Below are 56,923 nucleotides of genomic sequence, written 5' to 3' on the forward strand. Positions count from 1 at the left end.
CGGCAACTACCTGACCTTCAAGGCGATCCATGAAGCCGAAATCCCGGTCGTGGTCGCGGTCCACAAGTTCGTGATCGGCGGCGGCATCGGCATTTGCGGCGCGTCCGACACGATCATCGCGGCGGACGACGCCTATTTCTCCCTGCCGGAGATCGACCGCGGCGCGATGGGCGGGGCCAGTCACATGTCGCGCATGTTGCCGCTGCACAAGGTCCGCGCGGCCTTCTTCACCGGCGGCAATATCCCGGCGCAGGAAGCCTGGCGTCTGGGCGCCATCGAGAAGGTCGTGCCCCGCGCCGACCTCGAAAGCGAGGCGCGTGCCTTCGCCGCCTTGATCGCATCGAAATCCCGCAAGGCGCTGGTCATTGCCAAGGAAGCCCTCAACGGCCTCGAAGCCCGCGACGTCGATCGCGGCTATCGCTGGGAACAGGGCTTCACGCTGGAAATGTACATGCATGAAGACAGCCAGAAGGCCCGCGACGCCTTCGTCGAAACCGGCAAGGCGGCGAAGTTCTGATGGACCTGACCTACACTCCCGAACAACAGGCTTTCCGCGCGGAAGTGCGCGCCTGGCTGGAAGCCCATGTGCCTGCGCACCCGCTCGAACATTATGACGCGACCCGCAAGGGGTTCGAGGCGCATCGCCGCTGGGAAGCGACGCTCAAGACCGGCGACTGGGGCATGGTGACATGGCCGAAGCAATATGGCGGCCGGGGCGTCGACCTCATCCAATGGCTGATCTTCGAGGAGGAATATGCCCGCGCCGGCGCGCCGGGGCGCGTGGGTCAGAACGGCATCTTCCTGCTCGGCCCGACGCTGATCGAATTCGGCACCCATGAACAGAAGCAGCGCTTCCTGCCGCCCATGGCGAGCGGCGAGGAAATCTGGGCGCAGGCATGGTCCGAACCGCAGGCGGGGAGCGACCTTGCGGGCGTGCGGGCGACCTGTTCGGCGGATGGCGACGATTATATCCTCAACGGCCACAAAATCTGGTCGAGCCGCGCCGTGTTCGCCGACTGGGCCTTCGGCCTGTTCCGCACGCCGGGGACCGAGCGGCACAAGGGGATGAGCCTCATCTTCTTCCCGCTGAACGCGCCCGGCGTGACCGTCAACGCGATCAAGAAGATCAACGGCCATGTCGGCTTTGCCGAAATCTTCCTCGAAAATGTCCGCGTTTCCGCCTTCAATCGCTTGGGCGACGAGGGGCAAGGTTGGCATATCTGCATGGCGACGGCGGGCTTCGAGCGCGGGCTGATGCTGCGCTCCCCCGCCCGCTATCAGGTCGCGGCGGCGAAGCTGGCTGAGCTGTGGCAGGCCCGCAAGGAAACCGCCGATCCGATGCTGGAGGCGGACGTCATCCGCGCCCATATGAACGCTGAAGCCTATGCGCTCAGCATCTACCAGACGGCCTCGCGGCTGATGGCGGGCGCGAAAATCGGGCCGGAAGCCAGCACCAACAAGATCTTCTGGTCCGAGATGGACATTCACCTCCACCAGACCGCGCTCTCGATCCTGGGGACCGAGGCGGAACTGATCCCGCCGCCGGGCGCGCATGACTGGCTGGACGATTATATCTTCTCGCTCGCCGGGCCGATCTATGCCGGGTCGAACGAAATCCAGCGCAACATCATCGCCGAGCGGATGCTCGGCCTGCCGCGCTGAGGGAGGGGCGGACATGGACTTCACCCTGAACGAAGAACAGATGATGTTCGCCGAGACGGCCCGCACGCTGTTTGCGGATAGCTGCACGCCCGATCACTGGCGCCGGATGATGGAAGCCGGCGTCGCGCATGACGATGCCCGCTGGGGCCAGATCGTCGAAACCGGCCTGACCCTCGTGCTGCTGCCGGAAAGCGCGGGCGGCATGGGCCTTTCCGAAACCGACTTCGCCCTGATTGCGCAGGAAGCGGGCTATGTCGCCCTGCCCGAACCGCTGGTGGAAAGCGCTGGCGTCGCCGCCCCCATGCTGGCGAGCCTCGCTCTCGATCATCCGGTGCTGGCCAATCCGCTGGCGACCATCGCCATCGCGCATCCGATCAACCCCTTCGTCGCCCATGCCGACAGCGCGGCGGCGATCCTGCTGGAGAAGGATGGCGAAGCCTATCTCGCTACGCCCGATCAGGTGACGCTGACCGCACAGCCTGTCATCGATCCCTTCCGCCGCCTGTTCCGCGTGGAGTGGAGCACGGACAATGCCACCCCTCTCGGAAAAGCGGACTGGACCCTCGCGCTGGACCGCGCAGCCCTCTTCGCCGCCGCGCAGGGCCTCGGCCTCGCCCAGCGCGCCGTGGACATGGCGGTCGACTATGCCAGGGAACGCCAGCAATTCGGCAAGCCCATCGGCAGCTATCAGGCGGTGAAACACCACCTTGCCTCCGCGCAGGTCGCGATCGAGTTCGCCCACCCCGTGGTCATGGCCGCCGCCGCCGAAATCGGCCATCGCGACCTCCACGCCCGCGCCCGCATCAGCCATGCCAAGATCGTCGCGCTCGAAGCCGCCGACAAGGCCGCCCGCGCCTCGATCCAGGTGCATGGCGCCATGGGCTATAGCTGGGAGGTCGACGTCCACCTGTTCCTGAAACGCGCGCTGGCGCTGACCCAGAGCTGGGGCACCCCCGCCTGCCACCGCGCCCGTATCGCGCAGCGGCTGTTCACCCAGCCGAACGGCCCCGACCAGACCTTCGCCAGAGAAACCTCAAACGCCGAGACAGAAAATGCCTGAAGCCTATATCATTGATGCCGTCCGTTCGCCCGTCGGCCGCAAAAAAGGCAGCCTCGCCGCCGTCCACCCCGCCGATCTCGGCGCCCATCCGATCCGCGAGCTGGTCAAGCGCACCGGCATCGATCCGGCACTGGTCGACGATGTGGTCTGGGGCTGCTGCGACACCATCGGGCCGCAGGCCGGCGACATTGGCCGCAGCGCATGGCTGGTCGCAGGCATGCCCGAGGAAGTGCCCGGCGTCACCATCGACCGCCAGTGCGGCTCCTCGCAACAGGCCGTGCATTTCGCCGCGCAGGGCGTGATGAGCGGCACGCAGGACTTCGTCGTCGCGGGCGGCAGTCAGGCGATGAACGCCATCCCCATCTCCGCCGCCATGTTCGCGGGGCAGGCCTATGGCTTCGACAGTCCCTTCCTTGGGTCGAAAGGCTGGGACGCCCGCTATGGCGACGAGGAAGTGAACCAGATCCGCTCGGCCGAGATGATCGCGGAAAAATGGAGCATCAGCCGCGAAGCGATGGAGCACTTCGCCCTCGCCTCCCACCAGCGCGCGCAGGCCGCCTGGGACAATGGCTGGTTCGACCGCGAAGTCGCCCCCCTCGAAGGTCTGGCCAAGGATGAAACCATCCGCCCGACCACCACGCTGGAGGGCCTTGCCAGCCTCAACCCGGTGCGCGAAGGCGGCGTCATCACCGCTGGCGTCGCCAGCCAGAATTGCGACGCGGCCGCCGCTTTGCTGATCGCCAGCGAACGGGCGGTGAAGGACCATGGCCTGAAACCCCGCGCCCGCATCCATCATCTCTCGGTGCGCGCCGCCAATCCGGTGTGGATGCTGACCGGCCCGATCCCGGCGACGCAATATGCGCTCAGGAAGGCGGGCATGTCGGTCGGCGACATCGACCTGTTCGAATGCAACGAAGCCTTTGCCAGCGTCACCATGGCGTGGATGAAGGAACTGGATATCCCGCATGAGAAGGTCAATGTGCAGGGCGGCGCGATTGCGCTTGGCCATCCCATCGGCGCGACCGGCGCGCGGCTGATGACGACGCTGCTAAACGCGCTGGAGCGCACCGGCGGCCGCTATGGCCTCCAGACCATGTGCGAAGGCGGCGGGCAGGCCAACGTCACCATCATCGAGCGGCTGTGACATGCCCTGCTACGCCTATCAGGGGATCATTCCCGTGGTCGACCCGACCAGCACCGTCCATCCGCTGGCGTCGCTGATCGGGGACGTGATTGTCGGGCCGGGCTGCTTCATCGCGCCCGGCGCGTCGCTGCGCGGCGATTTCGGGCGGATCGTGGTGGAGGGCGACAGCTCGATTCAGGACAGCGTGACGGTGCATGCGAACCAGTTGCGCGACACGGTCATCCGGCGGGGCGCGACCATCGCGCACGGCTCGATCATCCATGGCTGCGAGATTGGCGAGAACACGTTGGTCGGCATGAACGCCGTGGTGCTGGACAATGCGGTGATCGGCCCGGAAAATCTGGTCGCGGCCTTGAGCCTCGTGAAGTCCGACACGCAAACCCCCGCTCGCAGTCTGGTCGCGGGCAATCCGGCGAAAGTCGTCAAGAACTTCGAACCGCATCAGATCACATGGAAGAATGACGGCGAGGGCGAATATCAGAAGCTGGCACGGGCAGCCCTGACCGAACTGGTCGAAGCGCAGCCCCTGCCCGCACCCGAACCGAACCGCCAGCGCATCCAGTCCGACGCCATCGCCGTGCGGCTCACCGGCCCCACCGCCGCGCTCAAGGAGAAACGGGCATGAACGACGCCGCCATTGCCATTCCCAACCTGCTCTATCTTTACGCGGAGCTGATCGACGCCGCCGATTTCCTCGGCGCCGCGCGCCTGTTCCGTCATGGCGGCGTCGTCACCGGCGGCCAGCGGATCGAGGGCGAGGAAGCCATCGCCGCGATGTGGCAAAGCTGGATGCGCCTCTATGACGGCAAGCCGCGTACCCGGCATCTCATCACCAACCCGATCATCCTGCTGGGCGAGGACGGCCAAAGCGCCAACGTCCGCTCGCAATGGACGGTGTTGCAGGCGACGGAGGGCTATCCGCTCCAGCCGGTCGCCACCGGCCGCTATCACGACAAATTCCAGCGGATCGACGGACAATGGTGCTTTGTCGAACGCGATTATGCGCAGGTCGACCTCACAGGCGACCTCAGCGCGCATCTTCTCCAATCTCTGAAGGACGCTTGAAAATGGGTATCTGCGAAGGACGGGTTGCTATCGTCACCGGGGCGGGCAATGGCCTCGGCAAAGCCTATGCGCTGGGCCTCGCGGCGGAGGGCTGCAAGGTCGTGGTCAATGATCTGGGCGTCGGCACCCATGGCGAGGCGGGACTGACCAAAGGCGCCGCCGAACAGGTGGTGGACGAAATCCGCGCCTTGGGGGGTGAGGCGGTCGCCAACACCGATGACGTCGCCGACTGGGACGCGGGCAAGCGCATGGTCGAGCAGGCTCTCGACAGTTTCGGCGCGCTCCATGCGGTGGTCAACAATGCCGGTTTCGTGCGCGACCGCATGTTCTTCACCTGCTCGCCCGAGGAATGGGATGCGGTCATCCGCGTCCACCTGCGCGGCCATTTCTGCACCACCCGCCACGCCGCCGAATATTGGCGGGCGCAGGCCAAGGCAGGGAACCCCGTCGACGCCCGCATCATCAACACGACCAGCGGCGCAGGCCTTCAGGGGTCGGTCGGCCAGTCGGCCTATTCGGCGGCCAAGGGCGGGATCGCCGCGCTGACTCTGGTGCAAGCCGCCGAACTGGCGCGGCTCGGCATCACCGCCAACGCGCTCGCGCCCAATGCCCGCACCCGCATGACCGACACCGGCGCCTTCGATATGGAAGTGAAGGATGGCGGCTTCGACGTTTTCGCGCCGGAGAATATGGCGCCTTTGGTCGCCTATCTGGTGTCGGAACAGTCGAAAGGCGTCACGGGGCAAGTGTTCGAGTTGAAGGGCGGCACCATCTTCCTGTCGCAAGGCTGGACCGACAGCCCCGCCCATGACAAGGGCGCGCGCTTCACGGCGAGCGAACTCGATCCCATCGTCCGCCGGCTGATCGAAACCCGCGAGCCCGCCAAGTCGGTCTACGGAGCCGCCTGATGGACTTCGCGTTCAGCGACGACCAGCGCGCGATACAGGAGGCCGCCCGCAACTTCCTGAGCGACGCCGCCAATGCCGCAGCCGTGCGCGCTGCGGTGGAGGGCGCGACCGGCTTTGACGAAGCACTGTGGGTCGGCCTTCAGGAGATGGGCTTTACCGGTCTGATGGTGCCGGAGGCTTATGGCGGGCTGGGGCTGGGCGCGGTGGAAATGGCGCTGGTGTTGGAGGAGATGGGGCGCGTGCTGGCGCCAGTGCCCTTTTTCGAGACTGCGGTTCTGGCCGTGCAGGCCGTGCTGGCGGCGGGGAATGAGGGGCAGCTTACGACACTCCTTCCTCGCCTCGCTTCCGGCACGCGAGCCTGTTTTGCCGGAACGGCCGGCCGCCCCACCCTTTCGGGCGGTCGGCTGACAGGCACGGCGGATTTCGTGACCTTCGGCCATGTCGCGGAGTTGATCGTGGTCGCCACGGCGGATGACAGTCTGGTGGTGCTGGACGCGGGCACGCCGGGCCTTTCCGTGGAGGCATTGCCGAGTCTGGACCGAACGCGGCGCTTCGCGACGTTGCGTTTCGACTGCGCGGTGACGCCGGACATGATATTGGGCGAAGCGGGCGGGGCAAAGGCCGCGATCGAGCGCACGCTGTCCATCGGCGCCGGGCTGCTGGCCGCCGAGCAGACGGGCGGGATGCAATACAGCCTCGACGCGACCGTGGATTATGCCGGGCAGCGCGTCCAGTTCGGGCGGCTGATCGGGTCCTTCCAGGCCTATAAGCATATGCTGGCGGACATGATGATGCTGGTCGAGGCATCGCGTTCGGCCGCTTATTATGCCGCCGCCGCCATAGACGAAAATGGCGGGGAACTGGCTGAGGCCTGCCATGTCGCGCGTTGCTATGTATCCGACGCCTATCGCTCGGTCAGCGGCGACGCGATCCAGCTGCACGGTGGCATCGGCTTCACCTGGGAACATCACGCCCATCTCTATTTCAAGCGCGCGCGCGCCACGGCAAGCTGGCTCGGCACCGCCGACCAGCATCGCGAAGCGCTCGCCCGGATCATCATGAAGGATGCCGCATGACCCCGACCTCTCCCGTTCCTTCCTACCCCACCCCGCTCGGCATGCTGAAAGGCAAGACCGTGGTGGTGACCGCCGCCGCGGGCACCGGCATCGGCTTCTCCGCAGCCAAACGCGCGGCCGAGGAAGGGGCAAAGCTGCTGATCAGCGATTTCCACGAACGCCGCCTTGGCGAAGCCGCCGACCGGATCGCGGATGAAGCGGGCGTGGAACGGCCAGCGACCTTCGTGTGCGACGTCACCAGCGAACAGGCCGTGCAGGGCCTGCGCGATGCGTCGCTGGCCGCATTGGGCAAGGTCGATGTGCTCATCAACAATGCGGGCCTGGGTGGCGAGGCCGATATTGTCGACATGACCGACGACCAGTGGAACCGCGTGCTGGACGTCACCCTGACAAGCCTGTTCCGCATGACCCGCGCCTTCCTGCCGCACATGTATGCCAACAGGTCGGGCGTGATGGTCAACAATGCCTCCGTCCTTGGCTGGCGCGCGCAAAAGGGGCAGGCGCATTATGCCGCCGCCAAGGCGGGCGTCATGGCCTTCACCCGCTGCGCCGCGATCGAGGCGGCGGAGCATGGCGTGCGCATCAACGCCGTGTCGCCCAGCCTTGCCATGCACCCTTTCCTGGCCAAGGTGACGACGCAGGAAGCGCTCGACCTGCTGGTCGAGAAGGAAGCATTCAAACGCCCCGCCGAAGTGTGGGAAATCGCCAATGTCATGATGTTCCTGGCGAGTGACCTGTCTTCCTACATGACCGGGGAAATCGTCTCCGTGTCGAGCCAGAGGGCCTGATCCGATGACCGCCACCATTTTCGAATCCCCCCGTGAGTTGCTGGGCAGGGAAGGCACGATCCTGGGTCCCAGCGACTGGATGACCATCGATCAGGGCATGATCGACGCCTTTGCCGATTGCACCGGCGATCATCAGTGGATTCATGTCGACACGCAGCGGGCGAAGGATGGCCCCTTCGGCGCAACCATCGCGCACGGCTATCTGACGCTCAGCCTGACCAATATGATGATGCCGGGAATGATCGACGTACAGCGCTTCGCCAGCGGCCTCAATGTCGGCACGAACAAGCTGCGCTTCCTCAATCCCGTCCGCTGCGGATCGCGCATCCGCGGCGTGGGCGAAATCCTTTCGGTCGAGGAGGTCGCGGGCGGCGCGGCGATCCAGGCAGTGATCCGCGTCACCGTCGAAATCGACGGCGAAGAAAAGCCCGCCTGCGTCATCGAAGCCATCACCCGCTATTTTCCGGAGTAACAAGATGCCCGATCCCGCCAAGATGGAAGCCGCCATTCACGCCTATGTCGCCGCATTCGAGGCGGGCAGTCCCGATCAGGCCGCCGCTCTCTTCGCAGAGGATGCCACGGTCGAGGACCCGGTCGGCAGCCCGCCGCACAAGGGCCGCGAGGCCATCCGCGCCTTCTACGCCGCGTCCATGCAGACCGGCGCGAAGCTGAAGCTGGAAGGGCCGGTCCGCATCTGCGGCGACCATGCCGCCTTCCCTTTTTCCGCGAACCTCGATTTCGACGGCAGCCCCAAGCGCATCGATGTGATCGACACCTTCCGCTTCAACGAAGCGAATGAAGTGATCGAAATGCGCGCCTTTTTCGGTCCCTCCAACATGCACGGTTTTTGAGCGAGGATTTCCCATGCGTGAAGCAGCCATCATCTCCACCGCGCGCACCGGGGTCGGCAAGGCCTATCGCGGCGCTTTCAACGATACCGAGGCGCCCGTCCTCTCCGCCCATGTCGTCAACGCCGCGATCGCGCGGTCAGGCATCGACCCGGCGCGTGTGGACGACGTCTATCTGGGCGTCGCCAACCAGTGGAACACGCAAAGCTATAATCTGGGTCGCCTGACCGTCCATGGATCGGTGCTGCCCGACAGCACGGCGGGCTTTGCGATAGACCGCAAATGCTCCTCGGGCCTCAACGCACTCGCCTTTGCCGCGCGATCGATCATGTGCGACGAGATCGACGTGGCGGTCGCGGGCGGGGCGGAAAGCGTCTCGCTGACGATCAACAAGCAGGCGCCCGCCTGGCGCAACCGGTCGGAGTTCGTGAAGGCCCGCGATCCCCATGCCTATATGGTGATGATCGAAACGGCCGAGATCGTCGCGGAACGCTATGGCGTCAGCCGCGAAGTGCAGGACCGGTTCGCCGCATTGAGCCAGCAGCGTGCCGCCGCCGCGCAGGAAGCGGGCCGCTTCGATGCCGAGATCGTGCCGATCACCGTCACCAAGGCGCTGTTCGACAAGGAAGGCCAGGAAACCGGCAAGGAAGAGCTGACGCTTACCAGGGACGAAGGCGTCCGCGCGGGCACGAGCTATGAATCGCTCTCCGGCCTGAAGCCGGTGTTCAAAAATGGCCAGATCATCCAGGAAGGCAAATATGTGACGGCGGGCAATGCCAGCCAGCTGTCCGATGGCGCGTCGGCGCAGGTCGTCATGGACCTCAACACCGCGCAGAAGGAAGGACTGCCGATCCTGGGCGTCTATCGCGGTTTTCAGGTCGCCGGTTGCGGCGCGGACGAAATGGGCATCGGGCCGGTCTTCGCCGTCCCCAAGCTGCTCGACCGCGCGGGCCTCAGCATCGATGACATCGGCCTGTGGGAAATCAACGAAGCCTTCGCCAGTCAGGCGGTCTATTGCCAGCAGAAGCTGGGCATCGACCCGGAAAAGCTCAACGTCAACGGCGGCGGCATCGCCATCGGCCATCCCTTCGGCATGACCGGATCGCGGCTGGTCGGCCATGCGCTGATCGAGGGCAAGCGGCGCGGCGTCAAATATGTCGTCGTCTCGATGTGCGTCGCGGGCGGCATGGGCGCCGCCGGTCTGTTCGAGGTCGCCTGATCCATGCAGCTTGCCTTCGCGCCCGAACTCAAGGCCTTTCGCGAGGAAGCCGCCGACTGGTTGAACAGCCAGCTCGGCGGCCCCTTCAAGGGCGTTCGCGGTCAGACCAACCAGACCGACAATGTCGAGGAGCGCCGCGCCTGGGAAGCCGCGCTGGGCGAGGCGCGCTGGAGCGTCGTCGGCTGGCCGGAACAATGGGGCGGCCGGGGTGCCTCCATCGCAAGCCAAGTCATCTTCGCGGAGGAATATGCCCGCGCCAAGGCCCCGCCCCGCGTCGGCCATCTGGGCGTCGAACTGCTCGGTCCGACGCTGCTGGCGCTGGGTAGCGAGGAACAGAAGGCCCGCTTCCTGCCCGACATCGCCCATGGCCGCGCCATCTGGTGCCAGGGCTATTCGGAACCGGGCGCCGGGTCCGATCTTGCCAATGTGAAGACCAAGGCGAGGGCCGAAGGCGACAAATATATCATCGACGGGCAGAAGATCTGGACCTCAATGGGCACGATCGCCGACTGGTGCTTCGTCGTCGCCCGCACCGGGCCGGGCAGCGTCGGCAACAAGGGCCTGTCCTTCCTGATGGTGCCGATGGACCAGCCGGGCGTCGACCCGCGCCCCATCCGCCAGATGACCGGCGAGGCGGAATTTGCCGAGGTCTTCTTCGACGGCGCCGAGGCGCTGGCCATAGACCGCATCGGCGCGGAAGGCGACGGGTGGAAGGTCGCCATGGCGCTGCTGGGCTTTGAGCGCGGCGTGTCGACGCTGGCGCAACAGATGCATTTCCGCACCGAACTGGACGAGGTCATCGCCGCCGCCAAGGCCAATGGCAGGGCGCAGGACCCCGTCATCCGCCAGCGCATCGCCCAGGCCCATTCCGGCCTCAAGGTCATGCGCTATAATGGCCTGCGCATGCTGTCCGACGGCGACGGCACGACCCTGTCGGGCGCGGCCTGCACCTACAAGCTCTACTGGTCGCAATGGCACAAGGCGCTGGGCGAACTCGCCATGGACGTGTTGGGGCAGGAGGGCGAGATCGGCATCAGCGAGGAACGCTTTGGCGGCCTTGCCACCATGTATCTGATGAGCCGGTCGGACACGATCTACGCCGGCACCGACCAGATACAGCGCAACATCATCTCCGAGCGGGGGCTCGGCATGCCACGGGAGCCGCGCGGATAATGGTGCAGGTCATGGGGAACTGGCCGGAAACGATTCCGCACGCGGCAAAGGGAGCAGCGGAGCGCTGGCCCGATGCCATCGGCCTGATCGAAGGATCGCGCCAATGGAGTTTTGCGGAAATCTGGGCGGATGCCCGCGCCGCCGCCTCGGCCTTTCTGGCGGCAGGGATCGGCCATGGCGACCGCATCGCCATCTGGGCGCCCAATGGCCGCGAATGGATATTGGCGGCGCTGGGCGCGCAGAGCGTCGGGGCAACCATCGTGCCGATGAACACGCGCTTCAGGGGGCAGGAAGCAGGCGATATCCTTCGCCGGTCCGCCGCGAAAATCCTGTTCATCGCCAGGAACTTTCTCGACACCGACTATCGCGCGCTGATCGCGGATGAGGATTTGCCCGATCTCCAGCGGATGGTCCTGTTCGGCTGCGACAGGGCGGACGGCTGGGACGCTTTCGTCTCCAGCGGCAAAGGGGCGGACGATCCGGCGGTCGATGCAGCGCTGGAGCGCCTCACCGGCGACGATATTTCCGATATCATCTTCACCTCCGGCACCACCGGGCGTCCCAAGGGCGCGCTGACGGCGCACCGGCAGGTCGTCCAGATCTTCGGTGACTGGTCGGTCCGCGTCGACCTGCGCGAAGGGGATCGCTATCTGGTGGTCAACCCCTTCTTCCATACCTTCGGCTACAAGGCAGGCTGGGTGACCTGCTTCACCCGCGGCGCGACCATCGTGCCCATGGCGCTGTTCGACGGCGCGGAAATGGTGCGGCAGATCGAACAGAACCGGATCAGCTTCCTGCCCGGACCGCCGACCATCTATCTGACGCTGCTCCAGGAACTGGCCGGGGACAAGCCGCGCGACTTCTCCTCGCTGCGGGTCGCGGTGACGGGAGCGGCGCCGGTCGCGCCCGCTCTGGTCGAGCGGATGCGCCATGAGCTGGGCATGTCCAACATCGTCAACGGCTATGGCATGACCGAATGCGGCGTCATCGCCATGACGCAGCAGGGCGACGATGCGGAGACGGTGGCGCATACATGCGGCTATCCGCTGCCGGGGATCGAGGTCCGCTGCGTCGATGGCGAAGGGCGCGACCTGCCTTCCGGTCAGGCTGGTGAGCTTTGGGTGCGGGGCCATGCGGTGATGCGCGGCTATCTGGACGATCCGGCCGCCACGGCAGAGGCGGTCGATGCCGGGGGGTGGCTGCACACCGGCGACATCGGCACCATCGACGCGCGCGGCTATCTGGCGATCACCGACCGGAAGAAGGACATGTATATCTCCGGCGGATTCAACTGCTATCCGGCCGAGATCGAAAAGCTGCTCGCCGCCCATCCGGATATCGAGATGGCCGCCGTGATCGGCGTGCCCGACGAGCGCATGGGCGAAGTCGGCAAGGCCTATGTGGTGTTGCGCCCCGGTCATGAAACGGACAGCGCCGGGATCATCAGATGGGCACGCGCCAACATGGCCAATTACAAGGCGCCCCGGCACATCGCCTTCTTACCTGCCCTCCCCCGCAATGCCGGCGGCAAGGTGCTGCGCACGGCGCTACGCGAGCTGGATTGAATTTCAGGATAGCGAGCGGACGTTTGATCCTCCCCATCAAAGATGGGGAGGGGGACCGCCGCTGAAAGCGGTGGTGGAGGGGAGAATGCGCAGCTAGTGCCATTTCCCCTCCACCAGCCTACGGCTGGTCCCTCTCCCCACGCTTCGCGCAGGGAGGATTAACGGCCCCCGTCTGCCCTGCCATTTTCCTCTGTCCTACAGCGCCTAAGCCGCGCTATCCCCGCACCGATCTTTGAACAGTAAAAATCGCCCGTAGGAAAACCACGCAAAAGCTCCGCTTTTGCGTGGTTGCATAGTGTCACCTATGTCACCCAAATCCCATCAACCGATCTTGACGACCCGGCATGTCGGAAGGGGATGCTCCTCCGCCTCGATCCAGCGCCACAGCGCCGTGCCGACACGATGGCCGGACAGGTCGATCCAGTTGCCATAGCCCGGATCGCGGTCGGCGCAGACGATGACCACGCTGCCGTCATCCTCATATTTCGCCTGCGCGCCATTGACCCAGACCTTGCGGTTCACATGGTCCATCGATTCCATCCACCAATTGTCGATCTGGAAATTCCAGAAGCGGCATTCGGGCGGTGTCGCCGTGATCACCAGCGCCTCGTCAGGGGCAAGGTCATAATAGAGATGGCCATACCAGATTTTCGGATCGCCCCCGGCGCGCTGGTAGAATGTCTGTTCCTTACCGTCATAGATGCGGTTCGGCTGCTCCATGAACCATTGCGACCAGTCGGCGAAGGTGTTGGCGGTACCGCGCACCCATGCCGCCGCGCCATTCAGTTGCGCTTCTATGGTTTCCGGATTGAGTATGGCGGGCACCGCAGGCCCGTCGCTGATCCGCTCGACCCGGATGTCGGCGGGGATTTCGCTCTTCTTGTCATTGAAGGTCTGGCGCACGATCAACAGCGTGGTGTCGTCGTCCATCGACAGCCAGTTACCGGGCTTTTCCGTCCGGCTGACGATTATCTCGAAACTCCCGTCAGGCGCGACCTCCATATCGGCCAGCTCGATCTCCCCGGTCGAGGCCATGGTGCCGTCGATCGCATAGCGATTCGCCTTCGACCCGATGGAGAAATAGGGAACGCTGTTGCGCCGCCCGGAGATGCGATAGTCGCGGTCGCCCCGCACGACCACCTGTTGGTAGAGGTTGTCCGGATTGTCGGCGCCGATCTTAATGGCGTCGTCACAAAGCAGGAAAAGGCGCGGAAAATCCGGATCGCTCGAATCGACCAGCATGTTGAGCGCCGTGCGCGTCAACCGCGACAAATAGCGCAATCCCTCCGCCTGATCGATCGGCGTTCCCGGCGCGCCTGGCCGGTCCAGAACGTCCCCGGCCTGCGCCAGCTGATCGCAGAAACGTCGCCAGCTTGCCGACAGCCTGACGCCCTCCGCCCTTTTCTCTTCGCTCACGGCTCTCTCCTCATTCACCTGTTCGTCATTCCTGGGGCAGCGATCAACTTCAGCCCTGGCGCTCATGATCCACCAGGGCGCGCGTGACTTCGCCTGCCTTGAGGGCGGCAATCGCATCGCCGATGCGGTCCAGAGGCCAGACGCCGCTGACCTGATCGGCAAGGTTCAACCGCCCGTCCCGCGCCTGGGCAATCAGTTCGGGATAGTCGCGATCGGGCAAGGCACCGCCATTCATGGTGGCGATCACCTCGCCACCCGTGACGAAACTGTCGAGAGGAAGCGCCACCTGTGATCCGGGCCGGGACATGCCGATCAGCACCACGCGGCCACCGCGCTTGGTGCAACGGAAGGCGGTTTCGACCGCGCCAACCGCGCCGCTGCATTCGACAACCAGATCTATCGGGCCATGGGCCTTCGCCAGCATCGCCGCCGCGCCGGCACTGTCATGGGCAGGATCGGCAAGCATGAACCGGGCAGCGCCGAACTGGCGCGCGACCGCTTCCTTGGCGGGATTGCTGTCGACGGCGATCACATGAGCACCGCTCCGGGCGGCGCCCTGTATGGCATTGACGCCGATGCCGCCGACGCCGAACACCGCGACTGTGTCACCTGCCCGAACCCGTCCGAGCACACGCGATGCGCAAACCCCGGTGGACACGGCGCATCCGATAAGCGCACCCTGTTCGGGCGGCATGTCGCCAATGGCGAAAAGCTGCGACGCCTTCACCACGATCTCCCCCGCGAAGGAGGAGACATTGGCGAAGGAGGCGACAGGCTGGCCGTCCAGCGCGAAGGGAAAGCCGGGGACGAAACCCCAGTTGATGTCGCAATTATGCGGCTCTCCCCGGCGGCATTCACGGCATTTCCCACAGGGGGTCTGGGTGCCGACCGTCACGCGATCGCCCACGGCCCAGCCTTCCACGCCCGGGCCCAGTTCGGCAATCTCGCCCGCCGCTTCATGTCCCAGTACGATCGGCAGCGTGGGAAGAGCCGGCGTCATCATCGCGATGTCGCTATGGCAGATGCCCGACCGCAGCACCCGGACACGCACTTCGCCGGCGGCCACCGGCCGCAACGTTAGCCGGTCGGTCACCAACAGCGCCTCGCCGTCCCACACCGCGCCCCTCATGCGCGCGCTCCCTCATGGTTCAGGCCGGCCAGCAAAGGATAGGAAAAGGACGGATCGCCGCTATCGGCGCGGCCATTGGGGGCGTCCTTGCTCATGCGTTCCATGACTCCTTCATGGGCAGGGATGATTGATCCGTGATCGAAGACCAGGCTGCGATAGGTGAATTTCCAGATGCCTTCACGCCGTTCATAACGATCGAGATAGCGGCCCAGCACGACGAATTGCCGCGCGCCCGGCCCGCGCGTGCGGTGCCAGGCTTCGACATAATGTTCGCCTTCCGCGCGGTCGCCGTCGATCGCGAACAGACTGTTGCTGATGCTGTGGCGTGTCAGGTCCCAATGCCCCGTGGCTTCGGGCAGCCAAGCGACAAAGGCATCCGGCCCCCCGGTGAACATCGCGCCATGATCGTCCACCGCATCGTCATGGTAAAGCGAACGGACAAGCGCGAAATCACGCCGGTCGCATCCCCGGCAGTAACGCATCACCAGATCGTGCAGCGCGATCCGATCAAGCCATGGCTGCGGCATTTCCATCTCCAACATTCATCAATCTCTACGCGATAGCAGATTATTTGTGAAGACTATCCTCATTAGTCGTGATATGAAAAGATAAAAGTTACGCATATTGAGATGCAGGAGAGACAGAATGTCCGCAGCCCCCGCCCCCAGGACTTCCTCAGGGGCGCTGACCCTCTCCAGTCCCGGCCGCATCGGCGCCCTGACCGTCGCCAATCGCATATTCGTGACCGCCATGGGCGTCAGCCTGGCCCAGGAAGACGGCACGGTGGGCCAGCGTCTGATCGATTATCATGTCGCGCAGGCAAAGGGCGGCGCGGGCATGATCGTGACCGGCGTGATGGGCGTCGCCTGGCCGGTCGGCGCGGTGCAGCCCAAACAGACCGCCATTTCCCACGACCGCTTTCTGCCCGGCCTCAGGCGCCTGGTGGACGCGGTGCATGCCGCAGGCGGTCGAATCGCGACGCAACTGCATCATGGCGGACTGGTCGCGACCCATTCGGCGCAAGATGGCCATCCATTGTGGGGGCCGTCTTTGCCCCCGCCCTTCGCCGGCGACTTTCCCGATTATTTCCTGCCCGAAGAAATGGCGGCCTTTGCCGGCGGCGTCATGCCGCAGGTCAAGGTCCTGACCAAAGAGGACATCGCTCTTGTCGTCCGGCAATTCGCGGCCGCCGCGGTTCGCGCGAAGACAGCGGGCTTCGACGGGATCGAGGTGCATGGCGGCCACGGCTACCTCCTTTCCTCCTTCATCTCGCCCGCCACCAATATCCGCGCCGACGAATATGGCGGCGATCTAAAGGGACGCGCCCGGCTGCTGCTGGAAGTGGTGCGGGCAGTGCGCGAGGCGGTCGGCCCGGATTTCCCGATGTGGGTCAAGATGGACTCGCGCGAAATGGGCAAGAAGAACGGCATCACCATCGACCATGCGCTGGAACTGGCCCCGATGGTCGAAGCGGCGGGCGCGGACGGCATCACCGTCACCGCCTATCATGATGTCGGGCAGGGCAAGCTGCATTCGGCGTCCAATATTCCGCACGAGCCGGGAATCCATCTCGAATGCGCCGCCGCGATCCGCAAGGTGGTGAACATTCCCGTGATCGCGTCGGGCCGGGTGGAACTGGACCGCGGACAACAGGGGCTGGCCGACGGACAGTTCGACTTCCTGGCCATGGGGCGCAAAATCCTGGCCGACCCCGAATTGCCGGTCAAACTGGCAGAGGGCCGAACCGGCGATATCCGTCCCTGCATCTATTGCTATACCTGCGTGTCGACCGCCTATCTGCGCGAACAGGTGCGCTGCGCCGTGCGATCCGAAACCGGCTATGAGGATCTGGACTGGTCGCCCGCCGTTGTGCCAGACCATGTCGTGGTCATCGGCGGTGGCCCCGGCGGCATGGAGGCCGCGCGGCGATTGAACCAGGCGGGGGCGAAGGTGACGCTGATCGAAAAGTCGGATCGGCTGGGCGGAACGCTGCGCTTCGCGGCGCTGGCCTATGAGCCCAATGAGCGGCTGCTGAACTGGCTCCGCCGCGAGATCGGCAAATCCTCCGTCGACGTGCGGCTGAAAACCCGCGCGACGCCCGAACTGATCGCCAGCCTCAATCCCGACAAGGTAATCGTCGCCACCGGCGCCGTTCGCGACATGCCGCCCATTCCCGGCCACGAACAGGACTTCGTGCTGTCGGGCGATGATCTGCGCGGGCTGATGCTGGGTGAGGACAGCGCCGCGATCCGTCGCAAGACGAGTTGGGCGACCCGCATCGCCACCAGGGTCGGCGCGGCGACCGGCGCGTCGGCCAATCTGGATCTGGTGCGCAAGGCGACGCATGCGTGGATGCCCCTGGGCAAGCGGGTGGTCATCATCGGCGGGGAACTGGTGGGCTGCGAACTGGCCGAATTCCTGATGGAGCGTGGCCGCGAGGTCGCCATCGTCGGCGAGGCGCCCAAATTCGGCGGCGGGCTGCTGCTGGTGCGGCGGATGCGCCTTCTCGCCGAATTGCGGGAGCATGGCGTCGCCATGTTCCCCGCCGCTCGTGACATCCGCATCGGCAAGGGGTCGGTCGACTTCGTCAGCGCAAGCGGGGAGGCGCAGGATATCGCCGCCGACCATGTCGTCGTGGCCATGGGCGCGCATGGCGATTCGACACTCGCCAATGCATTGCGCGCCGCGGGTCATGATGTGATCGAGATCGGCGACGGCACCGGCGTCACCTATATAGAGGGCGCCATTCGTGGCGCGGCGGAAGCGGTCGCCGCAATGGGACGCTGAAGGAGAGCGGGATGCGGTTTCACTATGCCGAAAGCATGACGGCCATCACCAACTATATTCCGCTGGCCCAGGCGGCGGAAACACATGGCTATGCCGGCTTCACCATTCCCGACAGCCTGATCTATCCCAAGGCGTCGGATACCAGTTACAGCTATACCGAAGATGGCGGCCGCGAATTTCTGGAGAACAAGCCGTTCATCGAAAGCTTCGTCCTGGCCACGGCGATCGGAGCGGCGACGAAAACGCTCGAAATGACGACCAATGTGGTCAAGTTGCCGGTTCGGCCGCCGCTTTATTCGGCGAAACTTGCTTCCTCGATCGCGGCGCTGACCGGAAATCGCTTCAACCTGGGGGTGGGACTCAGCGTCTGGCCCGAAGATTATGCGGTCATGGGCATCCCCTATGCGAAGCGCGGAAAGCGGTTCGACGAATGCATCGAAATCGTGCAGGGGCTGTGCGCGGGTGGCTATTTCGAATTCCACGGCGAGTTTTACGACCTGCCACCGGTCAAGCTGAACCCCGTTCCAGACAAGCCGCTGCCGATCCTGATCGGTGGATTTTCAGACGCCGCGCACAAGCGGGCGGCACGTCATGACGGCTTCATGTATGCCGGCGGCGATGGCAGCACCGATGATTTGACCAATGCCGTCGCAAGGATCACGCATTATCGGGAGGAAGCAGGCACGCTCGACAGGCCGTTCCGTATCTTCGCGACTGCAATGGGGAATATCGACATCGATATGGTGAGACGCCACGAGGATGTTGGCGTCACTGATATGCCTGTAGCCTTCCGCAATCTTTATGCTGTGGAAGAGGATAGCCAGCCGCTCCAGCAGAAGATTGACGATCTGGCGCGCTTTGCCGACGAAGTGATTGCCGGGCTTTGATTCGATCTTCGGTATGGAACGGAAACATGCCGGCATCAGATGATGGTTGGGAAATGAAAATGGGCCGGCGTTCCTTGAGGAACGCCGGCCCATTTTCATGCATCACCTGCCTTCAGAACTGAATCCGTGCGTCAATCCCGTAGGTGATCGGCTTGTTGAAAGTCGCGCCGGCAAAACCCAGCGCGCCGAAATCGATTCCATAGCTCAACCGCTTCTGGTTGAGCAGATTATCGCCCCAAAGCCCCACATCCAGCTTGCCGCTGCCCAGCTTGATGTCTTCGACCGACACGCGCGCCTTGACGTTGCTTTGCGCGGGCGAGATCAGTTGCTGGTTGAACGGCGCGGTGTTATCGAGCGCATTGAAATAGATTTGCGTCCGATGCGAATAGTCACCACGCAGGCGAACAAGGGCATCACCGATCGGGTGCGAATATTCAGCTCCCAAATGGATGCTCCATTTTGGCGTATAGAGCGGCTTGGCCTGATCGGCCACATCCAGAATGGCATTGGTGGCGGGATCACGGAAAAGGAAGCTCTTGTAATCCGTCTTCACATAGCCGACCGAACCGTCGATCTGAAAACCGGTAAACGGCAATGCCGTCAGTTCGGCCTCAAAGCCGGACAGGCGCACCTTGCCTGCATTGACGATCAGCGAAGTGGCGCCGCCGCTACCCGCGGCGAACTGCTGGACTTGAAGATCGTCATAGTCGGTGATGTATCCGGCAAGGTTGAGGCGCAGACGATTGTCAAGGAACTGCGACTTGATGCCCGCTTCATAGGCGGTCGCCTTTTCCGGGTCGAAGCTGTTGATGACGCTCGCGCGCGGGTTGATGCCGCCCGAACGATAGCCGGTCGAAACGCGGCCATAGATCATCACGTCCTTGGCCACGTCAAAGGACACCGAAGCCAGCCAGGAGAAATTGTCGAAGCTCTTGCGGCCCCTCTGCACCGGGCTGACATCGCCTGCCAGATAGGCGGTCTTGTCATCGCCCGTATACCGTCCGCCCAACGTGATTTCGAGCCTGTCGTCGAGCGCCGACGGCTTCCAACTGGCCTGCCCAAAGATCGCCATCGACTGCGAAGTGCCGCCAAAGGCCTGGACCGGATTGGCATTGACGCCAACGGTGGTCAGGCCCGGATTGAGAGCGGCAATCCCGTCAGCCACCGATTGCGGGAAACCCAGGAAGAGCAGACCGGCGACCGGAGTGACTATCGTCAGCGCCTGACGATTATATTCGGACGCCTTTTCATAGAAATAAAACATGCCGAACAGATAGCTGATGTCGCCGACCTTCCCCAGCGCCTGTAGTTCCTGACTGAACTGCCATTGTTTCTGGGGCGCGTTGTTGCCGGTATAGGGCACGACCGGCTGAACGGAGACGAGCGTGGGCGATGTGAAGTCGACGACCGGGCCGCGCAATTCTCCATTGCCGGACAGATTCAGGATCGTATCCTGGAAGAACTTGCGATAACCGGTGATCGACTTGATGGTCAATTCCGGGATCGGTTCATAACTGATGGTCAGGCCATGGCCCTGAACGCGGGTCTTGCTGCCATAGCGGAAATCGCCGTTGCGATCGGTGAAGCCGGCCTGCTGCACCGTGCCCTGCCGTACCGGGCTGACCAGAAACGGTGCGCCGCCAAAGCTGGGCGACTGCGAATAATAATCCTGCGCGAGCGGCGTTGCAGCGACGATCTGGAAGAAGGCGGGCGTGCCGCGACGATTGTCATAGTCGAAATTATAATTGACCGTGACGTCGCCGAAATCGCCTTCAAGTCCAACAGCGACGGAATCCGCCTTCAGCGCGCCGGGGTCCTGGGAGGACGATGTCAGCATGTTGTTGACATAGCCGTCAGCCTGACGGTGCTGGGCCGAAATGGACGCCTTGATGACATCACCGACAATATAGCCCGTGTCCACGCGCGCGCGTACATACCAGTCGTTGAAACGGCCAAAGCCCGCCTTTGCGGTAACGCGCATGTCATTGGCCGGCTTTCTGGAAATCAGCTGCAACGCGCCGCCAATGGTGTTGCGGCCGAATAGCGTCCCCTGCGGACCGCGCAGCACCTCGATCCGCTCCAGATCGACGAGATCGAACACGGCGCCGGCCGAACGGGCGAGATAGACGCCGTCCAGATAGATGCCCACGCCCTGTTCGGAAACGGCGGAAGGCTCCTGATTGCCGATGCCGCGGATATAGACCGTCGCGGCAGACAGGCTGGACGGCTGCTGTTCGACCGTCAGATTGGGGGCGAACTGGGGTATGTCGGTAGGATCGGAAATATTCTGCCGTTCGATGAAATCACCGCCCAGCGCCGTCACCGCCACGGGGACGTCCTGAAGCGTTTCGGCCGAACGACGCGCGGTCACGACAATGTCACCCAGATTGGCGGTCTGCTCCTGGGGCGCGTTGCTGGAGTCCTCCTCCTGAGCGCTTGCCGCGGTGGAAAAAGGTATTGCCAGAATAGCGGCAACGCCAGCAAGAAACACGGATTTCATCACACCCTCCCAATTTGATCGCTGCTATTTCGCAGGAAAATTCCGGCTTTTCCTTACCCTGATCGACACATGCCTGTTCGTGCGCCCGGGACGGACGACGCAAATATGTCCGATCGGGTCCGTCTAGACGCGCGCCCTCCTCTTCGCAAGGCAGTGATAAGCTATTTGCGTATTATTTTTTAATATTATCTACGATATCACACATAACAAAATGATCCAATCATCAATATGCATGGAATATGCATCCTTCAGAGAAGTTCGCCCTTGCGCATAGCCTCGGCGCGCGCCTTGAGCGCCCTGGCGGTATCGTTGAACGCACGGGCCACCCATGGACCGCAAAAGCGCATGACATGAATGCCATTGGGACCGGTAAAGGCATCGGTCGACTGGTAGCGGCATTTTTCCGGCCCCAGTTCCTCGATCATCTGGTCGCGCCGGGCCGGATAAGGCCAGGCCTCATTGTCCGGCAATTCCCAGGACAGCAGCCGCCCCGGATCGAATGCGCAGACATATTCGCAATTGGGCGCCAACGATCCAGGATTGGCATAGTTGACCAGCCGCATATGAACCGCCGCGCCGATTTCCAATGTCGACTGCGCCCAGACGCAGAAGGGATTCCATTCGCCATAACGCTTCATGTCCGTCAATATACCCCAGACCAGCATGGCCGGCGCATCGATCTCCACCGGATCGGACGCCACGAGAATCGCAGGATCGTAGAGCGCGAACGGATCATATTGGACGGGCATCGGCTTCTCCTGAGTGATTTTTGTGCAGCACGGAAATAGAGAAAATCAGGCCAATATTCGCGCCTTATTCGCATAATCTTCGTTTCCTACTCTTGACCTGCGTAGACTATTATAGGAATTAATACGCATCAAGCCGATTATCATTGCGCACCCGCAAAGGACCCGACCGCGTGAAGCGGCGCGCAGGGAGTGGATATGGCCGCACAGCAAAGGAAACAGATCATCATGACCGGAAGGTTGCAGGACAAAGTCGCCATCATCACGGGCGGCGCGCGTGGCATGGGTGAGGCGACGGCACGTCTGTTCGCCCGCGAAGGCGCAAAGGTCGTCATCGCCGACATATTGGAGGCTGACGGCCAAGCATTGGCCGCCGAGTTGGGCGGCGAAGCCATGTTCCTGCGCCTCGACGTGTCCGATGAGGACAGTTGGACCGCGCTGATGGATGCCGTCACGGCGCGCCATGGCCGGGTCGACGCCCTGGTCAACAATGCGGCGGTCGTGGCCTTCGCGCCGATAACGGCGCTGACCGTGGAGCAGATCGACAGGGTGCTGGGCATCAATGTCAAAGGCACCATGCTGGGTCTTAAGTATGTCGGCGGGGCGATGTGCGCGGCGGGGCGCGGGGCCATCGTCAACATCTCCTCCGTCGACGGGATGCGCGGCGCCAATTCGCTGTCGCTCTACAGCAGTTCCAAATGGGCGGTGCGCGGCCTCACCAAGACGGCGGCGCTGGAATTCGGGCATCAGGGCGTGCGGGTCAATTCCGTGCACCCCGGCGGGGTCAATACCGTCATGGGCAATCCGCAGGCGCTGGAGGGCGCGGCCAAGAATATCGGCTATGAACGCGTACCGCTCCAACGCATTGGCGAGCCGGAGGAAATCGCCGCCGCCAGCCTGTTCCTCTGTTCCGATGAGGCCAGCTATATCTGCGGCGCGGAACTGTCCGTCGATGGCGGATGGGCGGCGGGCTATTACCACCATTATCTGCCCGGCGCGCCTGCCTCGATGACGTCGATATGATCGCCCACTACATCGCGGAGAAGGCCTGATGACTGAGGAAGAGAAGGTTTTTTCCGGTGGCGTCGCTGTCATCACCGGGGCGGGCGCGGGCATAGGCATGGGCATCGCCCGTCGCTGCGCCACGATCGGCATGATGGTCGTCGTCACCGATGTCGACAGGGCCAGGGCCGACAGGGTGGCTGCGGAAATCGTGGCCGCAGGCGGCAAGGCCAAAGCGATCCGGATCGACGTGTCGCAGCCCGAAGCGCTGGATGGGCTGGCACAGCATGTTTTCGACCGCCACGGCGCCGTCCGCCTGCTGGTCAACAATGCAGGCATCGAAACCCTGGGCAATGTCTGGGAAATCCCCACCGACCGCTGGGAAACGACGCTGAACGTCAACATCCACGGCGTGGTCCATGGCGTGCGCGCCTTCGTGCCGCACATGCTGCGGGTGGGTGAGGAAGCGTGGATCGCCAATCTCGCCTCGATCGGCTCCTTCGGCATGATGCCGACGCAGACTGCCTATATCATGAGCAAGCACGCCATCCAGTCGTTCAGCGAATGCCTCTATCTGGAGATGCAGGCCGCCGGGGCGCCGATCAATGTCTGTTCGATCATTCCCGGCATGTTGAAGACCAGCATTTTCGAGGCCGAAGCGGGCAAGGGTGAGCCGAAAGGCGCCGCCGCCCATCGCGCAACCATGGCGCATATGATGGCCAGTCACGGCATGGACCTGGATGTCGGCTGCCGCCTCTTCGTCCAGGGCATGGCGGCCCGCGAATTCTGGATTTCCAGCCAGCCGGAAATGACCGGTCAGGCGCTTGAGGGCCGCATCCGCTTTTTCCGGGAGCAGGCTGCTCCAGCGCTGAACGAACAAACCCGGGCTCTGCTGGGTCTTTGACGAAGGAACATGGCAGGGCGCGCCCGTGTGCCCCCTGCTACCAGCTGTGAAACGGTCAGGCCTTGGCGGCTTCTTCCTTGACGATTTCCAGGAACAGCGGCCGCTCACCGCCACCATGCACTTCCAGCCGGGCGCCGCTGATATAGGCGGCGGCGGACGAGGCGAGGAAAACGACCGCATCGGCAATGTCGCTGCCCCGGCCCATGCGCCCGAGCGGTAGCGAAGCGGCGATACGGTCCTGCGCCTCCATCGTGCCATAGGTCATTTCGGTGGTTTCGGTTTCGACAAGGCCGACAATGATGGCGTTGACCCGTACTTCCGGCCCCCATTCCTGCGCCAGACTGGTTGTCAGGCTGAGCAGCCCCGCCTTGGCCGCGCCGTAAATGGCGGTATCCGGCGAAGGACGCGCGCCCGATACGCTGGCGATGTTGACGATCGACCCGGCCGCCGCCTTGAGATGCGGATAGGCGGCCTGCGCCACATGCAGCGGCGCGAGCAGGTTGAGCTGCAATATGCGTTCGGAAAAGCGCGGGCTGGCCGTGGCGGCGTTGGCCTGCGGCGAACCGCCTGCATTGTTGACGACCAGGTCGATGCGGCCATGACGCGCGACCAGTGCCTCGACCCAGCCAGCCACGGCGGCCGGATCGCGAATGTCGCAGGAGTCGAACTGCGCGGACCGCCCATCGATGGCGATCGGCTGTTCCGGCGGCGTGCGGCCACAGGTGGCGACCGCATAGCCCTCGGCCAGCAGGCGCCGGACGATCGCCGCGCCAATGCCTCTCGTGCCGCCGGTCACCATGGCCAGCTTGCCCTGCCCAGTTCCGTTCACCTTGAATCCTTTCTTTTGCAGCATGCGCGATCCAGCGCATCGTCAGATATTCTTCATACCCAATTCCGCCCCTCATTCGCCAGCAATAAATGCGCTTAATCTCGTAGATTATTACGCATATATGGTATATATATAGAGAAAAATGATATATTGCGTTTCATCAGGAGAGAGACATGACCTATTCCGTGCAACAGTTGAGCGACATGGAGGATATCCGCACGCTCAAGCATCGCTATTTCCGGGGCATCGATACGGCGGACCTGGAACTGCTGACGCCCCTGTTCACGGCTGACATCGGCGTCGACTATCGCGGCGGCAATTATCGCGTCCGACTGGAAGGACGCGATAATATGATCGAATTCCTGGCCAACAGCTTTCATTCGGGCGCGGTCGCCATGCATCATGGCCATATGCCTGAAATCATCCTGACGGGCGAGGAGAGCGCCGAAGGCATCTGGTATCTGGAGGATATCTTCATCGATCTGGAACGGAAGCTCCACACCACCGGCAGCGCCATCTATCGCGACACGTATCGCCGCGAGGACGGCATGTGGAAAATCGCCCGCACCGAATATGACCGGGTGTTCGAAATGGTGCGTCCGCTCGGCCCGGAGGCGCAGATCACCTGGCATCACCTGGGCAGGACCGGCCGCAAGCCCGAAGAACGCAACGACATCAGCCATCTGATCGAGTGGTCGGCCGCCTGACCGGCTGCATGGCCGGCATGGGGCGTGCCGGCCGTTCGATCCAGTCCGATCAATATAAAAAGGGGGGAGGACTCATGTCCCGTTTGCCATTTGCCGTCACGGCGTTCGCCATATTGGCGTCGCCGGCCATAAGCTTTGCCCAGACCGCAGCGAGCCGCGTTCCGGCCTTGTCCGACGGCAGCGACATCGTCGTCACGGCCCGCCGCCGGGAGGAACGGTTGCAGGATGTCCCCATCGCGGTCAGTGCCGTGGATACCGCCGCGCTCGACAGCCGGGGCCTCGACAATGTGACGCAGGTGAGCCAGATCGCGCCGAACATCCAGTTCACGCCCGGCCAGGGCGGCAATAGCGGCGGCATTGCCCCGTTCATTCGCGGCGTGGGCGAAAACGACTTCATCATCACCTCCGACCCGGCGGTCGGCGTGTATATCGACGGCGTCTATGTCGCCCGCACCTTCGGCGCGACGACCGAATTGCTGGGCATCGACCGGATCGAGGTGCTGCGCGGCCCGCAGGGCACGTTGTTCGGCAAGAACACCGTGGGCGGGGCGATCAACATCGTATCCGCCGTTCCCGGCCGTGAGCAGAAAGTCGCCGCCGACCTGCGCTACGGTTCGTTCGACACCGTGCGTGGGCGGGTCTATGCCGAAACGCCGCTGTCGGACGCATGGTCGCTGGGCATCGCGGCGCGGGGTGAGTTCGGGGAGGGCTGGCAGAAGATTCCCTCCGGCGACAATCTGGGCAATCGCAACGTCGTCGCCGGCAAGATCGCGCTGCATTATGACGGCGATGGGCTGGATGCCGTGCTGCAAGTCGACGGGCTGCGCCGCCGCCAGCACAGCGCGCCGCATAGCATGATCGCGTTCACGCCAACCTTTTTCTCGATCCTGCAATCGACCTTCCTTGCGCCCTGCTGCACGGTGCCGGGCGATATCGACCGCACCGACAGCACATCCTCGCTCAACAGGGACCGGACGGACGCCATCAACGCATCGCTGACGCTGAGCAAGGATCTGGGCAGCGCAACCATCAAGGCGATCACCGCTTATCGCCATGTCGACGCGCTGTTCGGCCGGGACGGCGATGCGTCGGCCACGGTGAACTATGCGGGCGACATTCATGACGAAAAGGCGCGGCAGATCAGCCAGGAACTGCAATTGTCGCTCGATTTGGGCGGGCACGGCACCCTGCTGCTGGGCGCCTTCGCCTATCGGGAAAAGACCCGCGACAACACCAGCCTGATCGTGGCGGACGGCCTTTACCCGGCGCTGGTCGCGGCCGGACTCGACCCCTTCCCCATCGCGCCCGGCTTTGCCATCCCGGCCGCCTCGCTCGATTTCAACATCGATTTCCGCAACCGGCAGCGGACAGACAATCTGGCCTTGTTCGCCAACGGCAATTACGGGCTGACCGGCCGCCTGTCGCTGGAACTGGGCGCACGCTACACATGGGAGAAAAAGCGGTTCTTCCAGTCCGCCATGCGCATCTATTCGGGCGAGCCGCTGCTGGCGGGAACACCCGGCTATCACCTGGAAAAGAGCTGGGACGCCTTCACCCCGCGCGCCTCGCTGTCCTACAGGTTCCGGCCGAACCTGATGGGCTATGCCTCCTACTCCAGGGGTTTCCGGTCAGGCGGCTTCAACGGACGGCCGACATCGGTGGAGGAAATCGGCTCCTACGACCCGGAACATCTGACCGCCTATGAAGCAGGCATCAAGGCGGGTTTCGGGCGTATCGCGACGATCAACCTCGCCGTCTTCCGCAACGAATATCGCGACCAGCAGATATTGGTGTCGACCGTCAGCCCGGCCACCGGCCTCATCATCGTCCGCAATGAAAATGCGGGCCGCTCCCGCATCCAGGGCGTGGAGCTGGAGGGGAATTTCCGCGTCGCGCCGCGCTTCACCCTGATGGGCGCGCTCGGCCTGCTGGACGCCAGATATCTGGACTATGTCTCCGTCATCAACGGCGCGCCAACCGATGTCAGCAACCGCAAGCTCAAACAGGCGCCGGATATCACAGCCAATGCGAGCGCGGTCTATCAAATGCCGCTCAGCGATACGGTTGAGGGTGTTTTCCGCGTCGATGTCGCCTACAAGAGCGAAGTCTATGTCGATGCGGAAAATACACCGCTGCTGCGGCAGCCCGATCATGCCATGCTCAACGCCAGCGCGGAACTGCGCTTCGGGGACAGCGGCCTGTCCGTCCGGGCGGGCGTCGACAATATCACCGATCGCCGGATCGTCACGGCGGGCTATGACGCCTCCACCAGCTTCGGCTTCACGGAGGCTTATTATTCCCCGCCGCGGCGTTACAGCATCACGCTGGCCTGGCGACACTGAACCGGAACGCTATCGCAGGCGGCGTCACCCATGACCGATGACGCCGCCTTCGCCCAACTGCTGGAAACCCTCTATGGCGGGCTGACCCGTTCGCCGCCATGGGAGGATTTCCTGCGGGCGCTGGCGGCGGCGACCGACACCAGTTTCGCCACGCTGCTGATCGGGCGGGGCTGTGCCGGGATCGACGCGCATGTCACGCCCGGCGCCGACCCCGATCGGACCGAGGAATATCGGCGGATATCGGAAGCCGACCCCTTTGTCGGCCTGCCGGAAGGGCAGGTCGTGTCCTTCCGCGACTTTGTGAGCCATATCCCGGCGCGGTTCCAGCACTGGATGGACGTAGCGCGAACCGGCCAGATATTGGGCATCGACCTGCACCGCCCGCCCGACAGCGCCGTTCGCCTGCGCCTCACCCGCGACGACAGCCTCGACGATTTCGGCGATGCCGAAAAGGCGCTGCTCGCCCGCCTCGTGCCGCATCTGCGCATCGCGCTGGAACTGCATGCACAGCTGACCACCACCCAGGCCGAAAGCCAGCTGTTCAGCAGCGCCATGGCGGGCCTGGCCGTCGCGACCCTGATCCTGGATCGCGGCGGGCGGATCATGCGGCGCAATGCGGTCGCGGCCCGCATGCTGGAGGATGGCGCCATCATCGCGGATCGGCAGGGCAAGCTGGAACCGCGCGGCCGGACCGCCGCGACCATGATCAGCCGCATCCTGAATGCCCCGCCTCCCGCCGGGGAAGAAAGCCAGTTCGAAATCGCCACGCCTGACGGATCGCCGCTGCATGCGCGCGCGCGCGCGGTGCCCTCCTCGGCCTATGGCGACGGCTCCTGGGTGGCGCTGTTCCTGGCCGACCCGACACGCCCGGCCGGGCCATCGAGCGAAACGCTGCGCGACCGGTTCCAGCTTACCAGGGCAGAGGCCGCGCTGGCCGTGCATCTGGCGGAGGGCGCCTCTCTGGCCGAAGCGGCGAACAGACTGGATATCGCCTATAATACGGCGCGCACGCATTTGCGGGCAATCTTCGCCAAGACAGGAACGCACAGGCAGGTGCAACTCGTTACCCTGCTGCGTACCATAGGCAGCGATTTCGACATCTGATCCATTTGGATCATGCGGCGCCCGTCGCAACCGCTAACCTTTGTGGATCAAAATCCCCAAGGAGAGCGTGATGCGGTTTTCGATCATTTACGAAGCGCAGATGGCGGATACGTCCCGCGAAAATGAACAGCAGGTGTTCCGTGATATCATCGAACAGGCGGTTTATGCGGAAGAAATGGGCTTCGACGTGATCTGGGCGGTAGAACATACCGCACTGACCCAATATGCCCACATGTCAGCGCCGGAAACTTTCCTTGCCTATCTGGCTGGCCGTACCACGCGCATCGGCATCGGCCATGGCGTCGTCTGCCTGCCCCCCGCGATGAACCATCCGGTGAAGGTGGCCGAACGCATCGCCACGCTGGACATATTGTCGGACGGCCGCGTCCATTTCGGCATGGGCAAGGGCGGGACGCAGCAGGAAGCGGGCACGTTCGGCTATGAACTGGCCGACCTGCCGCCGATGATCGACGAGAGCATGTATCTGATCCCGAAGATCCTGAAACATGGCGAGATCGAGCATGAAGGGCAGTTCGTGAAGATCCCCCGCCGCCCGATCCATCCCAGCCCGATGCAGGACCCGCATCCTCCGCTCTACATGGCATGCACCCGCGCCGACACGCTGACCACGGCCGGCGCGCGCGGCATCGGCGCGCTGGTCCTGGGCTTTGCCGGTCCCGACGACATCGCCAAAAAGAACGCCATCTATCGCGAGGCCTTCGCCAACCGGAAGGCGGAGGATCAGGTGGGCTACCGCCCGACCGAGCATCTGGCCGCGCTGTGCCCGGCCGTGGTGCTGGAGGACCGGGAAAAGGCCCGCCGCGTCGGCCTGCGCGGCCAGCGCTTCTTCGTGGAATCGCTGGGTCACTGGTATTCCGGCGGCCCCAAGCCCGATGCCGAAGATCTGGACGCCAGCGAAAGCATCGCCGCGCTTCAGCGCCACAAGCAGGAAACCGTTGCCTGGCTTTCGGGGGAAAAGATCGCGGTCGGCGGCCATCACACCGAAAGTTTCGAAGTGGTGGAGGATGCCTATGGCACGCCGCAGGACTGCATCCGCCATGTCCAGCGCCTGTTCGACGCGGGCGCCGATGAAATCCTGTTCATGTTCCAGATGGGGGGCATTCCGCATGAGGTCATCATGGAAACGATCCGCAACATCGGCGAAAAGGTGATCCCGCACTTCCGCGAGCAGGCCGCGCTCGCCGCCGAATAGAGCCGGAACGGCGCGGAACGGAGGCATGGCCCTTCGCCCCAGAACAGGAAAGCGGCCCGGCATCGTCCGGGCCGCTGCTTCAGCTTTGCCGATAAAGATCGTGCATCGCCTGCATAAGGCGTGCCGCCCGCCGACGCGGATCGAGCCGGGCATATGCCCGCGAGGGCGCCTCCACCGCGATAATGGCATGGTCGGGCAGCAACGGCAGTAGCGCAGGCAGGTCGAATTCGCCTTCCCCCGGCAAAAGGCGATTGAATACGGCCTCTTCCACCCTGTCGGCCGGCGCCGACATCGGACCGTCATTCAGTTGGACATGGCGTATCCGGTCCGGCGGCAAGGCGGCGATATCACTCCAGTCGCCGCCGCAGCGGATAACATGCAGACTGTCGACGCAAAGGCCGACATCCGGACCCAGCGCCCGTGCCAGTTCCAGCGCCTGGGCAGGAGAATGGATGGCCGACAGCGGATAGGCCTCGATAATGGCCGAAGCACCCGCCCCGCGGCAGATGTCCACCATGCGGCAAAGCGATTCAACCAGCCGCGAATGATCCGGGTCCAGTCCCAGCATGTTGACCGTCCCGCCCAGCTCGGCCGCCAGTGTCGCGCTCCGTTCAAGCAGCGCCCAGTCCGGCTCCGGCCCCAGCATGAACGGCTCGACGATGCCGATGCCCAGTCCCGTATCGCGCAAAGCGGAGACGACCGCCGTCCGTGCGGCGCGGTCCATCACGAGATCCGGCGTCGGACTGATCGGAACCGGCGTGACGAAAAGGCTGACCGACGCGAACCCGGCGCTGGCGGCGGCATCGATCACGGTCAGGGCGTCAAGATCGACGAGGGAAAGATGATCCAGGCAAAAGGCGGGCACAGCGCGGGTCATGTCATCACCCCGGCACGCCACGCGGCCGTTCAGGCGTAAATGCCGCCGTCAACGCGCGCCATGACATCATTCATGGGCCCTCCATTCTCGCATGCCGGCAGGACGGTCACGGCAGCGATCCTGTCGGGGATCATCATATACTTTCCTGTCGACATCTTCCACCGTGCCGGCTGCATGCCTTTTCCCATGCCAGGCCCTGTTCAGGTTACGATGGCCGGATGGGGAATGCGCGGTTCGCCCAGCATGGCGCGATAGGATGGCGGGGTCCGCCCGCCAGCTTCGGTGATCCCGTAGCGCTGCGCGATTTCGGCGGTGATCAGCGTCTGGCCGTTGAGTTCGTCGCGCCGGGGATCGCCATGGATCGCAGCGATGACCCGCCCGTTGAATTCGGGCGTTTCGGCGTCGGCCATGAATTTTTCATATTGTTCAGGATGTTCCGCCAGCGTCTGGGCGCTGCGTTCCGTCATCAACGGCCCCATCCAGAGCGCGATCGAGATGACGCCCGTGCCCCGGAAATCAACACCCATGTCAGCGGCGAATTTGTCCACGCCCGCCTTTTGCGCGCCATAGGCAGCGCCGTGCATGTAACAGACCGATCCGAAGGAAGAGGTGAAGGCGACAAGACCGCGCCCCGCCGGAACCATCATCCGGGCAGCATGCCAGCTCGCCAGATAGTGCGAACGCAGGCCGACATCGAGAATGTCGGCCAATCCAGTCGATTTTTCCCAAAAGGGGCCGGGCTTTACCAGATCGTCATGCAGCGCCGCGACATTATTGACCAATATGTCGAGCCGCCCGCTTTCCTCGCGCACCCGGTCGAACAGGGCGGCCACCGCGGCGTCATCGGCATGATCGACCTGCACCGCCCGCCCCTCGCCGCCAGCCGCATCGACCTGCGCCGCCGTCGAACCGATCGTGCCGGGCAAGGTAGCATCCCCTTCGCGGATCGAACGGCCAGTGACATAGACTCGATAGCCCTGCTCGCCCAACGCCACCGCGATGCCACGGCCCGCCCCACGGCTGGCGCCGGTGACGATCGCCACCGGACGTTCATTCCTCTCCATCTCTTGTCCCCTTCAGGCCGCGGCGGTGCTGTTCCGCTTATCGAGCGTCACATGCATGCCATTGGTCCGCTTGTGCGATTCCGGCGCCTTGGCGCGCGGATTGTAAAATTGCCTGTACCAGATCCGGACCTTGCCATAGGGTCCGTCATTGGGAACCACCATCGGGTTCAGGCAAGCGCGCTTGTTCTGCCAGATCTCGACATCCTGCGCGAAGGCCAGGCGGCTGCCCTCCTGATATTCCAGCGCTCCGGCGCGCAGTTCATCGGTGATCGGCGCCGATCCGTCATTCACCTGCACCATCAGGCCGTGCCACACCCGAATCTTGCCATCCTCTATCGGCGTATGCGTGATCATGATGAAGGAGTTGAAGGTGCCCTCCATCTCGGACTGAAGGATCGACGGACCGGTGTACCAGGTGTCGAGCGTCAACACATCCTCGGGATTCAGCGTCAGCGTGCGATGGCCCGCCGCATAATATTGGTGGACGACATGCTCCTTGAACTCATTGGCGAAGTAGACGAAGTCCTTGGCGCCGTGGATCGGCACGAAATGGCCGTAATCAGCCATATTGTCGACCACCTCGATGGGATGGATGTCCAGATCGCCCATATAGTCGATCTTCCAGTTGACCCAGCCTGGCGCATCATAATGACCGCCAAAATCGGGCAAGTCGAAATTGGGTTCCAGACCTTCCGGATCATACCACATCCAGATGGTTCCCGCCCGCTCGACGACAGGAAAGGTCTTCAGGTTCGCCGCCTTGGGAACGAAGTCAGAATAGGGGATGTTCTTGCACTTGCCGTCGGGACCGAACTGCCACCCATGAAACGGACACCGGATCGAATCACCCTGAATCTGCTGACCGTCGCGGACGATATAGGATGTCGTGTTCTTCGCCAGATGCGCGCCCATGTGCGGACAATAGGCTTCCACCACATAAGGCGCGCCGCTTTCGCCGCGATACATCACCAGATCCTGGCCGAAATAGCGCATCGCCCGGGGCGTCGCCGTCGCCTCAACGCTTTCGCCCACCATGAACCATCCACGGGGGAATTCGAACTCACCCAAACGATAGTCCGATGACTTTGCCATGATATAATCCTCTCGCTTGCAGCGGCAAACTAGCATGAAGGACAGCGGTACGCCAGCACGAGCCGATCATATATGTCAAAAATATATGATATTTCTACGCATATTGATATATTTTTCATATAATATAGCTTTTTGGCGCATTGATTTTATCAATTTGTTACCTTATCAGCGCGGATCGGGGGACACAGGCGGGTCGTCGACTTTCGCGCGCGCCTGCATCGCAGAAAACAGGAGAGACGCCATGCTGCTGAAGGACAAGGTCGTGATCATCAGCGGAGTCGGCCCCGGCATGGGACAGGCGCTGGCCCGGATCGCCGCGGCAGAGGGGGCGTCCGTCGTCCTGGCGGCCCGCAACCAGGCTTTCCTCGAAGAAGTCCGCAATGACATTCTCGCCAAAGGCGGACGGGCCATCGCGATCCCTTGCGACGTGTCCGATGAAACCCAGTGCGTTGCCCTGGCAAAGGACGCGGCGGCCGAATTTGGCGGCCGCATCCATGGCCTGGTCAACAGCGCTTATTATCACGGTGACTGGAGCTTCATCGAAAACAGCGATCTTGCTGATCTCACCAGAGCGTTCGACGTCAATTGCCTGGGCGCGTTGCGACTGACCCGCGCCTGCGTTCCTTATCTACGCGATGGCGGCGCCGTGGTGAACGTGTCCACCATGGCCACGGTGCGGCCCTATGGGGGCGAACATGGCATGGAGATGGGTTATGCCGTGGCCAAAGGCGCGCTCAATACACTCGGCAAATATATGTCGACTGATCTTGGCCGTTTCGGCATCCGCGTCAATACTTGCCGCATGGGCTGGATTCATGGCGAGCCGGTGGAAGGACATATCCAGTCGCAGGTCAATGCCGGCTTCAAACGCGATGACGTCATCGCCGGCATCACCAGGGACATTCCGATCGGCATCATCCCGCCCGAGGAGGACTGCGCTCGCGCGGTGCTGATGATGATTTCCGATTATTCCCGCGTGGTCAGCGGCGCGTCGCTCGACGTCAACGGCGGACATTGGATGGCGCCCTGATTGTCCCTGCCTGGATACGCTCTAAAAGCGGAAGCTGATCCAGCTGCCCAGAAACGCCGAATTGGCATAGCCGGCGCGCCGCAGCACCGTTCCTGCCCGCAGATATTCCGTGCGCATCGTCAGCGTCAGCCGGGGCGCAAGGCTGTAGACCAGTTGCGCGCGCAACAATCGGGCGACCGCCTTGCCCGCGACCTTTTCGGTCCCGACATAAGGGGTGTAGTTGGCGCGATAGACGGCATCCTTTTCATCGTCCCGCCATGTGAACTGATATTCGACGGATGCCCGCAGCCTGTCTGTCGGACTGAAGCTGATATTCGGCGCGATCGCCATCATGTTCGTGGCCGTCAGGAACAGGCCGTAGCTGAAATAGACATTGTTGCCATAGGGCGCATAGGCATTGCGGAGCGTGCCCTTGTCATAGCCGCCCCCGCCGCTGCCATAATCGGCATGCAGGCCGATCCTGGGCGCCGCCTTACCCTCCCCCAGACGCCAGTTCTGCGCGAAGAAGGCCTGCCATGCATTGATCGGCCGGTCCTGGAATTCGCCATATTGGTGCACCAGGGTCCAGTCGAGATTGAGCCGCCCGATATCGCCCCAGAACCGCGCTCCGGCATAATAGCGCACCGCCGGCGCCACCACGCCGCCCCAGGTGCCGACCCGGTTGCGCCGCCGCCAGAAAAAGGGATCGAAGAACAGCTTCGATCCGCCCAGCCAGTGCTGCGGAAGGACGAAACCGGCGGAAATGCCGCTGAAACGCCGGTTCCTGTCCGGCACGTCATCGCCCAGGCCGCCATTGCCCAGATCGGTGGTTTCGAAATCGAATAGCGTCGCGCGCATGGTGGGCGTTCGCGCCCAGGCGCGGGTGCCGTTCAGCACGAAGCGGATGGTGTTGTTGTCCCGCTGGGAAATCAGCAGGTTGGGCCCGTCCGTGAATTCCTGCCGCCCATATCGTATGCCCAGGTCGACATTGTCGATCCGTCCCTTCGCCTCGGCAAAATATTGCTGGTAGACGAAGCTGTTGCTGAACGTGCCCGACGGCGTGCCGATATTCTTGCCGCCGATCTGGCCATGGGCGACCTCTCCATAAAATCGCAGATGATCGCCCACATGCAGGTCCGCACCGGCAACCAGACGGACGATGTCCTGCCGCTGCTCCGGTCCTTCGATCAGTTGCGGGTTACTGGTCAGGTTCATGCGCAGCCGCGCCTCGCCGCTCAGCGTCAGATAGATGTCGCCATCCGGATCGAGCGGCAGATATTTGAGCCGGTCAAGCAGGTCGTCGCGCTTGGCGGGATCGCGATAGACACGCCAGTCTTCGGCCCAGCGCGAGAGATTATAGCCGTTGACGACCGCGCCATCCCCCTGCGCCGCGACGGGATAGTCGGCGGACCGGGGCGTTTCCGCCAAAGCGGGGCTGGCGCAGGCAAGCGCCGCAAGGCCCCAGAACGGGCGAATAATCATCTTATCCTCTCCATTTTTGGAGGCGCTACCTTTGCAGGGGCGCGCCTTCCTTCATGTTTCAGTTGGTATCAGGCGGCCGCCAGCTGAGGCGCCGCCTCGGCGGTGGCCGTGGACAGACGCCCCGACAGGGCATCGTCCAGCTTCTTCCGGTCGAGCGCGCCTTCCCAACGAGCGACGACGATGGTCGCCACCGCATTGCCGATGAAGTTGGTCAGGCTGCGGCATTCGCTCATGAAGCGGTCGACGCCCAGGATCAGCGCCATGCCCGCCACCGGTACGGTCGGCACGATGGAGAGCGTCGCGGCCAGCGTGATGAAACCCGCGCCGGTGACGCCTGCCGCGCCCTTGGACGACAGCATCGCCACGCCCAGCAGCAGGATTTCCTGCCACAGCGTCAATTCCACGCCGGTTGCCTGCGCAATGAACAGGGCAGCCAGCGTCATGTAGATATTGGTGCCGTCCAGGTTGAAACTATAGCCGGTCGGCACGACCAGCCCGACCACCGATTTATCGCAGCCCGCCCGTTCCATTTTTTCAATGAGGTTGGGCAACGCCGCTTCGGAGGAGGAGGTGCCCAGCACCAGCAGCAGTTCCGCCTTCAGATAACGCAGCAACTTGAAGATCGAGAAGCCCGTGAGCCGCGCCACCGTGCCCAGCACCACGATGATGAAGAGGGCAGACGTCAGATAGAAGGTTGCAACCAGCGCGCCCAGGCTGGCCAGACTGCCGATGCCATATTTGCCGATGGTGAAGGCGATGGCACCGAATGCGCCGATGGGGGCCGCCCGCATCAGGATCGACACCAGTTTGAAGACGACCAGACTGACCCGTTCCATGAAGCGCAGGACCGGCTGGGCCGGTTCGCCCACCAGGCTGATGGAAATGCCGAACAAAATGGCGATCAGCAGGATCTGAAGGATGTTGCCGCCGGTAAAGGCGCCCACCATTGTCGAAGGGATGACGTCCAGCAGGAAGCCCGTCAGCGTGCTGTCATGCGCCTTGGCGGCGTAGTCCGCGATAACCGCCCTGTCGAGCGTCGCCGGATCGATGTTCATGCCCGCGCCGGGACGGACGAGATTGGCGACGATCAGGCCGACCACCAGCGCAAGGGTGGAGAAGGTCAGGAAATAGGCAAAGGCCTTCGCCGCCACGCGACCGACCGATCCCAGTTCCTTCATGCCCGCAATGCCGGTGACGATGGTCAGGAAGATGACCGGCGCGATGATCATCTTCACCAGCTTGATGAAAGCGTCGCCCAGCGGCTTCAGCGCTTCGCCATAGGCCGGCCAGAAATGGCCGAGCAACGCGCCCGCCATGATCGCAACCAGCACCTGCACGTAAAGTTGCGAGGCGAAACCGCGCTTTTTCCTCGACGGCGTATCGGCTGCCGGAAAATTCTGTGTGATCATTGCAGGCGCTCCATCTCCGCGATTACAGGCTATGCTGCCCGCGATCCCCTATAGCCTCGCGCCGTCAGCGACGGCCGGCAAGAATCCCTTGGAATTTCCTGCAAATAGTTGTTAAACATAGATAAATTACCATTCCAACTGCTCTCGCGCCGCTCCGTTCGTGCCATTTTCCACATCGTTCTTTTCCCATTTGTGTGATAATCCGCACAAATGACCGCCTCCCGAGTCTTCCGGCTGTGGCCGATGCTTCTCATCGCTTGCGCGGTTTTGGCGGCCTGCTGGCTGTTCGTCGACCGCTATGGACAGGCAGTGCGCAGCCAATATCTGACGGATCAACGCGCCGACGCCGCAGCGCAGTCCCGCTCGATGCTGCGCCTGCTGGAATCGGAGCTACAGAAATTCCGCCTTATCCCGGTCGTGCTCGGCGAATATTCCGACGTGCGCGACGCGCTCCTGTCGGGTCGTGCCGATGTCGCGCTCAACGACAAGCTGGCCCTGCTCGCCGACAAGACAGGCGCCGCGGCGATCTATGTCCTGAATGCATCGGGCCTGTCGATCGCCGCCTCCAATGCCCGCCAGCCGAACAGCTTCATCGGGCAGGACTACAGCTTCCGCCCTTATTATCAGCTCGGCTGGCATAAGGGCGGCGGAGAATATTTCGCGCTGGGCACGGTCAGCCACCGCCCCGGCCTCTATCTGTCGCGCCGGGTCGAAGGGCCAAAAGGGCCGATCGGGGTCATCGTCGTCAAGGTGGAGTTCGATGCGATCGAACGCGCCTGGGCGGATCGCCGCGCCTGGACCTTCGTCGCCGACCAGAATGGCATATTGCTTCTGAGCAGCGATCCTTCCCGCCGCTTCCACGCGCTCCACGCCGTGCCCCTGGCATCACGCGCCAGCATCCAGCGCGCGCTGCAATTTGGCGGCGCGCCGCTGACGCCTCTTGGCATGGTGATGGCACGGGATGGTGCGACCCGGCTGCGCGACGGCAGCCAGGCGATGACGGCCAGCCTGGCCGTGCCGGTGGCGGGCTGGCGCCTCTATCATGTCGTGCCGATCGAAGCCGGGCTGACCGCTGCGGCGCGTCAGGTCCGGATCGCGACCCTGTTGTTCGCGACATTGCTGCTGCTGCTGATCGCCACAGGCTTCCGGATCGCCGCGCGCCGCCGCCGGACCACGCGCGATCGTGCCCGGCTGGAGCAGGAGGTCGCGATACGGACCGAAGCACTCGCCCATGAAATGGAGGCACGCACGCTGGCCGACCGCCGCTATCGCCAGGCGCGCGAGGAACTGGCCCATGCCAACCGGCTGGGAACGCTGGGCACCATCTCCGCCGGGGTTGCTCATGAGATCAACCAGCCGGTGGCGACGATCCGCACCTTTGCCGAAAATGCCGCGCTGTTCCTGGGGCGCGGCCAGCCTGACAAGGCGAACGCGAACCTGCGCGAGATCGTTGCCATGACGGACCGGATCGGCAGCATCACCGCGCAGCTGCGCCGCTATGCCCGACGCGGCGTCGGGGAGATCGGGCCCGTGCCGCTGGTCGATGCGATCGATGGCGTCCGGCTGTTGGTGACGGACCGGTTCCGCAGCGCCGGGGTGCGGCTGACTTTGCCCCGGCCTGATCCGGCGCTGCTCGTTCGCGCCGGGCGCATCCGCCTGGAGCAGGTGCTGGTGAACCTGCTCCATAACGCGCTGGAGGCAGTCGCAGGCCAGCCCGATGGCTGGGTGGAGGTCATGCTGACGGATCGGGGCGACCGGTTGTTCCTGGATGTCCGCGACAGCGGGCCGGGCATAGTCGAAACATTGCGCGACGATCTTTTCATGCCCTTCGCCACGTCCAAGCCGGGCGGCCTGGGCCTGGGCCTCCATATCGCGCGCGACATCATGGTGGAATTTGGCGGCGCGCTCGATCTTGTCACCGACGATCCACACACATTGTTCCGCATGACATTGGCGAAGGCATGACCGACACACCCTCCCTCCTGCTGATCGACGATGACGATGCGCTGCGCACGGCGCTGGCACAATCCTTCGAACTGGCGGACCTGCCGGTCCAATGCTTCGCCGATGCGGCAGAAGCACTGGCCCGCCTCGACGCCGGCTTCGATGGCGCCGTGATTTCCGACATCCGGATGCCGCGCATCGATGGGCTGGAGCTGTTCCGCCGCATCGCCGCGATCGACCATCAGATTCCCGTCATCCTGATGACCGGCCATGGCGACGTGTCCATGGCGGTATCGGCGCTCAAACAGGGCGCCTTCGACTTCATCGCCAAGCCCTTTGCGACCGATCATCTGATCGCGTCCGCGCGACGGGCACTGGAAATGCGGCAGCTGGTGCTCGACAACCGCCGCCTGCGCGCAGCGGCGGACGAGAGCGCCGCGGGGGAACCGCTGATCGGCGAGAGCCCGGCCATGGTCCGCCTGCGCGAAAATATGCGCCAGATCGCCGATGCCGAGGTCGACGTGCTGATCGAAGGCGAGACGGGGACCGGCAAGGAACTGGTGGCGACGCTGCTCCATCGCTGGAGCCGAAGACGGGGCCGCCCCTTCGTCGCGATCAATTGCGCGGCACTGCCCGACACCATCGCGGAGGCTGATCTGTTCGGCCAGGAAGGGCGGGCGCAACTCACCCAGTCAGGCCGTATCGCCCGCGCCCATCGCGGCACCCTGTTCCTTGACGAGATCGAAAGCAGCCCCGCCCGGCTCCAGGGGTCCTTGCTGCGGGTTCTGGAGGAACGGGAAATCCATCCCGTCGGCGCGGACCAACCCCAGCCGCTCGACATCCGCGTGATCGCGGCGACCAAGCCCGGCATCGAAACGAGCGTGGCGGAAGGGCGCTTTCGCGCCGACCTCCGTTACCGGTTGGACATGGTGCGCCTGCGCATCCCGCCGCTGCGCGACCGGCGTGAAGATGTGCCGTTGCTGTTCGGCTATCTGCTGCATCAGGCGGCGGAGCAGATGGGACGCGAGGCGCCCCAACTGGGCGCGGAGGTTCGGGCAAGGCTGACCGAGCACGACTGGCCGGGCAATGTGCGCGAGCTTGCCAATTACGCCAAGCGCATCCTGCTGGGCATGCACGGGGACGGGAGCGAAGGCGAGGAGCATCTCTCGCTCGGCCAGCGCGTCGAAAATTATGAAGCAGCAGTCATCCGCAAGGTTCTGGAACGGGTGCGGGGAGATGCGCGATCTGCCATGGCGGCGCTGCATCTGCCCAGGAAAACCTTCTACGACAAGCTGCATCGCCACGGAATAGATATCAGCTCATATCGTTAGCCAGACGGACCCGGACCGCCGTGGCCGAGATTGGGCACGGTCCGGCCGGCCTTCCTTAAGCCATCACTTCCCCCCTTATTCCATGGCTTCGGCGAAGGGCAGGCAAACGCTGTCGAACCCCAGGACATGAGCCACCCGACCCAGGCCGCTACGCAGTGCGCCAGGTTTCGACGGCGGCGTAAAAACCCTCGTCAGGCGCGGGCCCATTGTCGCAGATCAGATGACCGGGCCGGACTCCGGTGGCGGCAAACATCGATGGCGCGTCCTTCGCCGCGCGAAACTGCTGACATATGATGCAACCGTTGATCTGCGCGATGCGCGAACGGGCGCCCTCGAATTCGCGCAGGGACAGATGCTGTGTTGATACACTGCCTTTGAAAAGACATCCGCCGCGGCCATGGGTACGGGCGGCATAGCCATGGGGATTCGCAGCATCCTCGCCGGGAATATCAATGCGGATCATGGCATGTCCTCCTTTTTGGAACGGCGGATCAGGAAACGCCCTCATGATATTGCCTGGTCATCATGCCGTGCGGGCGTCGGTGATGATGGCGCGCGGCGCCCCGCGCCCCATCATGAGAAAGACCAGCGCGACGGCAGCCGATCCGCCGATGATGATCAGGACAACCGGGCCATAGCTGCCCGCCGCATCGCGCAACACGCCCGCCAACGGCGGCAGGCAGAAGGTCAGCGGCAGGGTGAAGAGGCCGAAAAGACCGATCACGCGCGGCAGGGAATCCTGACCGAACACACGCCCTGACAGCATGTTGACCGCGGGGAACACCCCCGCGCCGCCCGCGCCCATCAGCAAGGCCGCTGCCGCCATCGGCGCGAACGCCAGCGTCGCGGATAGCACGAACCAGCTGAGGCAGAGCGCCGCGGCAATCAGCGCCAGAGCACGCGCCGCACCCAGCCGGCCGCAGAGCAGGCCAACGACCAGCGATCCGATGATGGCGGCGCCCCCCATGATCGACAGCAACAGCGCGGCATCGTCGCCCGCCACGCCCCTCTCGGCGGCGAAAGCGGCCAGATGCGATACACCCGCAATGCCCGCCGCGTTCAGATAACCCGCGCCGACGCACATCGCCCAGAAAACGGGCCGGCAGAGCACCGCGCGCGCGGGCAGCATGTCATGCGCCACATGCCCATGACCAACGGCGTGCGGACGGTCCCTGCTCACAGGTCCATCCGACACGCCAAGCATGAACGGCACGATCAGCAGGTGCAACCCGGCAAGCGCCAGATAGAAGACGGCAAGTCCATGATCGCGGATCAGGATCAGGCCAAGGACGGGCAGCAGCGCGATGAACAGCGGCATGTTCACGATGCCCAGCGCCGGTCCCGGATTTTCCGGAAACCAGTTGCTGGCCAGCACGCTGGCGGGGAAAGGACCGAACATGGCAAGGCCAACCCCAATGGGCAGGGCATAAAGCAGCAGCACCGCCGTCATGTTGGGCGCCACCGCGAGCAACGCATAGCCGGCAGCCGACACCAATGTGCCGATAGTCATCATCCGCCGCAAACCGATCCGCCCGATCAGCGCGCCGATCAATGGACTGACCAGACCCATGACGAGAACGCAAAGCGCGAGCGCCAGCGTCGCGCCGCCACGGCTTGCGCCGAACCGTTCCTGCAGGGGCAGAACCGAAACGCCGAACGCACCGAAGGCGCATCCGACCGCGACATTCTGCGCCAGAAAGGCGCGAACCACCATGAAACGCCCCTGTCCGGAATGCGCCGTCGCGGCCGGTGCTGCGGTACGCCCATAAGAGCCTGCGTCCATTTTCCTCTGCCTCCTGATTTTACGCCCGTGATCACGCTTCACATTCTGGACGGATGGGATGGGAGGCATTTCAGGCATCCCCTTCTCATCGAATCATTTCATCTCAATTATATTCGCGATTATCACGTTTTTTCCAATTATATTATCGAAATGCGTAGTAATAAGACAAAATTACTGATTCTTATCGGATAAGGCCAAGGAGAGTATCGATGCGTTTGAAAGGCAGGATCGCCATCGTAACCGGCGCCGCTTCGGGCATTGGACAAGCCGTCGCGAAACGGCTCGCGGCGGAAGGCGCGAAGGTCGTCATCGGCGATCGCAACGCCGCCGGCGTCAAGGATGTCGCCGGAACGATCGGACAGGACGCCACGGGCATGACGCTCGACGTCGCCGACGAAGCTTCCTGCCGGGCGATCATCGACCATGCGGTCGGCCTGCATGGCGGTCTGGACATTCTCTGCAACATCGCAGGCGTACTCGATTTCGGCCGCTTCGCCGATGTCGATCGAAGCCGCTGGGATCGGGTGATCTCGATCAACCTGACCGGTGTTTATCAAATGTGCCATGCGGCGATGCCGCATCTGATCCAGCGGCGCGGCAATATCGTCAACATGGCGTCCGCCGCCGGGCTGGTGGGCGTACCCTATAACTCAGCCTATACCGCCTCCAAACATGGCGTGGTGGGCCTGACCCGCGCGCTGGCCCTGGAATTTTCCAAGGAAGGCGTCCGCATCAATGCCGTCTGCCCCGGCGGCGTCGCCACGCCGATGGTGCAACAGGCTCCGCCCGAAAATATCGACTGGCAGATGGTGATGCGTTCGGCCTCATGGCTTGACGGCGGCGAAATGGCGGTGCCGGAGGACATCGCCGACACCGTGGCTTTCCTGGCATCGGCGGAGGCCCGCCGCATCACCGGCGCCGCCTTCGCGGTCGATGGAGGGCAGACCGCGGGCTGAACCGAGCGGCATTGGACAAAGCAAAAGGGCCGGAAGCTGGATTCAGCCGCCGGCCTTTTCGATTACGGCATATGGGAACGGACCCGCCGGCCCGTTCCCGATCCGCTCAGCCCCCGCCGAAGCTGTATTTCACGCGCAGGCCATACATGCGCGGCTCGCCATAAAGCGTCGCCTGGTAGAGCAGGCTGCCCGACTGATAAACGTCGGAGTTGGAGATGCGATAGAGCTTGTTGGTGAGGTTCGTCGCGAACAGGCCGACGTCGAATCCCGATCCACCGACTTTGCGCCAGTCGAGCGAGACATTGAGAAGGCCGAAAGCCTCCAGATAGGCGCCGGGCTGGTTCTGCGGCAGATTGACTGCCTCCGTAAACTGGCGCGAGGTGTGCGAATAATTGGCATAGAAGGCCAGCGTGCCCATGTTATCTGCCAGCGGCTGCTCGGCCGACACATGGAAACTCCAGATATAAGGCGAAACATATTGGAACGGCAGGCATGATGCATCGGCCGTGCCGCCCGGCGCGACGACGCCGTTGCAGGCCACCGTGCCTGTTCCGGACACATATCGGTAATCCTTGTACTTGGCATCGGTGTAGCTGAAATTGCCGCCGATCTCGATCCCCCGGAAAGGCCGCATCGACGCCTCTATTTCCACGCCCTTGATCCGCGCGTCGGCGTTCAACGTCCTTGCGCCGCTTGCCCCCGTCGCCGGATTGAAGTCGCCCGCCGCGCGCTGAATGCCCTTGTAATCGGTCGTATAACCAGCAATGTTGAAACGGAAAGGCACCGATCCCACGCGGAAGTCGGTCTTGATGCCCGCTTCCCAGACGGTGACTTCTTCCGGCCCGAAGGAACGGGTGTCGGGAGCGCCATTTTGCCCAAAGAACACGGCATAGGGATTGAATCCGCCTGCCTTGTAACTGTGGCTGACCTTGCCATAAAGCAATAGGTCGCGCGTGACCTTATAGTCGAGGCCGACCAGCCAGGATGGCGATCTTGACCGCTGCGACCCTTCGAAGCGGCAATCGGACAGCGCCGTGGCAACCGGCACGATCAGACTGCTGTCCTTGCCGCAGACCACGAAACCCGCAGGCAGCAGGCTGCTGCTGTTATACTGGGTCGCAAAGCCGTACACATGGTCCCAGGTCTGGCGATAACCGCCAGTCAGACGGACCCCTTCCAGCGACGGTGAAACCGCGCCCAGATTCAGCGTTGCCTGCCCATAAAGAGCCTTGGACACTGTGCTGGTGCCATATTGCTGAACATTGGGTTCGCACTGCCCGGTCTGAAGCGCAATGCAATAGACATTCGATCGCGTGCCCTGAAGACCATCGGGCCGTTGATCGAAATAGAAGCCACCGATCGTCCAGTCCAGATGTCCATCGAGCATCTTCCCCTGAAGTTGCAACTCCTCCGACCAGACACGGAAATCATCGCGCGGCAGCTCGCTCGACAGGGTAGGGAAGCTGTAGGTCACCGGGAACGGCGTACCGGGCAGGGTCACGACGCCGGGCGCCGGCAGGACGCCCGGATCATTGTCATGCTGCTGAAGCACGGTGGCATCGCCGTCATAACGATAACCGACCTTCATCTTCTGATAACTGACGATGTTGCGCAGCGTGATTTCATCCGAAAATTCGATATCAGTGGTGTTGCTGATGCCCCAGGTCTGAATCTTCGAAAAAGTATCGGTCGAAAAGCCGGTCTTGCGCGGTCCCCATGCGTCGGCCTGCGCCGTCGTCGCGCGATAGACATCGCACGAATATCCGCCAACGACCCCCACCGGCAGGTTCGCGCACAGGCCGATGCCCGCCATGGCCGGAATATTGAAGCCTTTGTGGATCAGGCCTGCGCCGTTGTTCCTGGAATAGGCGCCATAGGCCATGGTATAGTTGCTGATCGTTTCGGTCGGCTTGAACATTATGCCGATGCGGCCCGAATACCAATGTTCGTTGTCGCGATCCTTGTTCCAGACGACGTCGCGCGTATAGCCGTCGCGATCATGATAGGCGCCAACGACGCGGATCGCCAGCTTGTCATTGACGGGCAGGTTGAGCGCGCCCTCGACATATTTCCGATCGTAATTGCCATATTCGCCCTTGATCCAGCCGCCCAACTCATCGCCCGGCTTCCTGGGCACCAGCAGCACCGCACCGCCGGTCGTATTGCGACCGAACAGCGTGCCCTGCGGACCGGAAAGCACCTGCATATTTTCAAGATCGATGAAATTGCCCGGCCCGCCCTGCTGGCTGAGCGTCAGGCCAGCGGGCAGCGGCACTTCGTTCATGTAAACGACCACGCCCGGCGACGCCTGAAAGGTGGCGCCCTGGCCGCGGATCGTGAAGGAGTTGGAATCGCGCGATCCCTGACCGTTCGGGCCGACCACCAGAGACGGCACGCTGGCCTGCAGATCCTGCTCCTTGTTGACGCCCTGCTGTTCCAGCCGCTGGGGCGAAAGGGCGGTGATCGCAATCGGGACATCCTGCCCGCGCTCCTCGCGCCGATTCGCGGTCACGATGATTTCAGTCATGGCGGCCGGGCCGCCCTGGCTCGCTGCCTGATCGGCCACCTGAGCGCTTGTCAGGCAGGGGAACAACAATGTCGCGGGCGCGACGCTGGCCAGAAGCCAGCCATTATGTCTCAAGGAAATCCGGGGAACGCCAGAATTCATGTCTCTCTCCCAATGCATCCGGTCTGAAGAGCCGGAATTTATGCGGTCCATGGTTCATGCGGGGGAAAGGAGCCTGCTCGGGCGGGAATGCACGGGACACGCCTGCCATCCGCCCTCAGCATCGCGAGATGCCACCACCTTCTCCACCATTATATTTATGGGCAACCGGACCATCGAAGCCCGGCCACCCAAGAAACCAAGGGTGATCGAGCATTAATGGACAATGGCCGATATGCGTATTTTTGTCAAAACAAATTACATGTTTATCGCCATAAAATGGGCAAAAATTAAATATCTCATTGCTTTTTACAGAGCAAAGTTTGAAAGTTGTTACGCATTATCCCATGGAGCGATTGACCCTGAGTCCGCTACCGGAACCTGAAGAAGAGCGACAGATATGGCGACACAGCCGCACCAGACCGAAACCCTTCTCGACCGCGAAAACCTGCTGGCGCAGGCACGCGAAAGGGCGGGCCTGACCGATTTCGGCGATCCGTGGTTTCTGGAGCCGATGGACCATTATCTCGATGCGTCGAATCGCGAAGGCCGCCTGACGCCTGCCGGCCGCGCATCCACCATCGAAGTCATCGTCAAGGGGCTGGTCAGCCGCCTGCGGATGATCGACGACATCAAGCGCCACCCGGAAATATTGGACGAGAAGGTGGAAGTCGCGGGCATCATCCTGGGCCTGCCACGCACCGGCAGCACGATCTTCCAGCGGCTGCTGGCCAGCGCGCCGGGCATGACCGGCCTGCGCTGGTACGAGGCGCAGAATTTCGCACCCTTCCCCGGGGAAGAACGGGGCAATCCGGTCGAACGCCGCGCCTATGCGCAGGCGATGATCGACGGCTGGCTGCAACTGGCGCCCGAACTCGCCTCCATTCATCCGCTCGAACCCGATGCGCCGGACGAGGAAATCCTGGTGCTGGGCCAGATGTTCGTCAGCACGATGGTGGAGGGCATGAACTTCGTGCCCGGCTTCACCCGCTGGCTGAACGGCTATGACCAGTCCAGGGGACATGAGGATCTCAAGACCATCCTCCAATATCTCCAGTGGCAGGACCCGTCGCGCCACGGCGCCAAATGGATACTCAAAAGCCCGTCCAACCTGCCTTATGCGGAGGTCGCCGCAAAGGCCTTCCCCGAAGCGCTGCTGATCATGACGCATCGCGATCCGCTACAGACCGTGCCCTCCTATGTTTCCATGCAGGCGGCCCTCTACAAGCTGAGCGCGACGCTGACCGACCGGGAAGTGGGCGAATTCTGGTTCCCGCGCCTCACCGAATGGATGCGGATGTTCGAAGCCGCCCGCACCCGGATCGGAGAGCACCGCTTCATCGACATCGACTATCGCGAAGTCGGCAAGGACCCGATGGCGCAGGCGCAACGCGTGCTGTCCCGCTTCGGCATCACCCTCGACAATCGGCTGGAAGAGGCGCTGACCGAATTTCTCGCGGGCAACAAGCGTGAACAACGGCCGATGCACGATTATACGCTGGAACGCTTCGGGCTGGACGAAGAGGCGATCAAGAACGCCTTCGCCACCTATCGCCAACGCTATATCCTCTGACGGAGAAGGACATCGGCGCGGACAAGCCCGTCAGTGAAAGCCCTGCCGAAACTGGCGCGGCGTCAGGCCTGTCGCCCTGCGGAAGGCCGCGCTGAAGGCGCTGGCGGTCGCAAATCCCAAAATCCGCGAAATCCGGTTCATCGGCAATGCGCCCGCGCGGATCATGTCCTGCGCCCGTTCGAGGCGGATGGTCGCCGCGTGATCCGACAAGGCCATCCCCGTCCAGCCGCTCCGCCAGGGCGACGACGGGCTGCGCCGTGATCGCGGCGCAGCGACTGAGGCACGCGCAGCCGGGCTGTCCGCCGCCGCCAGCACCGTCCAGGTACAAGACCCGCGCTGTTGCGCCGGACGCGGGGAGGTTGAGAAAATTTGCGTCACAGTTGAACGATAATCTCACATTAGTGATAGAATAATATCTGTATTTGCGTAGCAAATGATGTAATTTATAACGCATCAATGCAAATGGATGGAGAGCGATGAACGTCAGCATGAGCGCGCCACGGGACATCATCATCGACGATCTGGCACAGCCGCGCCTGACCCCCGCGATCGTCGCCGCGCGATGGGGACCAGCCGATTTCGACGCGGACATGGACGTGGGCGGGATATTGTCCCGCGCCAGTGCCCTGACCGGCGGCCTTTCCGACTTTGGCGAGGATAGCGGCGTTCGCGAGCGGCTGGCGGTCGTGCTGCAATCTCTGGCGGAGGATGAAGGGCTCACACGCGGCGGCCGCATCACCATCATCAGCCATGCGATCCGGGTAATGGCCAATCGCCTGCGGATCGAGGATCTGGTGAAACGGCATCCGGAAATTCTCGACATCCCCATCGAAAAACCGCTGATCATCGCGGGACTGCCACGGTCGGGCACCACCCATCTTGTGAACTGGCTGGCGCGCGACGAACGGCTGCGCTCGCTCTCCCTCTGGGAATCGGAAGAACCGGTGCCCGGCGCGCGCCCTTCCCCACCCGGCACGCCGGACCCCCGGCAGGTGCGAAGCGCCGAGTTCTGGCGGCATTTCGAATCCATGCTGCCGCATATGGCGGCAATGCACGGCATGGAGGCCGGTTCGATCCATGAGGATAATGAACTGCTCTACATGGACGTGAACTGCTACAGCTGGGAATTCCAGACGCGCATCCCGCGCTGGATCGACCATTATTTCGCGCATGATCGCACCCCGAGCTATCGTTACGAAAAAAAGGTGCTTCAGGTGCTCAGCTGGTTCCGGGGGCCGAACCGGTGGCTCCTGAAATCGCCGCAGCATATGGAAAATCTGGGTGCGCTGAAGGCCGTCTTCCCCGACGCCACGCTGGTCGTTACCCATCGCGATCCGGTGGCGGTGCTGCGGTCGCTGACGACCATGCTCGGCTATGGCGACCGCATCCGCCGCGATCCGGTCGACCCGCCGGGCCTTGCCCGACACTGGGCGGAGCGGATCGAGCGGCTGCTGCGCGCCTGCATCGATCAGCGCGACCTGTGGGGTCCGGACCAGTCGCTCGACGTGCTGTTCCACGACTATATGGCCGATCAGGAAGGCATGATGCGCCGCGTCTATGATCTGGCCGGCCTCCCGCTGACACTGCAGGCGGAGCGCGCTCTGCTCGACTATCTGGCCGACAATCCGCGCCATGCCCAGGGCCGTGTTGCCTATGATCTGGAGGGCGTGTTCGGCGTCGACATGGCCATGCTGCGCGACCGTTTCGCCTTTTATTACGACCGCTTCCCGGTCAGGCAGGAGAATTGAGATGAACGCCGAAGACAAGGCGACCCAACGCCTGCTTTCCGGCGCGGCATGGGAGGATTTCTGCGAAACCCTCAAGGTCGCGGGCCGTCTGATCGACCGGTTCGGCGACCGGCCCTCCCGTCTCGATCGCGCCGAATGGTATCGTTTCCTCACGCGCCTGACCCGCTCCGGCCTCGAACGGCTGGTGGAGAATGCCGAACCGACCCGCCCCCGCCTGCGCGACATGGTCTGGCGACAGTCGATCAATTTCCAGACGGTCGATCAGGACCATATGATGTGCCAGTTCGACGAGGCGCGCGATTACCGCATCACCGGCACGCGCGGCACCATCCCCTATTTCGTGATGGCGGTGCTGACGGCGCCCGCCCCGACCGATCCGGGCGCGCAGGATTGGGCGCCACAAGGGCTGGAGGGCCTCAAAAGCTTCGATCCGTCCAACCTCAAGACCACCGGCTTCCTTGCCAGCCAGCACCTCTTCAGTGCCGAAGACGGCTCGTTCGAGATCATCCTGTCGCAAGACGATCCCGGACCGGGAAAGAACTGGCTGAAGCTCAACCGCGACACCAATTGCATGTTGATCCGGCTGGTCTGGAGCGATCGCGCCACCCAGATCGCGCCCGCCATGACCATAGAACGGATGGACGGCGCCGCGCCTGAACCCCTCACCCCTGCGCTGATGGCCAACAACCTCGCCTGGGCGGGCCAGAATGTGCTGGGCTATGCCGAACTGGTCCACAACTGGTGGCAGGGCGATCAGGGCCATTTCTCGGCCAGACTCAACCGGCTGGACTTCAGCCGCGCGCAATATCTGTCCAACGGTGGCGTGCCCGACCGCCACGTCGCCTTCGGCGGCTGGGAAAAGCGGCCCGATGAGGCGCTGGTGCTGGAATTCACCCCGCCGCCCTGCGAATATTGGAACTTCCAGATCTGCAACATCTGGCAGGAAAATCTCGACACGTTCGAGGATGGCAATGGCTGGGTGAACAACAACCGCTTCATCGCGGTGTCCGATGGAAGGGTGCGGATCGTCATCGCCGAACGCGATCCGGGCGCGGGCGGCAATTGGGTGAACAGCTTCGGCCACGACAAGGGCCAATGGGCCCTGCGCTTCGTCCAGACGCAGGTGACCCCGCCGGTCAGGCTGTGGCGGCTGCCGCTCGATCAACTGGATCGTGACGGCGTCGCCGCACTCGATCCGGCTGAAGCCGTCGATACCGGCCAGTTCGTGGACTGAAACCATGCTCTCCACCGATCTGGTCCTCTCCAGTCCACCCTTCATCCATGTGCCGTTGCTCGATCGGCTCGCGCCGGCGCGCGAGGCAGGCCTTCAAGGCATTTCGCTGATGCCCCGCGATATCTGGTCGCTGGAACAACAGGGGATGAACGCCGCCGAAATCCGCGCCCGGATCGAAGATCATGGCCTGCGCATCGGGGAAATGGACTGCACTGCCTGCTGGCTGCCATCGCACCGACGCATGGGCGAGGATAGTCCAATGGCCGCGCTGCTGCGCTCCCTGACTCCGGAGCGCGTGATCGCAACGGCCGCACGGATCGGCGCATCATCAGTAACGGCGGTCGAGATGACAGGCGTTGCGCACGCGCTCGACGAAGCGGCGGAAGCCTTCGCCCATGTCTGCGACCGGGCGGCGGACCACGGCCTGAAGGCGCATATCGAATTCCTGCCCTTTGGCGGGATTCCCGATCTGGCGAGTGCCTGGGCGATCGTGCAGATGGCGGGCAGGCCCAATGGCGGCCTGACCCTCGACAGCTGGCATTTCTTTCGCAGCAGGTCCTCGCTCGACCTGCTCGCCGCCATTCCGGGCTCGCGCATCCACACGGTGCAGATCAACGATGCGCCCGCCAAGGCGAGCGACGACCTGATGCAGGAGACGATGAACGGCCGCCTGACACCGGGCGAAGGCAGTCTCGACCTCCTTGGTTTTGTCCGCACATTGGACGAAATCGGCTGCGTCGCACCGGTTTCGGTAGAAATCTTCACGCGCGAAATGGCGTCGCTTCCCATTGCGGAGGTGATCCGCGACTGGGCGCCCGCCACGCGCGCCATCATCAAACGGGCAAGGAACGAAGCATGAGCGAGCAAGGCCAACCCATGGGCGCCGTCGTGGTCGGAACCGGCTTCGGCCTCTTCACCCACGTCCGCGCGCTGCGCAACGCCGGGATAGAGGTGCGCGCCATTGTCGGCCGCGATCGCGAACGCACGGCCGAGCGCGCCGCGCCGCTCGCCATTCCGGTCGCATCCGACGATCTGGAACGCGTGCTCGCGGATGACCCCGCGATCCGGCTGGTGACGGTCGCCACCCCGCCCCACGCCCATTACCATCCGGTTATGCAAGCCATCGCCGCCGGCCGCGCGGTGATGTGCGAAAAGCCCTTCGCCAGGGATCTGGATCAGGCCCGCGACATGCTGGCGGCGGCGGAAAAAGCGGGGGTCGTCCATGCACTGGGCGCGGAATTTCGCTTCGACAGCGCGCAGGCATTGCTCCGCCGGTTGGTGAAGGATGGAATGATCGGCGAGCCGTTGATGTTCAGCCGCATCTATCAGCAGCCGGGCGGCGGTGACCGGGAACCACTTGCCGACTGGTGGACCGATGCAGCGCAAGGCGGCGGCTTTCTGGGTGCATTCGGTACGCACATGATAGACCAGGTACGCACGACGCTGGGCGAGATCGTGGCGGTGAGCGCCATTCTTCGCACGCTTTCCACCGGCCGCCCCGCCATGACGTCGGACGATTATTACAATGTCCAGTTCGTCACCGAAAATGGCTGCCGGGGCGTGATGGAGGCAGCAATGTGCTTTCCGGGGCCCTTCGTCATGGCGACCAAAGTGGCCGGCACGAAGGGCGCGGCATGGATTCAATCCGGCGCGGCCTTTGGCGATCCGGAGGAAGTGTGGGTCAGAAATGCGGACGGCGAGCGTCGGATCGCCATGCCGGCCGAACTCGTCAACCCCGTCCCCGAACCGTTCGCCATCAGGGAACTGATCCAGACCGAAATGGACCGCTGGCACACGCAGGGCTTCGATGTCGCCCCCTATGCCAAGCTTTTCGGGCAAATTAAGGCGCGGATCGAAGGGCGCACGCCACCGCTTCCCGATCCGGCAGGTGATTTCCATGATGCGGCGGCAGGCCAGGCCGTGCTCGACGCCGCCCGCCGCTCGGCGGCCGAAGGACGCTGGGTGGCGGTGGAAAAGCCATGAGCCGCGTCCATCATGACTATGCTGGCGCGCATGTGCTGGTGACGGGCGGCACCAGCGGCATCGGCGCCGCGACGGCAGCAGCCTATCGGCAGGCGGGCGCGGATGTCACCATCACCGGTACGCGCGGCAGCGCGACCGACTATGACGCGGACCTCGGCGGCTATCGCTATCTGCACATGGACGTGGAGGATGGAGCGAGCATCGACGCGGCAGCGGCAGCCCTCCCCCGGCTCGATATATTGATCAACAATGCGGGCATGGCGCTGCCCAGCATCGGCCTTGACGAATATGATCCGGATGTCTTCGCCCGCGCCGTCAACATGTTGCTGGTCGGCGCCTTCCGCATGACCCGGCGCACGATCGGCCTGTTGGCTGAAAGCCGGATCGATGGCGGCGCTTCGGTCATCGGCATCGCATCGATGAGCAGCTTTTTCGGCATTCCGATCGTGCCCGGCTATGGCGCGGCCAAGACCGGCCTTCTGGGCCTGACCCGTGCGCTGGCGGTGGAATGGGGACCGCGCAACATCCGGGTCAATGCGGTGGCAGCAGGCATAACCCGCAGCCGGATGACCGCGGGCACCTTCGCGCAGAAGGAATGGACCGCGCCGGCCCTGGCCCGCACCCCGCTGGGACGACTGGGCGAGCCGGAGGATATTGCTGGCGCCATCCTGTTCCTGACCAGCCCCGCCGCCGCATGGATCACTGGCCAGACGCTGGCCGTGGATGGCGGCTATACGGTGTCGGGATAGATCATGGACGGCGCACCGCCTGCCAAAGGGATGAAACAGGGATGAACGCGATCATGACCGCCCAGGCCATGCTGGCCCATTATGAAATCGGCCGTGAGTTGACGCTTTTCGCCCGTGCCATGGACGATCGCGACTGGCCCTCGATCGGGGCCATTCTTGCCGATGATGCGACCGCCGATTACGGCACCGGCACGCTGACCGGCAGCGACGCGATCATCGCCACGATACGCCGATATCTGGACGCATGCGGCACGACCCAGCATCTGCTCGGCAATCTGATCGTGGACGCGGAAGGGGATCGGGCACGGAGCCGCTGTTACGTCAGCGACATGCATCTGGGCCGGAACGACGCCCCGGAGCCCAATTTCCGGTCGCTCGGCGATTATCACGACCTTTGGGTGCGGATCGACGGACGCTGGAGGCTGTCTGAGCGGCTCAAGCTCAATCGCGCGCTGATCGGATCGATGGACGTATTCGGTTGAATGGATTTATTCAGGAGAGAATGAAATGAACAGAACTATTGTCATAACGGGCGCTGCGTCGGGGATCGGCGCCGCCACGGCGAAGCGGCTGAAAGACGCGGGTCAGCACGTCATCGGCGTCGATCTGCGGCAAGCGGATATCGAGGCGGATCTGGGCACGGAGGCTGGCCGCGCGCATATGGTGGCCGAAGTCGCCCGCCTCGCCCCCGGCGGCATCGACGCGGTGCTGGCCGGGGCCGGCATTTCGCGCGGGGACATGCCGCGCGAAACAGTGGCGATCAACTATTTCGGCGCGCTGGCCACGCTGGAAGGATTGCGCCCGCTCATGGCCGGATCACCGCGCCCGCGCGCCGTCGCCATCTGCTCCACCGCGGCCTTCCTTCCTGCGAACCGTCAGGTGGTGGAATTGTGTCTGGCCGGGGATGAAGCGGGCGCGCTCGACGCCATGGCGGCCGAACCGCAAAGCTCCTATGCGACCTCCAAAAACGCCCTGTCGCTCTGGCTGCGGCGAGCGGCGGTGCGCCCCGAATGGGCGGGCGCCGGCATATTGCTGAACGGCGTCGGGCCAGGCGTCGTCACCACGCCGATGACCACGCCGCTGCTGGACCAGCCCGAAATGGTGAAGCTGATCGGTCAGAGCAATCCGATCGCGGTGGAGGGCTATGCCCAGGCGGAGGAGATTGCCGAGCTGATCGATTTCCTGCTGGGCATGGAAAACCATTATCTGCTGGGCCAGATCATCTTCATCGACGGCGGCAGCGACGCAATCCTCCGGGCCGATCAGGTCTGATCTTCCGGATTGAAGGGAGGGGCAACGCCCCTCCCCCTGCAATCAGGCATTCCCGCCTGTCATGTGCCGCGCCGCGACATAGCCGAAGGTCATCGCCGGCCCGATGGTGACGCCCGCGCCCGGATAACTTTCCCCCATTGCCGACGCCGCATTATTGCCCACCGCATAGAGGCCGGGAATAGGCTTGCCCGCCTCATCGACGACCTGCGCATGGGCGTTGGTCCTGAGGCCACCATTGGTCCCGATATCCCCCGGATAGATCGGCATGGCGTAATAGGGGCCCTTGTCCAGCGGACGCAGGCAGGGATTGGGACCATGGCGGGGATCGCCATACATCTTGTCATAGGCGGCCTCGCCCCGGTGGAATTCCGGGTCCTCGCCCTTCGCCGCATGCATGTTGAAACGGGCGACGGTCGCCGACAACGCCGCCGGGTCCATGCCGATCTTTCCGGCCAGTTGCTCGATCGACCGCCCCTGCTTCAATATCCGGCGCACGGCCCTGCTGTGCAGGAAGGTCGGCATCAGCGGATATAGCGGACCCATAGGAAATTTATGCCGATATTCATGGTCGAAGATCATCCAGCTGGGGGATGCATCGCCATGGTCGGCCTGGCGCCGCGCCATCTGCTGGCCAACGATATGATAGGATGCCGCCTCATTCAGATAACGCTCGCCCCGCTGGTTCACCATGATGCAACCCGGCAGCGCGCGCTCTACGGTGCATAACCGTCCGCGATCCTCGCCCGGTACATGGAAAACCGGTGCGGCCCAGGCCGACTGCATGTTCAGCGTCCCCGCTCCCACCGCCTCGCCCGCGCGGATGCTGTCGCCGGTATTGCTCGTGACGCCGCCGGAATATCGCGCGGCGGGATAAAGCGGCGAATGGCCGTCGCGCATCGCCTGATTCTTGTCATAGCCGCCCGCCGCCAGCACCACGCCCTTGCGCACGCCGATGCGATAGGGCTTGCCGTCCCTTTCCACGACCGCGCCCGTCAACTTGCCGCCTTCGCGCACCAGATCCCTGAGCGGCGTTTCCAGCCAGAGCGGCACGCCCTGCCGGTTGAGCGCCATGCGCAACCCGCCCGTCAGCGCGTTGCCCAGCGTCAGCCGCCGATCCTTGCGGGATGTCAGGCGGAAGGGCAGGTCCAGCCAATATTTGCTCATGTTCACAACCAGATGCCTGATCCATCCCTTGGCCCGGTAGAGCAGTTCATAAGTCTCGCTGAAATGCCAGTTCAGATAACCGAACAGGCTGGCCGCCGGAGATGCGAAACGCAGCTTGCGGATATCCGCGCCCAGCGGCCTGCCGTCGATCGGCATGGGCAGGTGCGTCCGAAATCCCTGCGCCGATCCGCCCGGATTTTCGGCATGATAATCGGGATAGGGAAAGGCCATGTACTGGACCGGCGTGTTGGCCATGACCCAGCGCAGCATCGGGGCGGCATTGTCGACATAGGCACGGATATTGGCATCCGGCACGTTGTCGGCCGACAGCGCCCGCAAATAGGTGAAGGCATCGTCCGGATCATCCTCGAAGCCCGCCGCTTTCGCCGGATCGCTGCCTGGAATCCAGATGCCGCCGCCCGATGTCGCCGAGGTGCCGCCCCAAAGCGCCGCCTTCTCGACAATCAGGACATCCGCGCGGTTGTCGGCGCCGACCAGCGCCGACAGCAAGCCGCCCGCGCCCGATCCCACCACCAATATATCGACTTCCTTGTCCCAGTTGCTCATGCTTGTCGTTTTCCGAATCCTGCCTCGCCCCGCAGAGTGAAAGTCGGTCGCGCCATTCCGGCCACCCCCTTACTCCTGCACTACAATCTAAACGCATAATGCGGCTTCTATTGCCATAAAGTCAACTTTATGCGTAGTATGATGAAATATATTCTACGATCAGGCGAGGGGAGTGCGATGGCGGCTCTAAAAGGCAAGGTAGCGCTGATCACTGGGGCGGGACAAGGCATTGGTCAGGGAATCGCGCTTGCCCTGGCTAGCGAGGGCGTCAACCTGCTGCTTGCGGGGCGTACGTCAGGCAAGCTGGAACAGACGGCAGGGCTGGTCGCGGAACGCGGAGTCCGCGCCATTCCCGTCGCCTGCAATGTCAAGGATGCAGAAGATCTTGCCCGCGCGGTCGAAACCGCCGCGCGCGATCTGGGCGGCGTCGATATCCTCGTCAACAATGCTCAGGAAGTCCCGCTTGGCCTGATCGATGACGTGTCGGACGATGCCTTTGCCGCAGGGTTCGAATCCGGTCCGCTCGCATCCTTCCGGCTGATGAAGCTGGTCCATCCACACATGGCGAAGCGCGGCGGCGGAACGATCTTCAACTTCTCCTCCTCCGCGGGCATCCGATGGGACATGGCGACTTACGGCTGCTATGGCGCGATCAAACAGGCGACCCGGGCGCTGACCCGCGCCGCCGCGTCCGAATGGGGGCGGGACAATATCCGCGTCCTCACAATCGCCCCCCATGCCGAATCACCCGGCCTCAGATGGTGGATCGAAAATAATCCGGAAGAAGCGGAGGCATTTTTCCGCACCATCCCGCTCGGCCGCGTCGGCCGGCTGGAGGAAGATATCGGCCGCGCCATCGTGGCTCTGTGCGGATCGGACCTCGGCTATCTGACCGGCGCGACCATTCCGCTCGACGGCGGCCAGGCCAATTTCGATTAGAGGGATTT

53 protein-coding genes (1 of these 53 only partly in view) are annotated in these 56,923 nt (G+C 63.5%); 36 read left to right on the forward strand and 17 right to left on the reverse strand.

The window, feature by feature from the left end; translation table 11 throughout:
- The 14 genes in view from RUH75_RS01475 to RUH75_RS01540 are tightly spaced (at most 13 nt apart) and all read left to right on the forward strand, a layout consistent with a single transcriptional unit that may run on beyond the window.
- On the forward strand, nucleotides 1-517 hold the 3' portion of the coding sequence (locus RUH75_RS01475; protein ID WP_313801452.1) for an enoyl-CoA hydratase family protein. Its footprint begins 233 nt before the window's first position; 517 of the gene's 750 nt are visible here — the last part of the coding sequence; its start codon lies off the left edge, out of view; the stop codon is at nucleotides 515-517.
- On the forward strand, nucleotides 517-1,662 hold the full coding sequence (locus RUH75_RS01480; RefSeq protein WP_313801454.1) for an acyl-CoA dehydrogenase: 1,146 nt from the start codon (nucleotides 517-519) through the stop codon (nucleotides 1,660-1,662). Before RUH75_RS01475 ends, RUH75_RS01480 begins: the two co-directional genes overlap by 1 nt.
- 13 nt (nucleotides 1,663-1,675) lie before the next feature.
- Complete coding sequence (locus tag RUH75_RS01485) at nucleotides 1,676-2,722, forward strand: acyl-CoA dehydrogenase (protein WP_313801456.1); 1,047 nt, start codon at nucleotides 1,676-1,678, stop codon at nucleotides 2,720-2,722.
- Nucleotides 2,715-3,866, forward strand: a complete 1,152-nt coding sequence (locus RUH75_RS01490; protein WP_313801458.1) for an acetyl-CoA C-acetyltransferase — start codon at nucleotides 2,715-2,717, stop codon at nucleotides 3,864-3,866. Before RUH75_RS01485 ends, RUH75_RS01490 begins: the two co-directional genes overlap by 8 nt.
- 1 nt (nucleotide 3,867) lies before the next feature.
- The gene (locus tag RUH75_RS01495) at nucleotides 3,868-4,491 is read left to right on the forward strand and encodes a phenylacetic acid degradation protein PaaY (protein WP_313801460.1); all 624 of its coding nucleotides are present in this window, start codon (nucleotides 3,868-3,870) and stop codon (nucleotides 4,489-4,491) included.
- Nucleotides 4,488-4,931 carry a nuclear transport factor 2 family protein gene (locus RUH75_RS01500; RefSeq protein WP_313801462.1) on the forward strand — a complete coding sequence of 148 codons (444 nt, stop codon included), beginning with the start codon at nucleotides 4,488-4,490 and terminating at the stop codon, nucleotides 4,929-4,931. The genes RUH75_RS01495 and RUH75_RS01500 overlap by 4 nt, the downstream gene beginning before the upstream one ends.
- 2 nt (nucleotides 4,932-4,933) lie before the next feature.
- Entirely contained in the window at nucleotides 4,934-5,839 is a 906-nt protein-coding gene (locus tag RUH75_RS01505) for an SDR family oxidoreductase (protein ID WP_313801464.1), read from the forward strand.
- A complete protein-coding gene (locus RUH75_RS01510; protein ID WP_313801466.1) occupies nucleotides 5,839-6,915 on the forward strand; it encodes an acyl-CoA dehydrogenase family protein in 1,077 nt (358 codons plus the stop codon). Before RUH75_RS01505 ends, RUH75_RS01510 begins: the two co-directional genes overlap by 1 nt.
- Nucleotides 6,912-7,703: an SDR family oxidoreductase gene (locus RUH75_RS01515; RefSeq protein WP_313801468.1), complete on the forward strand. Its 792-nt coding sequence runs from the start codon at nucleotides 6,912-6,914 to the stop codon at nucleotides 7,701-7,703. The genes RUH75_RS01510 and RUH75_RS01515 overlap by 4 nt, the downstream gene beginning before the upstream one ends.
- 4 nt (nucleotides 7,704-7,707) lie before the next feature.
- Nucleotides 7,708-8,175: a MaoC family dehydratase gene (locus RUH75_RS01520; protein ID WP_313801469.1), complete on the forward strand. Its 468-nt coding sequence runs from the start codon at nucleotides 7,708-7,710 to the stop codon at nucleotides 8,173-8,175.
- A gap of 4 nt (nucleotides 8,176-8,179) precedes the next feature.
- Entirely contained in the window at nucleotides 8,180-8,554 is a 375-nt protein-coding gene (locus RUH75_RS01525; protein WP_313801470.1) for a steroid Delta-isomerase, read from the forward strand.
- 13 nt (nucleotides 8,555-8,567) lie between these two features.
- Nucleotides 8,568-9,770 carry an acetyl-CoA C-acyltransferase gene (locus RUH75_RS01530; RefSeq protein WP_313801472.1) on the forward strand — a complete coding sequence of 401 codons (1,203 nt, stop codon included), beginning with the start codon at nucleotides 8,568-8,570 and terminating at the stop codon, nucleotides 9,768-9,770.
- 3 nt (nucleotides 9,771-9,773) lie between these two features.
- A complete protein-coding gene (locus RUH75_RS01535; protein WP_313801474.1) occupies nucleotides 9,774-10,943 on the forward strand; it encodes an acyl-CoA dehydrogenase family protein in 1,170 nt (389 codons plus the stop codon).
- Between the two features lie 11 nt (nucleotides 10,944-10,954).
- Complete coding sequence (locus RUH75_RS01540) at nucleotides 10,955-12,508, forward strand: FadD3 family acyl-CoA ligase (RefSeq protein ID WP_313801476.1); 1,554 nt, start codon at nucleotides 10,955-10,957, stop codon at nucleotides 12,506-12,508.
- A gap of 321 nt (nucleotides 12,509-12,829) precedes the next feature.
- On the opposite strand, the gene RUH75_RS01545 is transcribed toward RUH75_RS01540, so the two are convergent.
- From RUH75_RS01545 to RUH75_RS01555, 3 genes are read right to left on the reverse strand one after another with little or no spacing between them, the layout of a single operon-like run.
- A complete protein-coding gene (locus tag RUH75_RS01545; RefSeq protein ID WP_313801478.1) occupies nucleotides 12,830-13,924 on the reverse strand; it encodes a DUF1214 domain-containing protein in 1,095 nt (364 codons plus the stop codon).
- Nucleotides 13,925-13,973: 49 nt separating this feature from the next.
- A complete protein-coding gene (locus tag RUH75_RS01550) occupies nucleotides 13,974-15,053 on the reverse strand; it encodes an alcohol dehydrogenase catalytic domain-containing protein (protein ID WP_313801481.1) in 1,080 nt (359 codons plus the stop codon).
- Entirely contained in the window at nucleotides 15,050-15,595 is a 546-nt protein-coding gene (locus RUH75_RS01555; protein ID WP_313801483.1) for a nuclear transport factor 2 family protein, read from the reverse strand. The genes RUH75_RS01550 and RUH75_RS01555 overlap by 4 nt, the downstream gene beginning before the upstream one ends.
- 103 nt (nucleotides 15,596-15,698) lie before the next feature.
- Between RUH75_RS01555 and RUH75_RS01560 the strand changes: the two genes are divergently transcribed.
- Nucleotides 15,699-17,840 (forward strand): FAD-dependent oxidoreductase, encoded by a 2,142-nt coding sequence (locus tag RUH75_RS01560; RefSeq protein ID WP_313801485.1) that lies wholly within the window; start codon nucleotides 15,699-15,701, stop codon nucleotides 17,838-17,840.
- Between the two features lie 11 nt (nucleotides 17,841-17,851).
- Nucleotides 17,852-18,727 carry an LLM class flavin-dependent oxidoreductase gene (locus RUH75_RS01565; protein WP_313801487.1) on the forward strand — a complete coding sequence of 292 codons (876 nt, stop codon included), beginning with the start codon at nucleotides 17,852-17,854 and terminating at the stop codon, nucleotides 18,725-18,727.
- Nucleotides 18,728-18,839: 112 nt separating this feature from the next.
- Here the strand turns inward: RUH75_RS01565 and RUH75_RS01570 are convergent, their stop codons facing one another.
- Complete coding sequence (locus RUH75_RS01570; RefSeq protein ID WP_313801489.1) at nucleotides 18,840-21,227, reverse strand: TonB-dependent receptor domain-containing protein; 2,388 nt, start codon at nucleotides 21,225-21,227, stop codon at nucleotides 18,840-18,842.
- A gap of 248 nt (nucleotides 21,228-21,475) precedes the next feature.
- On the reverse strand, nucleotides 21,476-21,976 hold the full coding sequence (locus RUH75_RS01575) for an SRPBCC domain-containing protein (RefSeq protein ID WP_313801491.1): 501 nt from the start codon (nucleotides 21,974-21,976) through the stop codon (nucleotides 21,476-21,478).
- Nucleotides 21,977-22,171: 195 nt separating this feature from the next.
- Here RUH75_RS01575 and RUH75_RS01580 point away from each other — a divergent pair, with 195 nt between their 5' ends.
- The gene (locus RUH75_RS01580; protein WP_313801493.1) at nucleotides 22,172-22,996 is read left to right on the forward strand and encodes a glucose 1-dehydrogenase; all 825 of its coding nucleotides are present in this window, start codon (nucleotides 22,172-22,174) and stop codon (nucleotides 22,994-22,996) included.
- 28 nt (nucleotides 22,997-23,024) lie between these two features.
- Nucleotides 23,025-23,879: an SDR family NAD(P)-dependent oxidoreductase gene (locus RUH75_RS01585; RefSeq protein WP_313801495.1), complete on the forward strand. Its 855-nt coding sequence runs from the start codon at nucleotides 23,025-23,027 to the stop codon at nucleotides 23,877-23,879.
- A gap of 55 nt (nucleotides 23,880-23,934) precedes the next feature.
- Here the strand turns inward: RUH75_RS01585 and RUH75_RS01590 are convergent, their stop codons facing one another.
- Nucleotides 23,935-24,708 (reverse strand): SDR family oxidoreductase, encoded by a 774-nt coding sequence (locus RUH75_RS01590; protein ID WP_313801497.1) that lies wholly within the window; start codon nucleotides 24,706-24,708, stop codon nucleotides 23,935-23,937.
- A gap of 173 nt (nucleotides 24,709-24,881) precedes the next feature.
- Between RUH75_RS01590 and RUH75_RS01595 the strand changes: the two genes are divergently transcribed.
- The 4 genes from RUH75_RS01595 (at nucleotide 24,882) to RUH75_RS01610 (ending at nucleotide 30,074) form a co-directional block, all read left to right on the forward strand.
- Nucleotides 24,882-25,415, forward strand: a complete 534-nt coding sequence (locus tag RUH75_RS01595; protein ID WP_313801499.1) for a nuclear transport factor 2 family protein — start codon at nucleotides 24,882-24,884, stop codon at nucleotides 25,413-25,415.
- Nucleotides 25,416-25,489: 74 nt separating this feature from the next.
- A complete protein-coding gene (locus tag RUH75_RS01600) occupies nucleotides 25,490-27,757 on the forward strand; it encodes a TonB-dependent receptor (protein WP_313801500.1) in 2,268 nt (755 codons plus the stop codon).
- A 30-nt stretch (nucleotides 27,758-27,787) separates the two neighbouring features.
- Complete coding sequence (locus tag RUH75_RS01605) at nucleotides 27,788-28,861, forward strand: helix-turn-helix transcriptional regulator (RefSeq protein ID WP_313801501.1); 1,074 nt, start codon at nucleotides 27,788-27,790, stop codon at nucleotides 28,859-28,861.
- Between the two features lie 70 nt (nucleotides 28,862-28,931).
- Nucleotides 28,932-30,074 carry an LLM class flavin-dependent oxidoreductase gene (locus RUH75_RS01610; RefSeq protein ID WP_313801503.1) on the forward strand — a complete coding sequence of 381 codons (1,143 nt, stop codon included), beginning with the start codon at nucleotides 28,932-28,934 and terminating at the stop codon, nucleotides 30,072-30,074.
- A gap of 79 nt (nucleotides 30,075-30,153) precedes the next feature.
- Here the strand turns inward: RUH75_RS01610 and RUH75_RS01615 are convergent, their stop codons facing one another.
- The 4 genes from RUH75_RS01615 to RUH75_RS01630 are packed head-to-tail and all read right to left on the reverse strand — an operon-like array spanning nucleotide 30,154 to nucleotide 33,107.
- Nucleotides 30,154-30,951: a TIM barrel protein gene (locus RUH75_RS01615; RefSeq protein WP_313801504.1), complete on the reverse strand. Its 798-nt coding sequence runs from the start codon at nucleotides 30,949-30,951 to the stop codon at nucleotides 30,154-30,156.
- A gap of 29 nt (nucleotides 30,952-30,980) precedes the next feature.
- Nucleotides 30,981-31,106 carry a hypothetical protein gene (locus RUH75_RS01620; protein WP_313801505.1) on the reverse strand — a complete coding sequence of 42 codons (126 nt, stop codon included), beginning with the start codon at nucleotides 31,104-31,106 and terminating at the stop codon, nucleotides 30,981-30,983.
- Between the two features lie 45 nt (nucleotides 31,107-31,151).
- Nucleotides 31,152-32,015, reverse strand: coding sequence for an SDR family NAD(P)-dependent oxidoreductase (locus RUH75_RS01625; RefSeq protein WP_313801506.1), 864 nt, complete (start codon nucleotides 32,013-32,015; stop codon nucleotides 31,152-31,154).
- 12 nt (nucleotides 32,016-32,027) lie between these two features.
- A complete protein-coding gene (locus RUH75_RS01630) occupies nucleotides 32,028-33,107 on the reverse strand; it encodes a Rieske 2Fe-2S domain-containing protein (RefSeq protein WP_313801508.1) in 1,080 nt (359 codons plus the stop codon).
- A 241-nt stretch (nucleotides 33,108-33,348) separates the two neighbouring features.
- Between RUH75_RS01630 and RUH75_RS01635 the strand changes: the two genes are divergently transcribed.
- Nucleotides 33,349-34,137, forward strand: a complete 789-nt coding sequence (locus tag RUH75_RS01635; protein WP_313801510.1) for an SDR family oxidoreductase — start codon at nucleotides 33,349-33,351, stop codon at nucleotides 34,135-34,137.
- A 21-nt stretch (nucleotides 34,138-34,158) separates the two neighbouring features.
- Here the strand turns inward: RUH75_RS01635 and RUH75_RS01640 are convergent, their stop codons facing one another.
- Together RUH75_RS01640 and RUH75_RS01645 are read right to left on the reverse strand one after the other, a co-directional pair.
- On the reverse strand, nucleotides 34,159-35,598 hold the full coding sequence (locus tag RUH75_RS01640) for an alginate export family protein (RefSeq protein WP_313801512.1): 1,440 nt from the start codon (nucleotides 35,596-35,598) through the stop codon (nucleotides 34,159-34,161).
- Between the two features lie 68 nt (nucleotides 35,599-35,666).
- A complete protein-coding gene (locus RUH75_RS01645) occupies nucleotides 35,667-37,007 on the reverse strand; it encodes a dicarboxylate/amino acid:cation symporter (RefSeq protein WP_313801514.1) in 1,341 nt (446 codons plus the stop codon).
- Nucleotides 37,008-37,217: 210 nt separating this feature from the next.
- Here RUH75_RS01645 and RUH75_RS01650 point away from each other — a divergent pair, with 210 nt between their 5' ends.
- Together RUH75_RS01650 and RUH75_RS01655 are read left to right on the forward strand one after the other, a co-directional pair.
- A complete protein-coding gene (locus RUH75_RS01650; protein ID WP_313801516.1) occupies nucleotides 37,218-38,972 on the forward strand; it encodes an ATP-binding protein in 1,755 nt (584 codons plus the stop codon).
- Nucleotides 38,969-40,282 (forward strand): sigma-54 dependent transcriptional regulator, encoded by a 1,314-nt coding sequence (locus RUH75_RS01655; protein WP_313801518.1) that lies wholly within the window; start codon nucleotides 38,969-38,971, stop codon nucleotides 40,280-40,282. Before RUH75_RS01650 ends, RUH75_RS01655 begins: the two co-directional genes overlap by 4 nt.
- Before the next feature lie 148 nt (nucleotides 40,283-40,430).
- Here the strand turns inward: RUH75_RS01655 and RUH75_RS01660 are convergent, their stop codons facing one another.
- Nucleotides 40,431-40,745, reverse strand: coding sequence for a hypothetical protein (locus tag RUH75_RS01660; protein WP_313801520.1), 315 nt, complete (start codon nucleotides 40,743-40,745; stop codon nucleotides 40,431-40,433).
- A 60-nt stretch (nucleotides 40,746-40,805) separates the two neighbouring features.
- Nucleotides 40,806-42,065 carry an MFS transporter gene (locus RUH75_RS01665; protein WP_313801522.1) on the reverse strand — a complete coding sequence of 420 codons (1,260 nt, stop codon included), beginning with the start codon at nucleotides 42,063-42,065 and terminating at the stop codon, nucleotides 40,806-40,808.
- Nucleotides 42,066-42,274: 209 nt separating this feature from the next.
- On the opposite strand from RUH75_RS01665, the gene RUH75_RS01670 reads away from it, so the two are divergent.
- Entirely contained in the window at nucleotides 42,275-43,021 is a 747-nt protein-coding gene (locus RUH75_RS01670; protein WP_313801524.1) for an SDR family NAD(P)-dependent oxidoreductase, read from the forward strand.
- A 106-nt stretch (nucleotides 43,022-43,127) separates the two neighbouring features.
- On the opposite strand, the gene RUH75_RS01675 is transcribed toward RUH75_RS01670, so the two are convergent.
- A complete protein-coding gene (locus tag RUH75_RS01675) occupies nucleotides 43,128-45,689 on the reverse strand; it encodes a TonB-dependent receptor (RefSeq protein WP_313801526.1) in 2,562 nt (853 codons plus the stop codon).
- A 223-nt stretch (nucleotides 45,690-45,912) separates the two neighbouring features.
- On the opposite strand from RUH75_RS01675, the gene RUH75_RS01680 reads away from it, so the two are divergent.
- Together RUH75_RS01680 and RUH75_RS01685 are read left to right on the forward strand one after the other, a co-directional pair.
- Nucleotides 45,913-46,071 (forward strand): hypothetical protein, encoded by a 159-nt coding sequence (locus tag RUH75_RS01680; RefSeq protein WP_313801530.1) that lies wholly within the window; start codon nucleotides 45,913-45,915, stop codon nucleotides 46,069-46,071.
- A 15-nt stretch (nucleotides 46,072-46,086) separates the two neighbouring features.
- Nucleotides 46,087-47,259: a sulfotransferase gene (locus RUH75_RS01685; protein WP_313801532.1), complete on the forward strand. Its 1,173-nt coding sequence runs from the start codon at nucleotides 46,087-46,089 to the stop codon at nucleotides 47,257-47,259.
- Between the two features lie 30 nt (nucleotides 47,260-47,289).
- Here the strand turns inward: RUH75_RS01685 and RUH75_RS01690 are convergent, their stop codons facing one another.
- On the reverse strand, nucleotides 47,290-47,637 hold the full coding sequence (locus RUH75_RS01690) for a helix-turn-helix domain-containing protein (RefSeq protein WP_313801534.1): 348 nt from the start codon (nucleotides 47,635-47,637) through the stop codon (nucleotides 47,290-47,292).
- Nucleotides 47,638-47,747: 110 nt separating this feature from the next.
- Here RUH75_RS01690 and RUH75_RS01695 point away from each other — a divergent pair, with 110 nt between their 5' ends.
- Genes RUH75_RS01695 through RUH75_RS01725 form a run of 7 tightly spaced genes read left to right on the forward strand, consistent with a single transcriptional unit; the run spans nucleotide 47,748 to nucleotide 54,245 of the window.
- Complete coding sequence (locus tag RUH75_RS01695) at nucleotides 47,748-49,007, forward strand: sulfotransferase (RefSeq protein ID WP_313801536.1); 1,260 nt, start codon at nucleotides 47,748-47,750, stop codon at nucleotides 49,005-49,007.
- Between the two features lies 1 nt (nucleotide 49,008).
- Entirely contained in the window at nucleotides 49,009-50,241 is a 1,233-nt protein-coding gene (locus tag RUH75_RS01700; protein WP_313801538.1) for a DUF1214 domain-containing protein, read from the forward strand.
- Between the two features lie 4 nt (nucleotides 50,242-50,245).
- A complete protein-coding gene (locus RUH75_RS01705; RefSeq protein ID WP_313801540.1) occupies nucleotides 50,246-51,100 on the forward strand; it encodes a sugar phosphate isomerase/epimerase family protein in 855 nt (284 codons plus the stop codon).
- Entirely contained in the window at nucleotides 51,097-52,224 is a 1,128-nt protein-coding gene (locus tag RUH75_RS01710; RefSeq protein WP_313801542.1) for a Gfo/Idh/MocA family oxidoreductase, read from the forward strand. The genes RUH75_RS01705 and RUH75_RS01710 overlap by 4 nt, the downstream gene beginning before the upstream one ends.
- The gene (locus tag RUH75_RS01715) at nucleotides 52,221-52,973 is read left to right on the forward strand and encodes an SDR family oxidoreductase (RefSeq protein ID WP_313801544.1); all 753 of its coding nucleotides are present in this window, start codon (nucleotides 52,221-52,223) and stop codon (nucleotides 52,971-52,973) included. The genes RUH75_RS01710 and RUH75_RS01715 overlap by 4 nt, the downstream gene beginning before the upstream one ends.
- A gap of 41 nt (nucleotides 52,974-53,014) precedes the next feature.
- Nucleotides 53,015-53,455, forward strand: coding sequence for a nuclear transport factor 2 family protein (locus RUH75_RS01720; protein ID WP_313801546.1), 441 nt, complete (start codon nucleotides 53,015-53,017; stop codon nucleotides 53,453-53,455).
- A gap of 25 nt (nucleotides 53,456-53,480) precedes the next feature.
- Nucleotides 53,481-54,245, forward strand: a complete 765-nt coding sequence (locus tag RUH75_RS01725) for an SDR family oxidoreductase (protein ID WP_313801548.1) — start codon at nucleotides 53,481-53,483, stop codon at nucleotides 54,243-54,245.
- 42 nt (nucleotides 54,246-54,287) lie between these two features.
- Here RUH75_RS01725 and RUH75_RS01730 read toward each other — a convergent pair whose 3' ends face one another.
- A complete protein-coding gene (locus RUH75_RS01730) occupies nucleotides 54,288-55,976 on the reverse strand; it encodes an FAD-binding protein (RefSeq protein WP_313801550.1) in 1,689 nt (562 codons plus the stop codon).
- 177 nt (nucleotides 55,977-56,153) lie between these two features.
- On the opposite strand from RUH75_RS01730, the gene RUH75_RS01735 reads away from it, so the two are divergent.
- A complete protein-coding gene (locus RUH75_RS01735) occupies nucleotides 56,154-56,915 on the forward strand; it encodes an SDR family oxidoreductase (RefSeq protein ID WP_313801552.1) in 762 nt (253 codons plus the stop codon).
- Nucleotides 56,916-56,923: the final 8 nt, after the last annotated feature.

Source organism: Sphingobium sp., assembly GCF_032153725.1.
Lineage (GTDB): Bacteria > Pseudomonadota > Alphaproteobacteria > Sphingomonadales > Sphingomonadaceae > Sphingobium.

Bases quoted from the DNA above. Each gene is read 5' to 3' on its own strand.
- RUH75_RS01480 (WP_313801454.1), top strand. From the start codon at position 517: ATGGACCTGACCTACACTCCCGAACAACAGGCTTTCCGCGCGGAAGTG.
- RUH75_RS01485 (WP_313801456.1), top strand. From the start codon at position 1,676: ATGGACTTCACCCTGAACGAAGAACAGATGATGTTCGCCGAGACGGCC.
- RUH75_RS01490 (WP_313801458.1), top strand. From the start codon at position 2,715: ATGCCTGAAGCCTATATCATTGATGCCGTCCGTTCGCCCGTCGGCCGC.
- RUH75_RS01495 (WP_313801460.1), top strand. From the start codon at position 3,868: ATGCCCTGCTACGCCTATCAGGGGATCATTCCCGTGGTCGACCCGACC.
- RUH75_RS01500 (WP_313801462.1), top strand. From the start codon at position 4,488: ATGAACGACGCCGCCATTGCCATTCCCAACCTGCTCTATCTTTACGCG.
- RUH75_RS01505 (WP_313801464.1), top strand. From the start codon at position 4,934: ATGGGTATCTGCGAAGGACGGGTTGCTATCGTCACCGGGGCGGGCAAT.
- RUH75_RS01510 (WP_313801466.1), top strand. From the start codon at position 5,839: ATGGACTTCGCGTTCAGCGACGACCAGCGCGCGATACAGGAGGCCGCC.
- RUH75_RS01515 (WP_313801468.1), top strand. From the start codon at position 6,912: ATGACCCCGACCTCTCCCGTTCCTTCCTACCCCACCCCGCTCGGCATG.
- RUH75_RS01520 (WP_313801469.1), top strand. From the start codon at position 7,708: ATGACCGCCACCATTTTCGAATCCCCCCGTGAGTTGCTGGGCAGGGAA.
- RUH75_RS01525 (WP_313801470.1), top strand. From the start codon at position 8,180: ATGCCCGATCCCGCCAAGATGGAAGCCGCCATTCACGCCTATGTCGCC.
- RUH75_RS01530 (WP_313801472.1), top strand. From the start codon at position 8,568: ATGCGTGAAGCAGCCATCATCTCCACCGCGCGCACCGGGGTCGGCAAG.
- RUH75_RS01535 (WP_313801474.1), top strand. From the start codon at position 9,774: ATGCAGCTTGCCTTCGCGCCCGAACTCAAGGCCTTTCGCGAGGAAGCC.
- RUH75_RS01540 (WP_313801476.1), top strand. From the start codon at position 10,955: ATGGGGAACTGGCCGGAAACGATTCCGCACGCGGCAAAGGGAGCAGCG.
- RUH75_RS01550 (WP_313801481.1), bottom strand. From the start codon at position 15,053: ATGAGGGGCGCGGTGTGGGACGGCGAGGCGCTGTTGGTGACCGACCGG.
- RUH75_RS01555 (WP_313801483.1), bottom strand. From the start codon at position 15,595: ATGTTGGAGATGGAAATGCCGCAGCCATGGCTTGATCGGATCGCGCTG.
- RUH75_RS01560 (WP_313801485.1), top strand. From the start codon at position 15,699: ATGTCCGCAGCCCCCGCCCCCAGGACTTCCTCAGGGGCGCTGACCCTC.
- RUH75_RS01565 (WP_313801487.1), top strand. From the start codon at position 17,852: ATGCGGTTTCACTATGCCGAAAGCATGACGGCCATCACCAACTATATT.
- RUH75_RS01570 (WP_313801489.1), bottom strand. From the start codon at position 21,227: ATGAAATCCGTGTTTCTTGCTGGCGTTGCCGCTATTCTGGCAATACCT.
- RUH75_RS01575 (WP_313801491.1), bottom strand. From the start codon at position 21,976: ATGCCCGTCCAATATGATCCGTTCGCGCTCTACGATCCTGCGATTCTC.
- RUH75_RS01580 (WP_313801493.1), top strand. From the start codon at position 22,172: ATGGCCGCACAGCAAAGGAAACAGATCATCATGACCGGAAGGTTGCAG.
- RUH75_RS01585 (WP_313801495.1), top strand. From the start codon at position 23,025: ATGACTGAGGAAGAGAAGGTTTTTTCCGGTGGCGTCGCTGTCATCACC.
- RUH75_RS01595 (WP_313801499.1), top strand. From the start codon at position 24,882: ATGACCTATTCCGTGCAACAGTTGAGCGACATGGAGGATATCCGCACG.
- RUH75_RS01600 (WP_313801500.1), top strand. From the start codon at position 25,490: ATGTCCCGTTTGCCATTTGCCGTCACGGCGTTCGCCATATTGGCGTCG.
- RUH75_RS01605 (WP_313801501.1), top strand. From the start codon at position 27,788: ATGACCGATGACGCCGCCTTCGCCCAACTGCTGGAAACCCTCTATGGC.
- RUH75_RS01610 (WP_313801503.1), top strand. From the start codon at position 28,932: ATGCGGTTTTCGATCATTTACGAAGCGCAGATGGCGGATACGTCCCGC.
- RUH75_RS01615 (WP_313801504.1), bottom strand. From the start codon at position 30,951: ATGACCCGCGCTGTGCCCGCCTTTTGCCTGGATCATCTTTCCCTCGTC.
- RUH75_RS01620 (WP_313801505.1), bottom strand. From the start codon at position 31,106: ATGTCGACAGGAAAGTATATGATGATCCCCGACAGGATCGCTGCCGTG.
- RUH75_RS01625 (WP_313801506.1), bottom strand. From the start codon at position 32,015: ATGGAGAGGAATGAACGTCCGGTGGCGATCGTCACCGGCGCCAGCCGT.
- RUH75_RS01630 (WP_313801508.1), bottom strand. From the start codon at position 33,107: ATGGCAAAGTCATCGGACTATCGTTTGGGTGAGTTCGAATTCCCCCGT.
- RUH75_RS01635 (WP_313801510.1), top strand. From the start codon at position 33,349: ATGCTGCTGAAGGACAAGGTCGTGATCATCAGCGGAGTCGGCCCCGGC.
- RUH75_RS01640 (WP_313801512.1), bottom strand. From the start codon at position 35,598: ATGATTATTCGCCCGTTCTGGGGCCTTGCGGCGCTTGCCTGCGCCAGC.
- RUH75_RS01645 (WP_313801514.1), bottom strand. From the start codon at position 37,007: ATGATCACACAGAATTTTCCGGCAGCCGATACGCCGTCGAGGAAAAAG.
- RUH75_RS01650 (WP_313801516.1), top strand. From the start codon at position 37,218: ATGACCGCCTCCCGAGTCTTCCGGCTGTGGCCGATGCTTCTCATCGCT.
- RUH75_RS01655 (WP_313801518.1), top strand. From the start codon at position 38,969: ATGACCGACACACCCTCCCTCCTGCTGATCGACGATGACGATGCGCTG.
- RUH75_RS01660 (WP_313801520.1), bottom strand. From the start codon at position 40,745: ATGATCCGCATTGATATTCCCGGCGAGGATGCTGCGAATCCCCATGGC.
- RUH75_RS01665 (WP_313801522.1), bottom strand. From the start codon at position 42,065: ATGGACGCAGGCTCTTATGGGCGTACCGCAGCACCGGCCGCGACGGCG.
- RUH75_RS01670 (WP_313801524.1), top strand. From the start codon at position 42,275: ATGCGTTTGAAAGGCAGGATCGCCATCGTAACCGGCGCCGCTTCGGGC.
- RUH75_RS01675 (WP_313801526.1), bottom strand. From the start codon at position 45,689: ATGAATTCTGGCGTTCCCCGGATTTCCTTGAGACATAATGGCTGGCTT.
- RUH75_RS01680 (WP_313801530.1), top strand. From the start codon at position 45,913: ATGGCCGATATGCGTATTTTTGTCAAAACAAATTACATGTTTATCGCC.
- RUH75_RS01685 (WP_313801532.1), top strand. From the start codon at position 46,087: ATGGCGACACAGCCGCACCAGACCGAAACCCTTCTCGACCGCGAAAAC.
- RUH75_RS01695 (WP_313801536.1), top strand. From the start codon at position 47,748: ATGAGCGCGCCACGGGACATCATCATCGACGATCTGGCACAGCCGCGC.
- RUH75_RS01700 (WP_313801538.1), top strand. From the start codon at position 49,009: ATGAACGCCGAAGACAAGGCGACCCAACGCCTGCTTTCCGGCGCGGCA.
- RUH75_RS01705 (WP_313801540.1), top strand. From the start codon at position 50,246: ATGCTCTCCACCGATCTGGTCCTCTCCAGTCCACCCTTCATCCATGTG.
- RUH75_RS01710 (WP_313801542.1), top strand. From the start codon at position 51,097: ATGAGCGAGCAAGGCCAACCCATGGGCGCCGTCGTGGTCGGAACCGGC.
- RUH75_RS01715 (WP_313801544.1), top strand. From the start codon at position 52,221: ATGAGCCGCGTCCATCATGACTATGCTGGCGCGCATGTGCTGGTGACG.
- RUH75_RS01720 (WP_313801546.1), top strand. From the start codon at position 53,015: ATGAACGCGATCATGACCGCCCAGGCCATGCTGGCCCATTATGAAATC.
- RUH75_RS01725 (WP_313801548.1), top strand. From the start codon at position 53,481: ATGAACAGAACTATTGTCATAACGGGCGCTGCGTCGGGGATCGGCGCC.
- RUH75_RS01730 (WP_313801550.1), bottom strand. From the start codon at position 55,976: ATGAGCAACTGGGACAAGGAAGTCGATATATTGGTGGTGGGATCGGGC.
- RUH75_RS01735 (WP_313801552.1), top strand. From the start codon at position 56,154: ATGGCGGCTCTAAAAGGCAAGGTAGCGCTGATCACTGGGGCGGGACAA.